Raw genomic sequence first — 46,633 nt, forward strand, 5'->3', positions numbered from 1 at the left:
GTCGTCCCCGTCGGGTGGCCCGTCGGAAGGTTCGGTCCGGTGCGGCGGCGGCCGGTCGCCGACGTCGTTCACTGGGACCGCTGGTAGTGCGTAGGGCGGCGGTCAGTTCACTCCGTGCGGCCGGAACTGGATGCTGATCCGCGGTCCGGCCGCACGTGCCGTCTTGGGAATGGCGTGCTCCCAGGTGCGCTGGCAGGAGCCGCCCATCACGATCAGGTCGCCGTGTCCGAGGGGGCGCCGTACGGTGTCCCCGCCGTGGCGCGGGCGCAGCAGCAGGTCGCGCGGGGCACCCACGGAGAGAATCGCGACCATGGTGTCCTCCCGCGCGCCCCGCCCGATCCGGTCACCGTGCCAGGCCACGCTGTCACGGCCGTCCCGGTAGTAGCAAAGACCCGCTGTGGTGAAGGGTTCGCCCAACTCCTCGGCGTAATGCGCGGACAGCGCGTCCCGCGCCTCGTCGAGGACCGGGTGCGGCAGCGTGTCGCCGGCCCGGTAGTAGGCGAGCAGCCGCGGTACGTCCACCACGTGCTCGTACATCTGCCGGCGCTCCGCCCGCCACGGCACCTCGGCGACGAGCCGCGCGAAGAGCGCGTCGGCCCCACCGAGCCATCCGGGCAACAGGTCGATCCAGGCCCCGTCGGTCAGCGTGGTCCTGTGCATTCCGTTCAGCGGACTGAGGTGAAGCTCGTCGGTCTGGTCGAAGAGCGAGCCCTGGAGGTGCGTGGACATACGCCCAGCGTACTCCTTAATCGAATATGTGTTCCATGTGAATCTCCCCTCTTCGCGCCGCCAGGCAACCTCGCGCACGCCGTCGTCATCTTGATCGGCAACGGTTCACTATGCACCCCATGTATACATGTCATGTATACATGGGGTGCATAGGTGAATGGCCGACATCACGACCGAAAGGCATCCATGTACGGCAAGGCCTTCGCCCCCGAGTACCAGGGCGCTTTGACCACCCTGTCCGTGAACTCCTCGCTGACCGACGTCCTGGCGGCGGGCACCGAGCAGCTGCGCGCGGCCGAGCGGGCGGGCGCCCGCGCCGAAGCGGCCCGCTCGGGCCTCGCGGTCGCCGAGGCACACCGCAGGCTCGGGCAGGTGGCGGACGCCGACCGGGCGTGGAAGGCGAGCTACCGCACCGCCCGCGAGGCGGGGGACACCGGAGCGATGGCGTGGGCGCTGTGGAGCGGCGGCACGCTGGCCCGGCAGCGCGGCGCGTTCCCGCTGGCCTGGCGGCTGCTGCGACTGGCCGCCGACCTCGGCGGGCAGGCCGGGGACGTGGTCGTACGCGGTTACTCCCTGGCCGGGATGGCGGAGACCGGCCGCATCCAGGGCGACTACGCCGCCGTGACCGCTCTGCACGAACAGCTCCTGGCCGAGGCACGCAAGCGCGGCGAGGCCCGCCACACCGTGTGGGCGCTGGAGGGTATCGCGCAGATACACCGCAACACCGGTGCCTACGACACCGCGTACACCCTGTTCGAGGAGGCGGCCCAGATCGCCGCGCGCGCCGAGGACAGGCGCGGCCACGCCTGGGCCCTGCGGGGTCTCGCGGACATCGTCTCGGTACGCGACCGGGACCCGGAGCGCGCGCTGAAGCTGCTGAGCGAGGCGGAGGCCTCCTGTCGTGCGATGAACCTGTCCGGTGCGCTCGCCTACAACCACAAGATGCGCGGCAATGTCCTCTACCGGGCCGGGCGTTACGAACGGGCACGGGACGTCTACGCGCAGGCGCTGGCGGAGTTCGAGGCGATGAGCGAGCCGCGCGGCCGGGCGCTGTCCCGCCTGGGGCTGGTCAAGTCCCTGGCCCGGCTCGGCCGCGACCGTGCCGAGACCGCCGCGGAACTGACCGAACTGGCCCGGGTGTTGGAGGGAATCGGGCTGCGGCACGCCCGTGAGATGGTCGAGCGGGCACGGACCGAACTCGGCATCGGCCCGGAATCCGCCTTGGATGCGGAGGCCGCGCGATGACGACTCTGCCCACGGCCGTTCAGTCGCCGCCCGCCGCCCCGGAGATCCTGCGCCGCTGCCGCGAACTGGTCGCCCCGGCACTCGCGCAGGCGATCGGCGGACTGCACCCCTGGGTGGGGGAGATGGCCGGCTACGCCCTGGGCCGCTGTGAGGTCGGCGGCGCTCCCGCGGCCCACCGTCAGGGCAAGGGCGTACGGCAGGCACTCGCCGTGCTGGGTGCGGAGGCGGCCGGAGGTTCCGCCGCGGCGGGCGTGCCGGGTGCCGTCGCGGTGGAACTGGTGCACACCTTCTCCCTCCTGCACGACGACATCATGGACGGCGACGCGCTGCGCCGTGGCCGCCCCGCGGTGTGGAAGGCGTACGGCACCGGACCCGCCGTCCTCGCCGGCGACGCGCTGTTCGCCCTGGCCGTCGAGACCCTCACCGTGGCGCCCTCGACTCAGCACGCCGCGGCGTCCGTACGGCAGTTGACGAAGGCCCTCGGCGACCTGGTTCGCGGCCAGGCGGACGACCTGCTGTTCGTCCACCGTCCGTGGCGCGGACCCGACGCGGTGGGCCTGCGGGAGTACGAGGCGATGGCCGAGCACAAGACCGGGGCCCTGCTCGGTTGTTCGCTGGCCGTGGGAGCCCAACTGGCAGGAGCGTCGGGGGAGACGGTCACCGCGCTGGACCGTGCCGGACGTCATCTCGGGGTGGCCTTCCAGATCGCCGACGACCTTCTGGCTATCTGGGGCGATCCGGCTGTCACCGGCAAACCGGTCCACGGCGATCTGCGGCAGGGGAAGAAGACCCTGCCGGTCCTCGCCGCCCTCGCCGCGCCGGGCAACCGCGCGCTCGCCGAACTCCTCGCCTCCGCGGCCGTCCTCGACGACATCGCCGTACGCCGGGCGGTGACCCTCGTCGAGCGGGCCGGTGGCCGTTCGGCGGCCCTGCGGGAGGCGCGACGGCATCTCGGCGCGGGGGACGCCCTGCTGGCGAGCGCTTCCCTGGCCCCGCGCCCCGCCGGTGAACTGCGCACGCTGCTGTCCTCGCTCGCTCACCGGTCCATCTGACGCCGAAGGGGCCCCGCCGGGTGGTGGGGCCCCTTCGCTCTTCCCGCGCTCAGTGCTGCTGCGCCTTCTGCGGTGTCACCTCGCTGGGGCGTACCACGACGAAGCCGTCGCCCTCCAGCTTGAGCTGCACGGCCTCGCCGGAGCCGCCGCGGATCATCGAGCCGATCGACTGCGAGCGGTGCAGCGAGGTGTGCAGGTGGGCGGTCCAGCCGACGACCGCGTCCGTATCGACGTACACCGGCTGTTGCGGCGATACGGGGATGACCAGCGGGTTGCCGTCACAGACCAGGCCCAGCCTGCCGTGGCCGCTGAAGACGCTGTTGAACAGGCCGCCGCCGGTGATGCCCGCGCCCTTCACGGTCTTTATCTCGTACGACAGCGTGGAATCGAAGCACAGGACATGGCGGCCGTTGACGGTGAACACGTCGCCAGGCTCGATGTCGACGATGAAGCAGTTCTGCGCCTCGTGCGCGAACCAGGCCTCGCCCTGCCCGCGTACGGTCATCAGCGGGAGTCCCTCGCCGGTGACCGCCCGCTTGAGCATGCCGCCCACGCCCTGGCCCTTGCGCTCGAACTGGAGATTCCCCCGGTAGGCGACCATCGCCCCCTGGCGCGCGAGCATGTCGCCGTTGACGGCGTACTTGATCGACTTGGCGTTCTGGATGGTCATGCCCGGCGCGACGGCGGGCTGCACCATGTGGTCACTGGAAAAGAGATCACCCTTCATGCGGGCATCTTGGCCCGGAGGGCGTCGTTCCGCCAGGATCGTGCGCGTCCAGGCGTGGTGGGGGATGCGCGAAGGGCCGGTCCGGGTGAACCGGACCGGCCCCTACGGCAGTTGTCAGGCGGCGACGGCCTGGCTGTGGAGGCGCTCGACGACCTCGGCGAGCTGGCCCGCGACCTCGGCGTCATCGGCCGGGTGGGTGTCGGCGAACCGGGTCACGGAGCCGGGGATGGCGAGCTTGACGTCCTCCAGGACGGTGCCGCCGGCGATGCCCACGGCCTTGCGGGCCTCGTCCTGCGCCCAGACGCCGCCGAACTGGCCGAACGCGGTGCCGACCACGGCGACCGGCTTGCCGGTGAAGGCGCCGGCGCCGTAGGGGCGGGACAGCCAGTCGATGGCGTTCTTCAGGACGGCCGGGATCGTGCCGTTGTACTCCGGCGAGAAGAGCAGGAAGGCCTCGGCCTGGCCGGCGGCCTCACGCAGCCGGACGGCGGCGGCGGGCACGCTGCCCTCGACGTCGAGGTCCTCGTTGTAGAAGGGGATCTCGGCCAGTCCTTCGAACAGCTCGACGTCGGCACCCTCGGGGGCGAGCTTGACGGCGGCCTCCGCGAGCTGGCGGTTGTGGGAACCGGCGCGCAGGCTGCCGACGAGCGCGAGGATACGTACGGACATGACTAACTCCCGGGGACGAAACAGTGCGGCAGTAAAACGGACCGAGGTCCGTTGAATTTTGTATCACTGTAACGGACCGCGGTCCAGTTATCCCCGTGTGCCGTTACGCTGTGTTCATGTCCACCCCACTTCCGCCGTTCCCGAAGCGGCAGGAACCCTCCGAAGAGCCCGTTCCGCTGGAGCTGACGTCCAGGCCCGACGGGCCGCAGCTGCGGGCCGACGCCGCCCGCAACCGCGCGCGTCTGCTGGAGGCCGCGGCCCGCCTGGTGGCGGAGCACGGGGTGGCCAACGTGACGATGGAGGCCGTGGCCTGCGCGGCCTCGGTCGGAAAGGGAACCGTCTTCCGGCGCTTCGGCGATCGCACCGGCCTGCTGCTGGCTCTCCTCGACCACACCGAGCGGCAGTTCCAGGCCGCCTTCCTCAGCGGCCCACCCCCACTGGGCCCGGGCGCGTCACCGGTGGATCGCCTGCATGCCTTCGGCTGCCGCGCCCTGCGCCTGACCTCCGATCAGCTCGACCTGTACCTCGCTGCCGGATCGGACGCCTCCCGCCGCTTCAACTCCGCCCCGTACTGCGTCCGCTTCACCCATGTCGCCATGCTCCTGCGCGAGGCCGTCCCGACCGCCGACACCGAACTCCTCGCCCAGACCCTCATGGGCTACCTGGACGCCGCCCTCATCCACCACTTGACCCGGCAGCGGGGGATGACCCTCGAGCGGCTCGAGTCCGGCTGGCGCGACCTGGTGACCCGCAGCACCTGCCCGGTTGAACGAGGCTGAGTCAGACGCCGATGTCCACCGCCGTCCCGGCGGGCAGCCGGCGGAAGCGGTCACGGATGTCGGAGAGCGCGGCGGCGAGCCGCTCCTCGAGGGCCGCGCGGCGCCCTCGAGGAGGTGCTGCCGGCCTTCGTAGTGGACGGGCAGGGCGGTGTGCGGACGCAGCAGGTGGCCCAGCTCCACGGCCCGGGCGGCGGTCATGCCGTAGCAGACCGGGCCGGAGCTCGGTGACGCGGCTCCATTCACTCAGTGGCGCCTGCGCCGAGTCCCGGTGCTGAGGTTTGTCCGGGTACTCCAATGGGCCAGCGCCGATCGCGGACGCCCAGCTCGGCACGGAGCATGGGGAGCGGGCCCTGTAGCGCGGGTTCCGGATCGCCAGGAGCAGCACCGGGACCGCCAGGAACAAGGAAGAGGACGAGCCTCCATGAGCAGACGCATCCACGGTGGCCGAGGACGGCCGCGCCAAGAACGCGTGATCGCGGCCATCCTGGCCACCCTCACGTGCGGCGCCGCGCTCGTCTCGTGCGGCACGAACGGTGACGACGACAGTGGGGCCTCGGTCAGCCCGCGCCCCACCCCGCCGAACACGGCCTCGTTCACCGGGACACCGCCGTCCGCCCTGGCGTCGGCCGCCTCCTCGGCTCTCGATTCCGCCCGGGCTTCGGCCTCGGCGGCGGCGTCCTCCCTGTCCGCCGCCGCGTCGGAGTTCGCGGCGTCCGTCTCGGCCGACACGGCCCGCGCGAGCGCGACCGCGGAGGCGGAGCTGAAGAAGGTTCAGGGCAGCGGCAACGCGGTGTCCGACGTCGCCATGACCGGCCTGCCCAGGTCCCAGACGGGCGGGCTGCTCGCCGTCCTCATCACCATCACCAACAAGACCGACCAGAAGGCGTCCTACGCCGTGCAGATCGACTTCGAGGACGCCGAAGGAAAGGTCGTGGAGACCAGGTTCGTGGGAGCGGAGAACCTCGAGCCGGGGCAGCGCGCCCAGCCCGTCGCCGTCAGCGGACAGCCCGCCGAACCCCAGCTGACCCCGCGCCTGACCAAGGCCCAGCGGTACTGACACGGTTTCCGGATCTGCTTCGGGGCCGGCCGAAGGCATGAGCGGAGCCTCGACTCGGCTGCGGGTGGCGCGCCTGATGGCCTGGGTGCTGGCCGTCCTGTGCATCGTGATCGTGACGGCCACGGCCACGGCCCGCAGCACCGTGCTCAGCGCCGGCTTCTACCGGTCCGCACTCGACGACCAGCGCGCGTACGACCGGCTGTACGACCAGGTGCTCGTCGATCCCGCCGTCGCACCGGTCACCCGCGATCTGCTCGGACGGCTGCCGGTCCCGGAGGCGGCGGTGACGTCCAACCTGAAGGTCGTCCTGCCACCCCAGACACTCCGGGCGCTCGTCGACGAGCAGGTGCGGCATCTCATCGCCCATCTGCGCGGCGACCAGGACCCGCTGCGCCTGTCGATCGACATGCGACCGCTGATCGCGCACATCGGCGATCTCTCCCAGATCTACTTCGGCGATCTGGTCGCCTCGCTGCAGGAGCGGCCGGTGGCCGACTTCGCGGTGTTCCGGAGCGACCTCGGTCAGGCCCTGGACCGGCTGGCCGAGGGGCAGGCCCCCACGTGGCTGCCGCGGCTTCCCCTGTCTCAGGAGCAGGCAGCGGCCGCCACCGACACCCTCCTGCGGCTGGTGCCGCAGAGCGAGCGGTCCGCGCTGCGTCCCGAGGTCGAGGTGGCCCTCGCGAACGGGGACGTCGCCGGGGCACTCGCCGCCGTCGGACCCGCCGTCTTCTCCGACCGCACCCGCGAGGCCGTGACGCACCTGCGGGGCGTCGCCGACGGGAACGCCTGGCACATCACCGCCGACCTCGACCGGACCGACGGCACGCTCCAGCACCTGAGCGCCGTCACCCGACTCGCGCTCGACGTCGTCGAACCGCTGGCCCTGCTGTTCGCCGCCACCTGTCTCGGCGCCCTGTGGTTCACCGGGCCGAAGAGCGTGCCGGGGCGGCTGCGGCAGCTGGGCCGGGTGCTTGCGGCGGGAGGCCTACTGGCGGTGGCGACCGTGCTGGTGCTGGGCCTTGCGACCGGCCGCCGCGTGGTGGACACCTCGCCGTCCTGGCCCGACGCGGTGTCGAACCTGGTCGACGACGTGCAGACCGCCGCGTTCGACCGCCTGCTCACCGTGGCCGCGACGACCGCTCTCGTCCCCCTCGCGGCGGGCGCCGTCCTCGTCGCCGTCGCCTGGTACGCGCAGCGGCGCCCGGCGCCGTTCGCCCGGCGCCGCGCCCAGATGCTGCCGGCGCTGGGAGTCACGGCCGTCGCCCTGGCCGGTGTGGCACTGGTCCCGCTCGCCTTCGCCGGCCACGGCGCCCGCTTCTGCCAGGGCAGCACCCGCCTGTGCGACCTGTCGTACGACGAACTCGCCCAGCTCACCTCGCACAACGCCATGGCGACGACGGCGAACCGGTTCATCGGCCCGCTCCAGGACCCCGACGTGACCGGCCAACTCAACGACGGTGTGCGCACGTTGCAGATCGACACCTACCGGTGGGAGCGCCCCGAGGACATCGCGGGACGGCTGGCGCAGTCCGACTTCCCGCCCGTGCTGCGCGAAGAGATCGCCGACGTCGTCAACAGGTTCAACCCGCCCCGCGAAGGCCTGTGGCTGTGCCACGCCCTGTGCCGTGCGGGTGCCCTGGAACTGGTGCCGTACCTAAGAGAGGTGGGGGAGTGGCTGCGCGCCAACCCGAGCGAGGTCCTGACCCTGATCGTGCAGGACGACATCAGTGGCGCGGACACCGCGCAGGCCTTCGAGCAGGCCGGTCTGGACAATCTGCTGTTCACGCCGGACGACGATCCGAACCATCCCTGGCCCACCCTCGGCGAGATGATCGACGACGGCCACCGGCTCGTCGTCTTCGCCGAGCAGGCCGACGGACCCGCGCCCTGGTACCGGAACTTCTACCGGTACGGGATGGAGACCCCCTTCGCTTTCCGGTCTCCGCAGGAGATGAACTGCGACCCGCACCGCGGAGGCACGGACAAACGGCTCTTCCTCCTCAACCACTTCATCACCACCGCCGGCGGCAGCCGACTGGACGCGGGACAGGTCAACCGACGGGCGGATGTCCTGGACCGCGTCCACCGGTGCGAGCGGCAACGCGGTCGGCCGGTCAACTTCGTCGCCGTGGACTACACGACGATCGGTGACGCGCGGGGCGCGGTGGAGGAACTCAACGCCCAGCGCGTACAACGACATTGACGAGGGGCCGGCTCAGGCCTCGCGGATCAGATGCACCGCCGTGCTGGACCAGTCGCCCGGCGGCAGGTCGAAGTCGAGCCCGTACTCGCCGAGCACCGTGGAGTGATGCACGGCTCCGGTCCGCGCGTCGCGATAGCGGGCCCCGGGTGTCAGGCCGCGCAGTCGCACCGGCAGCCGCGGGACGCCATGGCGGGAGACACGTCGGTAGGCGAGCAGCAGGGTCTCCGAGGCGTCCGCGGCGGTGTACTGCGTCACGGTGACGGAGTCGTCGGCGGGCGGCGACAGCCGGTCCAGCCTGCCGTGCTGCACCAGGGGGCGCACCTTCTTGTACTCGGCCACCAGGCCGGCCGCCTCCCGCAGTTCCTCCTCGGACCAATGAGTGAGATCGCCCCCGATGCCCAGCGCCCCGGCCATCGCGACATGGAAGCGGAAGCGCAGCGGGACACTGCGGGCGGTCAGCTGGTTCGGTACGTCCGTCACCCACGAGCCCATGGTGCGCGCGGGGTAGACCTGACCGTAGCCGTGCTGGATCCACATCCGGTCGGCGGCGTCCGTGTTGTCCGAGGCCCACGCCTGGTCCGTACGGGAGAGGATGCCCAGGTCGACCCGGCCGCCCCCGCCGCTGCACGTCTCGATCCGCAGCGCCGGATGGTCGGCACGCAGCCGGTCGACGATCTCGTAGAGGTGGCGCACGTACTGGGGGCCGAGGCGGTCGGCGCCGTCCTGCTGCCCGGGCCAGCCGGCCTCGCTGAACGCGCGGTTCATGTCCCACTTGAGGAAGTCGATGCCATGGTCGCCGACCAGCCGGGTCAGCCAGCCGTAGGCCCAGTCGGCGACGTCGCGGCGGGCGAAGTTGAGGACCAGCTGGTTGCGCAGCTCGGAGCGGGGGCGGCCGGGGAAGTGCAGGACCCAGTCGGGGTGTTCCCGGTAGAGATCGCTGTCCGGGTTCACCATCTCGGGCTCCACCCACAGGCCGAAGCGCATCCCGAGCCCGTGCACCGCGCCGACCAGCGGCGCGAGCCCGTCCGGGAAGCGCTCGGGCGTCGGCGTCCAGTCGCCGAGGCCCGCCTGGTCGTTGCGGCGTGCCCCGAACCAGCCGTCGTCGACGACGTACAGCTCCACTCCGAGCGCCGCGGCCCGTTCGGCGAGTGCCTTCTGACCGGCCTCGTCGACGTCGAATCCGGTCGCCTCCCAGGAGTTGTAGAGCACCGGGGCGAACTCGTTCGCACGCGGCAGGACATGAGCCAGGATGTACGCGTGCCAGGCGCGGGACGCCGCGCCGAAACCGCCGTCGGTGCACAGTCCCGCGAACGGGGGAGTGGTGAACTCCTCGCCCGGCGCGAGCGGCACACTCGTACCGTCCTGGCCGAGGCCTCCGGTGAATCCGGCGCGGCCGTCGGGAGTGCGCTGTACGGTGACGCGCCAGCTCCCGCTCCAGGCCAGGGCGGCGCTCCACACACGGCCGTGGTCCTCCGTCGCCTCACCGGCGTCGAGCATCACCCAGGGGTTCGCGTGGTGGCTGGTGGTCCCGCGACGGCTGGTCAACACGGTTTCGCCGTACGGAAGGTGCTCGCGGCGCAATTGGGACTCGGCGGACCACTGCCCGGTGACATGGCTGAGCCGGTAGTCCCGCAGCGGCGGCAGGGACCAGGCGGCGGAGTCGGCGCGCAGCAGGGTGACCGGCTCGTCGCCGGTGTTGCGGACGACGGTCCAGCGCTCGATGACGTCGGTGTCGTCGCGCACCTGGTAGTGGAGGGCCACCTGCAAGGGGTAGCGGCGGTCGCGGAACGACAGCACCAACTCGCCCTTGTCGACGTGATGGCCGATCGGCTGCCACTCGAAGGCACGGGATCCGTCCGCGAACCTGACCTGCAGGGACGGTGGTCCGTAGCGTGTGCCGCCGTCGACGGGGAGCTCTTCCCCGACGGTCGGCAGTCCTTCGAAGCTGCTGGTCGCGGCCGCCGGGGGGACGGCGAGCTGCTGGGCTTCCTCGAGCGTCAGCCGTGGGCCCCACGCGACATGGCAGGGCGCTCCGGTCTCGTCGATCCGCAGCGCGTACGACGTGTGCGGTGTGGACAGCAGCCAGAGCCCGGTGTCCGGGGCGAAGGTGATCGGCGACATGGATCCTCGAGTTCAGATGGTGCCACGCAGGAGACACCGGAAGTCAACCGTGACCTTGGATCACGTGTCAATATCTCGCTATGTTCTTGTTTTTGTAGGTTGAGGGTGTCATGCAAAGCATTCTCAAGAGGATCTTGTTTCTTTTATTGACAACAGAAAATAAGGACCCTAGGTTCCGGCCATGCGCTCGACCAGTCGAACAGAGGCGTTCCCGGCCCACACGCCGGCCGTTGCCCAGATCTTCACCACCGTGCTGTCCCATGGCCCGCTCACGCGGTCGGAGATCGCGGGGCGGACCAGGTTGTCCGCCGCGGCGGTCACGAAGGCGGTACGGCCTCTGATCGAGGTCGGCTACCTCATGGAGGACGTCGACGAGGACGCGCGGCAGTCGTCCCTCGGCAGGCCCGCCAACCCGGTGCGGGTCGACGGCGGGAGGGCACTGTTCATCGGAGTCAAGATGACCGGCGACGAACTCATCGCCGTACTCACGGACTTGTGCTGTCGCATCAGAGTCGCCCGGCATGTGCCGCTCACGACCCGCGACCCCAAGGCGGTACTGGCGCTGACCGCGGGGGTTGTACAGGAGCTGCTGACCGAGGCCGACGGCTTCGGCGTCCAGGTCCAGGGCCTGGGCATCGCGGTCTCCGGTGATGTGGACCGCGCCGCCGGCGTGGTGCGGTACTCACCCTTCCTGGAATGGCGCGACGTTCCGCTCGCCGAACTGGCCCGCACGACGACGGGGCTGCCGGTCACCGTCGACAACGACGTCCGGGCACTGACCGTCGCCGAGCAGTGGTTCGGAGCCGGGGTCGGCCTCTCCGACTTCGCCGTGGTGACCGTCGGCGCCGGGATCGGCTGCGGTCTCGTGGTGCACGGGCAGGTCGTGTCCGGGGCGTACGGCGTGGCAGGTGAGATCGGGCACGTCGCCATCGACCCGGCCGGCCCTCTCTGCCACTGCGGCAACCGGGGCTGTGTGGAGGCGATCGCCGCGGACTCGGCGATCGTCAGCAGGATCCGGGAGGTGACCGGTGTAGAAGTCGCCGACGCCGCCCAGGCCTTGGACCTGGCCCATGACGGGAACCCCGGAGCGCGGGAAGTGTACGCGAGGGCGGGGGAGGCGATCGGCCGCGGTATCGCGACGGTGGTCAATCTGCTCGGCCCCGAGCGAGTGATCATCTCCGGCGAAGGGCTGGCGGCGTACGACCTGTTCGCGGAGCAGATCCGCGACGCGTTCGCCGCGACCGCCTTCGGATCGGCCGCGCGGTGCGACGTACAGACCCACCCCCTGCCCTTCGAGGAGTGGGCGCGCGGCGCCGCGGCCACCGCCATCCAGTCCTTCATTCGAGCCGACACGGACTGACCGTCGCACGCGTCCAGATCCATCCGTACCCATAAGCGGTGATACGCATCGAAAGGCACGAGGAGCAACGATGACGCAGCAGAGTCGCAACCTCTTGGCGGCACGCGGACCCAGCCGCCGCAGAGTGACCGGTGGACTGATGGGGCTCGGGGCAGCCGCCTTGGCCGCGCCCGTTCTGACCGCGTGCGGCGGCGGACCGGCAGCCGACCCGAAGACGGTCACCTTCGGGTCCAACGGCGCCGACGCCACCCCGAAGAAGGCCTACACCACCGTCACCGAAGCGTTCACCAAGGACAGCGGGCTGACGGTCAAGACCAACACCGTCGACCACGACACTTTCCAGAAGAGCATCACCACCTATCTGCAGGGCACCCCGGACGACGTCTTCACCTGGTTCGCCGGCTACCGCATGCAGTACTTCGCCAAGAAGAACCTCGCCACCCCGATCGACGACGTGTGGGACAAGATAGGCGGCGGCTTCAGCGACGCCGCCAAGCAGCTCTCGAAGGGCGAGGACGGCAAGTACTACTTCGTGCCGCTGTACAACTACCCGTGGGCCGTCTTCTACCGCAAGAGCGTGTTCCAGGAGCGCGGTTACGAAGTCCCGCAGAAGTGGAGCGAGTTCGTCGCGCTCGCCAAGCAGATGAAGAAGGACGGCCTCGCCCCGATCACCTCCGGATACGGCGGCGGCGACACCTGGAGCATCCTCGGCGCGTTCGACTACATCGACCTGCGGGCCAACGGCTACGACTTCCACATGTCCCTGCTGCGCGGCGAGACCTCCTGGACCGACAAGCGCGCCGTCGCGATCCTCGACACCTGGCGTGAACTGACCCCCTACTACCAGGCGAGCGGCGGCGGCCGCTCCTGGCAGGACGCCGCGCAGTCCCTGCTGGACAAGAAGTCCGGGATGTCGGTCACCGGCCTCTTCCTCGGGCAGCAGGTCACCGACGAGGCGATCCGCAGTGACCTCGACTTCTTCCCCTTCCCCGAGGTCGACTCCGCGCACGGGCAGGACGCCGTCGAGGCGCCCACCGACGGGTTCATGCTCAGCCGGAGCCCCAAGAACGAGGACGGCGCCAAGAAGTTCCTGGAGTTCCTCGGCAGCGCGCAGGCCGAAGAACTGTACGCAGGCGTCGACCCGAGCAACCTCGGCGTCAACGAGCAGACCTCCACCAGTTCGTACAACGACCTGCAGAAGAAGTCCGCCGATCTCATCGGCTCCGCCAAGAACATCAGCCAGTTCGCGGACCGCGACAGCGACCCGGGCTTCATCTCCACCGTCGTACTCCCCGGCCTGACCGAGTGGCTCAGCCACCCCGACGACGGCACCGAGACGCTGAAGAAGATCGAGTCGCAGCGTTCGCGCTACTTCACGGCCTGACCAGGACCGGAAAGGTCTCACGCACCGTGTCCTCCCTTCCCTCGCCCCGTACAGTCCGCAAGCGCGCCCGCAGTCTCGGTCGCGGTGACCGGATCTTCCTGACCGTCATCATCGGCATCCCCCTTGCCGCTCTGCTCTTCTTAGTCTGGCTGCCCGCACTGGCCTCGCTGGCGCTGTCCTTCACCACATGGGACGGCATCGAACCGGCCGACATCCACTGGATCGGCCTGGAGAACTACCAGGAGATCTTCACCAACTACCCGCCGTTCTGGCCGGCGGTGCAGCACAACGTGATCTGGCTGCTGTTCACGGCCCTGCTGCCCACACCGTTCGGCATCTTCCTCGCCTACCAGCTCGACCGGAAGATCCGCTTCACGAAGATCTACCAGACCGCGATCTTCCTGCCGATGGTGCTCTCCCTGGCCGTCGTGGGTTTCATCTGGGAGATCATCTACAACCCCGACACGGGGCTCCTCAACGGCATCCTCAACGCCACCGGCTCCGGTCACCACATCGACTGGCTCGGCAACCCGGACCTCAACCTGTGGGCCGTACTCGTCGCTTCGGCCTGGCGGCACACCGGCTACATCATGATCCTCTACCTGGCCGGCCTGAAGGGCTTCGACCCGGCGCTCAAGGAAGCCGCCGCGCTCGACGGAGCCAACGGCCGCCAGACCTTCCTGCGGGTGGTCTTCCCGGCCCTGAAACCGGTCAACATCATCATCCTGGTCGTCACGGTCATGGAGTCCCTGCGGGCCTTCGACATCGTGTACGTCCTCGGTGGCGGCGTCGGCAGCAAACCCGGCATGGAACTGCTCTCCCTGCTCATCACCGACAACATCATCGGCGAGTCCAGCCACATCGGTTACGGGTCCGCCCTCGCGGTCATCCTGCTCCTGGTCTCCCTTGCCGCCATCGGCACCTTCCTCGTCCAGACCGTCCGCAAGGAGGACCAGTGACCACGACCGTGCCGCGTCCGGCCTCCCGCCTGCGGGCCCGGCGCGAACCCCAGTCCCATGACGGCCCCTCGAAGCCCCGCAGCCAGGCCGGCCGCCACGTGATGCTGGGCGGCATCGCCCTGCTCTGGCTCATCCCGCTGCTGTGGGCGATCTACACCTCGCTGCGCCCCTACTCGGACACCGCGAAGAACGGCTATCTCTCCTGGCCGCACAGCCTGAGCCTCGGCAACTTCACGGACGCCTGGGAACAGTCCGGAATGCCGCACTTCTTCTGGAACTCGGTCCTCATCACGGTTCCGGCGGTCCTCGGCACCCTGCTGTTCTCGGCCGCGGTCGCCTTCTTCGTCTCCCGCTTCGACTTCCGCTGGAACATCGTTCTGCTGATGCTGTTCACCGCGGGCAACCTGCTGCCGGCCCAGGTCCTCATCACCCCCCTCTACAAGCTGTATCTCCTTGTCCCGCTGCCGTACTGGATGACCGACTCGCTGCTCCTGTACAACTCGGTCTGGGGCATCATCTTCATCCACATCGCGTACCAGTGCGGGTTCTGCACCTTCGTGCTCAGCAACTACATGAAGACGATCCCGAAGGAGATCTCCGAGGCGGCGCTCGTGGACGGCGCCCCCGTCTGGCGGCAGTTCTTCCAGATCATCCTGCCGCTGTGCAGGCCGGCGTTCGCGGCCCTGGCGACCCTCGAATCGATCTGGATCTACAACGACTTCTTCTGGCCGCTCGCCCTCATAGAGACCGGCGACAAGCGCCCCATCACCTCCGCCCTGGCCAATCTCCAGGGCGCGTACTTCACCAATCCCAACCTCATCGCGGCCGGTGCGCTGATGACCGCGATCCCCACGCTGCTGGTGTACTTCGCGCTTCAGCGCCAGTTCATCAGCGGGCTCACCATCGGCTCCGGCAAGGGCTGAGCCGCCGGAACGCAGGGGCTTGAGCCGCCCCGTGCCCCAACCGTCCCGTTGACACCGTCCCTGGAGGTCCGACCCATGCGGTCATCCTCGTATCTCGCCATGCCCGGAGCCACCTCACGCTCCGGCCGCCGCGCCATAAGATCCCTGCTCGTCATCGCCCTCACCGCGGGCGTCGCGACAGCCGTCCCGGCAGCTCAGGCGGACACGCCCACCGCGACTCCCGCCGCCACCGCCACCGAGCTGGCCGCCAAGCCCTACATGGGCTGGTCGAGCTGGAGCATGCAGTCGTCGAAGTACCCGGGCCTCAACCCGGACGGCGACTACAGCTACCTCACCGAGGCGAACGTCCTGAAGCAGGCGGACGCCCTCGCCTCCAAGCTGAAGGCGTACGGCTACGAATACGTCAACATCGATGCCGGCTGGTGGATGGACAAGAACTGGAAGTCCGGGTTCGACCAATACGGCCGGCAGACGCCCGACCCGGTCCGTTTCCCCAGCGGCATGAAGTCGGTCGCCGACCACATCCACTCCAAGGGCCTCAAGGCCGGCATCTACCTGCCCGTCGGCCTGGAGAAGGGGGCGTACGGCGAAGGCAAGACGCCGATCTGGAACGCCGAGGGCTGCACCACGGCCGACATCGTCTACAGCGATCTGCGCACCACCAACGGCTGGGACAGCGCGTACAAGATCGACTTCTCGAAGCCGTGCGCGCAGAAGTACATCGACTCCCAGGCGCAGCAGTTCGCCGACTGGGGCTACGACTTCCTCAAGCTGGACGGCGTGGGCCCGGGCTCGTTCAAGTCCGGTGACAACTACAACAACGTCGCCGACGTCGCCGCCTGGCAGAAGGCCATCGCGACCGCCGGTCGCCCGATCCATCTTGAGCTCTCCTGGTCGCTCGACATCAACTACGCCGCCGACTGGAAGAAGTACTCCAACGGCTGGCGCATCGACACCGACATCGAGTGCTACTGCAACACGCTTGTCACCTGGGAGAACTCGGTCGACGACCGGTGGGACGACGCACCCGCGTGGAGCAACAAGGCAGGCCCGGGCGGCTGGAACGACCTCGACGCCCTCGACGTTGGCAACGGGGAGATGGACGGCCTCACCAAGGCCGAGCGGCAGAGCTACATGACCCTGTGGGCCATCAGCAAGTCGCCCCTCTACACAGGTGACGACCTCACCAAGCTGGACAGCTACGGCGTGTCCCTGCTCACCAACAAGGAAGTCATCGCCGTCGACCAGAGCGACTCGCCCGTCGCGCGCCCGGTCACCTCGGTCAACGACCAGCAGGTCTGGGGCACCAAGAACGCCGACGGCAGTTACACCGTCGCCCTGTTCAACCTCGGCGACTCGCCGGCCTCCGTCACCGCCAACTGGGCTTCCTTCGGGTTCACCGGCAACGCCTCCGTGCGCGACCTGTGGAACAAGTCGAACCTCGGCACCTACAAGAACAAGATCACCGCGGCGCTGCCCGCCCACGGCTCGCGGCTGTTCACCATCAAGCCCGCCGGCACCACCCTGGCGACCACGAGCTACGAGGCCGAGGACGCGGCCAACACCCTGTCGGGCAACGCCTCCGTGGCCGGATGCGACGCCTGCTCGGGCGGCAAGAAGGTCGGCAACCTCTACACCGGCGGCAAGCTGCAGATCAACGACGTCACGGTGAAGAAGGACGGGATCTACACCGTCAAGGTCGCCTACGTCAGCGGCGACGCCCGCTCGGTGAACGTCTTCTCCAACAGCGGTAACGGCACCAGCCAGAAGTTCCCCTCCACGGGTGACTGGAGCACTGCCGAGACCGTCAGTGTCCAGCTGGCACTGAAGGCGGGCACCAACACCATCACCTTCGACAGCGGCAGCGGATACGCCCCCGACATCGACAAGATCGTCGTTCCGCAGACCGTCTGACCTGCTTCCCGTGGGGCCCGGTGACCTGAACCCGGGCCCCACGGGGACCGGCCCCACGCCGACGGTCGTCTGCGGTGGATCCCCCAGCCGTTTCCGCAGCGGTCGTTCCCCCACCTGCCGTTCCCCCCAGCCGTTCCCGCATGAGCCGTTCTCGCACGAGCCGTTCCCTGGATATGGAGTGCCCCGTGGACATCAAGCGCACCGAATCACCCGACAACCCCCCCAGCCGCAGAGGCTTCCTGACCCTCGCCGCCGCTGCCGGCGCGGGCACCGCACTCGGCGTTCTGCCCGCCTTCACCGCTTCGGCGGCCCCTCTGCGCCCCACCGAGTCGCCCATGCTGGCCGCGGCCGACGCCGCGAAGAACCAGCTGTGGTGGGGGGCTCCCGGCTCCCCCAACTCGATGATCGAGCAGGGACTTCCGGTCGGGAACGGGCGCCTCGGGGTCCTCGCGAGCAACGACCCCTCCAGCGAACTTCTGATGATCACCGACGCCACCATGTGGACCGGCCATCTCAACGACAAGCTGGACAGCGACGGCCAGTTCCCCTACGGCCGCGAGGACTTCGGATCCCTGACGCTGCTGGCCAAGCTCACGGTCGCCATCCCCGACCACGACCTGAGCAACGTCAACAACTACCGCCGCACCCTCGACATGGCCCAGGGCCTGGTCGGCGCCTCGTACGACGTCTCCGGTGTGACCTATTCGCGGCAGATCTTCGCCAGCCTCCCCGACGACGTCATCGTCCTGTACTTCTCCCAGCAGGGCGGCGGCACCTACACCGGCACCGTCTCCCTCGCCGGCACCCACGGCGAGTCCACCACGGCCAACAGCTCCGGGCGCTACGCGTCGTTCGGAGCCACCCTCGCAAACGGCCTCAAGTACGGCGCCGCCGTCACCGCCTACAGCAGCACGGGCAGGGTCAAGGTCGACGGTACGTCGATCAGCTTCAGCGGCTGCAAGACCCTCACCGTCGTCGTCAGCGGCGGAACCAACTACTCGCCCGACGGCGAGGCGGGGTTCCGCGATCCGTCCGTGGTGCCGGAGCGCCTGGCCAGGACCAAGGTCCTCGACGCGGCCGGCCACTCGGCGAGCACACTGCTGCACACCCACGTCGCCGACTTCCGTCCCGAGTTCGGGCAGCTGGACATCAACCTCGGCACGTCGTCCGCCGCGCAGCGTGAGCTGGACACCTGGGAGCGGTTGCAGGCGCGCTACCGGGACGACGTTCCCGATCCGGAACTCGAGGCCGCCTACCTGCAGTTCGGCCGCTATCTGATGATCTCCGGATCGCGGGGCAGCCTGCCCATGGGCCTCCAGGGCCCGTGGCTGGACGGCAACGACCCGGACTGGATGGGCGACTACCACACCGACGTCAACATCCAGATGAACTACTGGATGGCCGACCGGGTGGGCGTGTCCGACTGCTTCGACGCCTACACGGACTACTGCGTCTCGCAGCTGCCCTCGTGGACGGACGTCACCCAGCGGCAGTTCAACGACCCCACCAACAGATTCCGCAACTCCAGCGGCAAGCTCGCCGGCTGGGCTGTGGCGTTCTCCACCAACCCCTATGGCGGAAGCGGCTGGTGGTGGCACCCGGCCGGCAACGCCTGGCTCTGCCAGAGCCTGTTCGAGCACTACGAGTACACCCAGGACCGCGCCTACCTCAAGAAGATCTACCCCCTGATCAAGGGCGCCGTGGAGTTCTGGGAGGCCCGCCTCATCACCACGACCGTCACCGACGCGTCCGGCGAAAAGCGCGAGGTCCTGATCGACGACAAGGACTGGTCGCCCGAGCACGGCCCGCAGGACGCCAAGGGCATGACCTACGCCCAGGAACTGGTGTGGGGCCTCTTCGGAAACTTCCACACCGCTTCCGAGCTGCTCGGCAGGGACGGCGCGTACCGGAAGACCGTCGACGGTCTGCGCGAGCGTCTGTACCTGCCCGTGGTCAGCCCCACGAGCGGCTGGCTGGAGGAGTGGATGTCGCCCGACAACCTGGGTGAGACCACGCACCGGCACCTCTCCCCGCTCATCAACCTGTTCCCCGGCGACCGGATCCGTCCGGACGAGTCGACGCCGAAGGAGATCCTGGACGGCGCGACGGCGCTCCTCACCGCGCGCGGCATGACCAGCTTCGGCTGGGCCCAGGCCTGGCGCGCCCTGTGCTGGGCGAGGCTGAAGGACGCGGGGAAGGCGTACCGGCTCGTCGTCAACAACCTGAAGCCGTCGGTCAACGGAACCAACGGCAGCGCGATGAACCTCTTCGACATCTACGAGGTCGAGACGGGCCGCGGCATTTTCCAGATCGAAGCGAACTGCGGTACCCCCGCGGCGATCATCGAGATGCTGCTCTACTCGCGGCCCGGACACATCGAGCTGCTGCCCGCGCTGCCCGCCGCCTGGGCGGCATCCGGCTCGGTGTCCGGCGTGGGCGTCCGCGGCGGCTTCGTGGCCGACCTCAGCTGGAAGAACGGCAAGGTCACCCAGGTGACGCTGAAGAGCGTCGGCGGCCGTACCACGACCCTCGTCGCGGGCGGTGCCTCGCGGAAGATCAGCCTCAAGTCCGGAGAGTCCGTCACACTGCGGAACTTCGGATGAGCGGCGCCTCGTACCGGCGCCGCGCGGTGGGCGTCGTATCGGCGCTGATCATGGCGGTCGGCGGGCTCCTGGCCGCCTCGGCGACGGCACAGGCACAGGCGCAGGCGCAGGAGCCGCTGTCGCAGGCCCCGTCGAGCACGGCGGCGGCCCCGGCCGCCGCGAAGGGCAAGCACTCCGTGGTCACCTGGGGCGCCGGCGCCGACCGGCAGGGCGCCGGGCCTGCCGACCGCAGCTACCGGTTGATCGTGCGCACCAGCGTCGGCGGCACGAACATGCAGATCCGGCTGTCCAATGCCTTCGGCGAGAACCCGGTGACCTTCGAGAGCGCGTACGCGGGGCTGCAGAAGCAGGGGGCGGAGCTGGTCCGCGGCTCCAACCGGCAGTTGTCCTTCGGCGGGGCCGCGTCCGTCACCGTTCCTGCGGGCGAGACGGTGCTCAGTGATCCGCTGCCCGGGAAGCTGGCGGCCCAGAGCAATCTGGTCATCAGCCTGTACGTGACGGGCGCCCAGGGACCGACGACCGGTCACGGCATGGCCATGCAGACCAACTACGCCACCGCGGGCAACCACGCCGCCGAGGAGGGCGCGGCCAACTGGACCGATCCGATGGGGTCCTGGTACTGGCTGGACGCCGTCAACGTGGAGACAACCACGGCGGTCGGCTCGCTGGTGGCCCTCGGTGACTCCATCACCGACGGCTGGCAGTCGAGCACTGACCTGAACCGCCGCTGGCCCGACTACCTCGCCCGTCGGCTCCAGGTGGCGAACACCCCGATCAAGGGCGTCGCCAACGAAGGGATCTCTGGGAACAAGGTGCTCGAGGACGGCGCCGGGCAGAGCGCGCTGAACCGTCTGCAACGCGACGTGCTGTCCCATCCCGGCGTGCGCACGGTCTTCCTCTTCGAGGGGGTCAACGACATCAAAGCCCACTCGGGAGTCACGGCCCAGGACATGATCGACGGCTACCGGAAGATCATCGAACAGGCCCACGCGGCGGGCAAGTGCGTCGTCGGATCCACCATCGCCCCCTTCAAGGGCTGGTACGAATGGGACGCGGCGGCGGAGTCCGTCCGCCTTGAGATCAACGAATTCGTCCGCAACAGCGGGGAGCTGGACGCCGTCACCGACTTCGACCAGATCCTGCGCAGCCCCTACGACCACGAGAGGATCTCCCCGTTCTTCGACAACGGCGATCATCTGCACCCCAATGACAAGGGGATGGCGGCGATGGCCGACGCGGTGGACATCGGGAGCCTGGCCTCGTGCTGAGGTGAGGCCAGGCTCCGGAGGCGCGGTCAGGGGTACGAGACCACCGTGGACGGCACGGTCGAGGTGCCCGAGGTGGGCGAGCCCGTGTCGTTGATGACGCGCTCGTACTGCCCCTGACCGCCCAGCGAGACGACCAGCAGGTTGTGGAACTTCACGTTCGGAGTGTTCGGCGCGGCGAATCCATGGTGCTGGAGGATCGTCGGATCGACGTTGTAGTAGCAGTAGCTGCCCAGGCCCCATCCCTCGTGCGTGGTCACGGAGTCGGCGACCTTGTAGGCCGCGTACCCCTTGATGGCGCCGTTCTGGATGGCGGCCTGGTTCGGCGCGTCGTACGCCTTCTCGTTCTGGAAGAAGATCGTGCGGCCGCCCTGGCCGTACCACTGGACGTCGTACTTGTTGAAGTGCTCGACGAACAACCCGGTGGCCAGCACATCGTTGCCGTTGACCCGGACGCCGTAGTCGGCCCGGTTGGTCTCCCAGCCGACTCCGGCGCCGTGGTCGGCGCGCCAGACCCAGGTGTGGTCGATGATCGTGTTGCGGCTGTTGATCACCATGCTGGTGGTGGCCTTGCCGGCGCCCGCGCCGCCGATGCGGATGAAGACGTCCTGCACGGTCGTCGGGTTGACGGAGTGGTTCGCCGAAGCTCCGGCGGGCCCGACCTCCAGCAGGGTGGCGGAGTTGACGGGACCGGCGTCGATGAGGAAGCCCGCGAGGCGAACTCCGTCGACATCGGCCACCTTGAGCGCGGTGACGCCGTTGTCCGGGATCAGGGTGGCGTAACCGAGGCCGAGGACCACGGTGTTGGCGCGGTTGACCTGGATCGGCTGGTCGAGGTGGTAGATCCCCGGCGTCAGCAGCAGATGGAGGCCTTGTGTGAGTGCCTCGTTGAGGGTGGCGGCGGTGACACCGGGCTTGGCCACGTAGAACTGCGTCAGCGCCAGCGACGTACCGCGCGGCGTGCCGCTGCCCCAGGTGGTGCCGCGCGCGTTGGTGCGCTTCTCCGGCAGGAAGACGCGGTACTCGGTGCCGTTGAGGTAGAGGAACGGCTTCTCGCGGGAGATCGGTGTGGTGGCGAGCGTGGTGTACGGCGGGTTCGGGAAGGTCTGCGCGGGGGCTCCCTCGACGCCCGAGAACACCATGTTCCAGACGGCGTTGAGCCAGCCGCCCACAAAGCTGTCGCGGGTGTACCACTGCTGCTGGGAGTACGGTCCGACCGTGCCGTCGATCCGGCTGTCGGCGATGTAGCCGCCGCTGGCCCAGCCGTAGCCGTTGGGGGAGAGGTTGAGCCCGCCCCTGACGTGCATCCGCCGGAAGGGGGCGGCCTGCGCGACGGCCCAACGGTTGGTGCCGTTGACGGGGACGAGTGCGAGGTTCTCCGCCGAACGCCAGAAGTTCTGGGTGGCGTTGCCGCCGAACCAGCCCGCGTCGACGGTCACATCGCCGTTGATCGTCGTGTCGTCCGGGGACAGACCGAGGCCCGAGATCGAGGTGTAGAAGCCGAGTTGGGCGTTGAGCCCGTTGTACGTGCCCGGCTTGAACAGGAACTGGTAGCGGCCCGTGCCGAACTGGGCCGACTCCTGCTGTCTGAACACCTCGTCCAGCTTGGCCTGGATGCCCGGGGTCGAGGGGTCGAAGACGATGACGTTCGGGCCGAGGTCACCGCCACCGGGCAGGGCCAGCGGCTTGACGGGGGCGGCGGACGCCGGCGTGGACAGGCCGAGCAGAGCGGGAGCGGCAGCCGCGGCGGCCATCGCTCCGAGAACGGACCGGCGAGCCGGCGGGGACTGGCCGGAGTCAGAGGCATCTGTGAAGGCAGAGGGCATGGGGCGACTCTCCTGGTTCAGGAAGTGAACGATGGAAGGTGCTGGGAGCGCTCTCTTGCCGATGCATGCTTCATCCGTGTGAACCAGGCGTCAAGAGTTGTGACCGGGATCCCGGATGTTGTTGCTGAGTGAACAGCCAACTGGGCGGCGCTGTGCGGTAGTTCATTCACGTCTGAGGGTCGGTCGATCCTTCTTGCGGAGCGTCGACCGCGTTCAAGAGGTGCGCGAAAGGCGGGTGCTGTCCGCCCTGGGATCCCCTGGCGCGTTCGCGCCACGGCGCCCCGCATGCCCTGCGCGGAGAGCGCTCTACGGCGCCGGAACGCCGTGCCGTTAGGGTGCGGGGATGGGCGGACAGGCTCGCACGCTGGAGGATCTCGCTCGGAGGCCGACGGCTACAGCGAGACCGGCAGGACATGTGAGCCGGCGACAGAGAGGCAGACGAATGACGCACCCGATCACCGTGGGCGTGGACGGATCGGACGAGAGCCGGGCCGCTGTGGCGTGGGCGGGCAGGGAAGCCGTCCGGCGCGGACTGCCCCTGCGGGTGGTGTACGCCTGGCACGGGCAACCGCACCAACTGGCCGGCGGGCCGGACCGTGAGGAACAGGCGCGGTGGGCACAGGACTTGGTGGCGGCCGCCGCCCGCACGGTCACCGAGCGGCACGCGGACCTGTCCGTTTCGGCCGAGGTCCTGGACGGCGGCGCCGTCGACTCGCTGGTCGCCGCGGCTTCGGACGCCGAGACGCTGGTCCTCGGTTCGCGCGGACACGGAACGATCGTCGGTTTCCTGATCGGCTCCGTCGGACAGCAGGTGATCGCCGAGGCCGCCGGCCCGGTCGTGCTGGTGCGTGCCGATGACAATGCCGCGTCCGAGGCCGCGGGCCGCGAGATCGTCGTAGGACAGCGGGGCGGTCCGGACGACAGCGCCGCCGGTCTTCGGTTCGCGTTCGAGACGGCGGCGGCCCGCGGCGCCTCGGTGCGCGTCGTGCGTGCCTGGAGCCTGCCGCCGCTGTTCGCCTACAGCCCCGGCTCGTTGAAGCTGCTTGACGAGGCCGGGGGCCTGGAACCGTTCGAGAAGAAGGCCCTCACCGAGGCGGTGAAGCCCTGGCGAGAGCGGTTTCCCGAGGTGTCCGTCACCGAGTACGTCGAGATGGGCAGCGCCGGACAGGTCTTGCTCCCGCTGGCCGCGCGGGCCCAGTTGATGGTCGTCCAGCGCCGCGCCGAGCGCTCGGCGGTGGGGTCACGGATCGGTTCGGTGGCCCATGCGGTGATGCACCACGCGCCGTGCCCTGTGGCGGTGGTCCCGCACTCCTGAAGTACCGGGCGAAAGGTGGCTCCAGGCCGGTACTTCAGGAATACCGGCAGGAGCGGCTCCGGAGCGGCTCACAAGCCGACCGCACCGTCGATGCGTTCGCGGAGCAGGTCGGCGTGCCCGTTGTGGCGGGCGTACTCCTCGATCATGTGGATCAGCACCCAGCGCAGCGACACCACCCCGAGCCAGGAGTCGTGGCCCTCGACGTCGAGGCCGGGCGCCTCGGTGACGAAGCGTTCGGCGAACGCCACCTCGGCGTGCCAGGCATGCCAGGCCGCGCCGACGACCGCGGGGTCGGGCACCGCGCCGTCGAAGTCCTCGTCGGGGTCGGCCCCGGTGGAGAACCGAGGCGGCGCGTCCTGCCCGGCCAGGACGCTCCGGAACCAGCGGCGCTCCACATCGGCGAGGTGCCTGACCAGTCCGAGGAGTGAAAGCGTCGAGGGCTCCACGGACCGCCGCGACAACTCCACACTCAGTCCCGCGCACTTGAGCTCCAGCGTCGCGCGCTGGGCCGCCAGCACGGAGACCAGCATGGCGCGCTCGTCCCCGGTCGTACGGGCGTTGAGGCGGCGGCGCCCCTGGTGCGGCGCGGTGAAGAAGTCGGCTCTTCGCTGTGGGCTGCTCATGCGCACGATTATCGGCGCAGGGCGTTGAGCTGTGCCTTCGAGGCCAGCAGGGGCGTCGTTCTCGACGCAGACCGCGTTCAAGTCCCGAAATCAGCAAGGGTACTGGTACCGAGTCGAGGCAGTTCTGGCGTGAACTATTGACGGCAACATGACAGTCCGGTTGACTCGCGGCCCAGCGCCGGAACCGGTTCCGGAACCGGTACCGGTCCTGGGCGCGAAAGCGCGATCCCCGTGTTCCGGGAGGCAGTCATGGCTGTGACCATCGCCGATGTGGCTCAGGCGGCCGGCGTGAGCAAGACGACCGTGTCCCGGGTGCTGAACACCCGGGGCGAGGTCGACGCGTCGACGGCCGCCCGGGTCCGCGAGGTCATCGACCGCATGGGCTACGTGCCCAGTTCGGGCGCGGTCGGTCTGGCCCGGGGCAACAGCCGGACCGTGGGCATGCTGGTGCCCTCGCTGACCTGGCCGTGGATGGGCGAGGTTCTGCAGGGCGTCGTCGACACCGTGGAAGCCGCCGACTTCGGCCTGCTGCTGTTCACCTGCAACCGGGGTACCGAGTCCGTCGCGCGCTTCACCAGCCAGGTGTCGGCGCGCGCGTTCGACGGGCTGCTCGTGGTGGAGCCGGAGAACACCCTCGACATGCTGACGGCGCTGCACCGCGAGGGCCTGCCCGTCGTCCTCATCGACGACCGGGGGCACCACCCCGAGTTCCCGTCCGTCACGGCCGCCAACTTCGAAGGCGGGGTCTCGGCGGCGCGCCACCTCCTGGCCGATGGCCGGCGCAAGCCACTGGTGCTCACCGGGCCCTCGCGGTTCGGATGCGTACGCGACCGGCTGGCCGGGTTCCGCGTCACCTGCGCCGAGCACGGCGTCGGGCTCGATCTGGTCGTCGAGGGCGACTTCACCGAGTCCGACGGCCGCGAGACCGTGCGCCGACTGGTCGCCGAGGGACGGGAGTTCGACGCGGTCTTCGCGCACAACGACCTCGCGGCGGTGGGCGTCCTGGGCGCCCTGCGGGACGCCGGGATCCGCGTGCCGGACGATGTCGCCGTGATCGGCTTCGACGACATCCCGGTGGCCCCGCACACCGAGCCCTCACTGAGCACGGTCCGCCAGCCCATGCGGGACATGGGAGAGACGGCCGCACGGATGCTCCTCACCCGTCTGGCGGGCGAGGAACTGCCGACAGCTCCCGTCGTCCTGCCCACGGAAATGATCGCGCGCCGGTCGGCACCGGCGGCCTAGGGGGTGTCGTTTGGATCACCCCGGGTCCGCGACGCCTGGCACGGCACCTCGCCGCGTTGTCGCATCACCCGAGTACGCCCAGTACGCGGGTCATGCTCCGCCTTGCGATGCACCGCACCATGCGCCGCGGCCTGATCCGAGGTGATCCAAGCGACACCCTCCAGCCGCCTACGGAACACCGTACGCACTGCCGGACCGACCGCACCGGCAGCACCCGAGCACGTCGACGTCCGCGCTCCCCGGCACCACAGGACGTCGATTTGAGCACACCACCGCACACCCGCACGGAGAACTGGCACCCCCAACTCCCTTAGGAGAGCTGCATGCCATCCCGTACCCCCCGCACGCTGATGATCGCCCTGGCCACCCTGTCCGCCCTGTCGCTGCTGGCGGCAGGACAGGCCTTCGCCGGCCCGGCGTCCGAATCCGTCGCGGCCGTCGCGGCCTGGGACGCCGACCAGGCCGCGGCCGCCTACACCGCGAACCCCGGCGCCGTCACCGCCTCGGGGAGCGAGAACGCCGGCACCGCCCCGGGCCTCGCCTTCGACGGCAACGGCGCCACCCGCTGGTCGAGCCAGTTCGCGGACGACGCGTGGATCCGCGTCGACCTCGGCGCGACCCTCCGCATCGACCGGGTCGTCCTGGACTGGGAGGCCGCCTACGGCAAGAGATACGTCCTGGAGGTGTCCAAGAACGGCACCGACTGGACGCCCTTCTACACCGAGACCGCCGGCGCCGGAGGATCGGTCACCGCGCACACCTACCCGCAGGAAGTCACGGGCCGGTATGTCCGGATGCGCGGCGTCGAGCGCGCCACGCCGTACGGGTACTCGCTGTTCGCCTTCAAGGTCTACGGCGGCGAACCCGCCCCGGCCTCGACGACCCGTACGAACCTCGCCCTCAACCACCCCGCCTACTCCAACCTCTACCAGCACGCGGGCAATGCACCCGCCTTCGTCACCGACGGCGGCTGGCCCGCCGACCTCAAGGCCGACCAGACCCGCTGGTCCAGCGACTGGAACGCCAACCGCTGGGTCTCCGTGGACCTGGGTGCCACCTCGACCATCAACACCGTCGACCTGTACTGGGAGGCGGCATACGCAGTCGACTACGAACTCCAGGTCTCCGACGACAACGCGAACTGGCGCACCGTCTACCGGCCGTCCACCGCCGAGGTCGCCGCCCGCCGCGCCGACGTGAAGTCCCCGGCGGACGCGGTGGGCCGCCACGACACGGTCACGCTGCCGCAGCCCACGACCGGACGCTATGTGCGGATGCTCGGCAAGGAGCGCCGCTCCTTCTACAACCCGGCGCCCGCGACCGCCCAGTTCGGCTACTCGCTCTACGAGTTCCAGGTCTGGGGCACGGGCGGCAGCGCCGCAGCCGCGTACCCCGCCCTGCCGGGGGAGCAGTCGGGGACGTACCAGACGACGTTCTTCGACGACTTCACGGGGACGAGCCTGGACCGCTCCAAGTGGCGGGTCGTGCGAACCGGCTACGAGATGGGCCCGGTCAACGGGGAGTCCCAGGCGTACGTCGACTCCACCGACAACATCGCCACCCAGAACGGCAGCCTCCTGTTGAAGTCCAAGTACTGCAACGACTGCACCCCGACACCGGCCGGAACCTACGACTTCACCTCCGGCCGCATCGACACCAACACCAAGTTCGACTTCACGTACGGGAAGGTCAGCGCCCGTATCAAACTGCCGGTCGGTGACGGCTTCTGGCCCGCCTTCTGGCTGCTGGGCAGCAACGTCGACGATCCGTCCGTGTCGTGGCCCGCGTCCGGCGAGACCGACATCATGGAGAACGTCGGCTACGCGGACTGGACCAGCACCGCTCTGCACGGCCCGGGCTACTCGGCGGACGGAAACATCGGCGCCCGCCAGATCTATCCCGCCGGAGGCCGTGCCGACCAGTGGCACAACTACGCGGTGGAGTGGACCCCGACGGGAATGCGCTTCTACGTCGACGACGTGCTCGTCCAGGAGACGACGCGCAATAAGCTGGAATCGACCCGTGGCCAGTGGGTCTTCGACCACAACCAGTACGTCATCCTCAACCTCGCCCTGGGCGGCGCCTATCCGGCGGGCTGGAACCAGGTCACCACGCCCTACTGGGGTCTGCCGCAGTCGAGCGTCGACAAGGTCGCGGCCGGGGGAGTGCAGGCCGAGATCGATTGGGTGCGCGTCGAGCAGAAGAGGTGAACCGGACCGCCGGTCGGCAGTGAAAGGCGGTGCGAGCCGGGCTTCTTGACGAACGGCTGGTCCAGTCCTACTTTCCAGTCAATGTTCAAAGACAAGGCCATTGTTCATTCTTGTGAACGATGACCCCCCACTCAAGGAGCCCGGATGCTCACACGTCTTCGAACACTCGGTGTGGCCGGCGCGGTGTGCGCCTCGTCGCTGCTGGCCGCGCCGGGGGCCTTCGCCGAAGTGGAACCCGGCGGCTGGACGTCGGTATCGCCCACGTACACGGTGCAGGAACGGGGTTGTGGTCAGGTCGACGGCCTGACGTTCACGCTCACCTGCTCCACCGCCAGTGGAGACCAGCGGGCCGAGCGGCGATACGCCACGTACACCGGCGGCACGCGGCAATTCGAGGGCTACTTCAGGGTCGCCGGCCTCTATGACAAGTTCGGCGCCTACCGCACCGAACTTGTCATAGAGGCTGGCGACCGTTGTGTGGAGCAACATCAAGTTCTGGCGCAATTGACGCCCTCACCTGTGTGAACGCAGGTGATTCCGGTCAGCACCGCTACGCGGTGCTCCCTTGGGTTCCTGCTTCATCGACCCCTGCCACCCGAGGGTGGTCTGACAAGGTCTCCACAGGCTTCACGTCCCGCCCGCCCGGCGGTAGGTCCGACAACTCCGTTGTCGGACAAGGTGATACTAGCGCTGTCGCTGCGGCCCTCCGGGCCGCTACGGTCAGGATGCCCTCACCTCCACCCTGAAGGATGGATCGCTGGACAAGCGTTCGGTAGTAGGCGCCGTATGCGGACACCCGTACGCACCGCAGACGCCAGACGAGAGCGGACTGCGCGCCCAGCTCACCTCTCCCACGGACATCGATCTGAACTGGCAGGAGGACAAGCCGGGAGCATCCGGTCAGGCGCTGGAGTTCGCGACCGAGGAGTCGGGCCCGTACACCGTCCTCCAGTACCTGCCGCCGGGCGTGACGACCTACCGGCACCCCGATCTGATCCCGAACACGACCTTCTTCTACCGGCTCCGCGCCTTCCGCGGCCCGGCCTCGGCCCCGCTGACCGTCTCCCTGCCGGAGGGGGAACTGACGCAAGCGGACGAGGGCTCCAGCCATGACTGGCTCCCCGCCCGCAAGGACCCGGGACGTGTCGTCCCGGGCCGGCCCCTCGAGAACTCCGGTGCGGGCGCCCCCTCCGATTTCCACGCCGTGGTCAAGCATGTGAACGGCATCCTCTTCACGTGGACGGACCACGCATCCGACGAGGCGGGATTTTTGCTGGAGGTCCGTACCCGGGGAAGTTCCGAGTACGAGCCCCTCGTGGTCCTCGATCCCGATGTCAACTCCACGGGATTGATCACCCTGCCCACGGAGAAACAAGCGTCGTACCGCGTCCGGGCCTTCACGTACGGCGAGCGGTCGAACGTGGTCCGGCTGACCACTGGCGAATGACTCCTATGCGTTGTCGGCCCTGGACATGCGCAGGGCGAGGTCCTGGAGGAGATCGGCCGACTTGATGTCGGTCCGTCCGGAGTCGTGGAGGTCGGCGAGTTCGGAGAAGAGGAACGCGAAGGCGCCCACGAGCGAGATGGTGGCGGGAAGATAGGCGTCCGCGACGGCCTGGCCGGCCTCTGCGGGTCCGGCGTCGGCGGGCACTTCGACCCTGGGAAACACCTCCGTCACGAGCGCACCGAGCTGGGTCTCGGTCGACTCGACCTCGGCGTCGTCGTCGGCCTGGGCGATCCTGCGGACCATCGCGTTGGTCTCGGTGAGGACGCCGATGGCGCGCAGGATGATCTCGGTCTGTTCCATGCAGTGAGCCTAGACGTGCGACGCCGTCCATGGTCAGGGCCCGTGGGTTCGGTTGTCACCTGACAGCGGCCGGGCCGGAATGGTAGAAGCGATCATGACCAATTTCCGTACTTCCAGCCCGGCCCGCACCCGATGACCGCAGGTATCGACACTCCGGACCGTCGAGGCCGTACCGGACTCGACCAGATCGGCCGGGACCTGACCGGCAACCCCCGGGTCAAGATCCGGGATGTGAAACTCCTGTCCAGCCACTGGTACGTGGAACGCACCACCACCTTCGACTTCCAGCATGCCGACGGCACATGGAGCACCCAGGAGCGGGAGACCCACGACCGCGGCAACGGAGCCACCCTCCTGCTGTACGACGCCGAGCGGGAAACCGTGCTGCTGACCAGGCAGTTCCGTTACCCCGTGTACATCAACGGACACCCGGACGGGATGCTGATCGAGACGCCCGGCGGGCTGCTCGACGAGGAGGACGAGCATCCCGAGGTCGCTGTGCGGCGCGAGGTCATCGAGGAGACCGGGCACACCGTCGGCGAGATCCACCACGTCTTCGACATCTATATGAGCCCGGGCTCGGTCACCGAGCGGGTGAGCTTCTACGCCGCCTCCTACGGCCCGTCCACCCGGACCCACGAGGGCGGCGGGCTCGACGAGGAGGGCGAGGACATCGAGATCGTCGAACTGCCCTTCCGCAGGGCCCTGGCCATGATCCGCACCGGGGAGATCGCCGACGCCAAGACCATCATGCTGTTGCAGTGGGCGGCGCTGGAGGGACCCTTCAAGGCGTGAGATTTCAAGGTGCGAGAGTTCAAGCGTGAGATTTCAAGGCGTGAGGAGAAGAGTCACTGACTGTCGCCGCGTGTGGACCGGCGCGTGGTGAGCAGGAGGGCGATGTCGTCGGGGCGTTCGGTGGCCTGCCGGGCCTCCGCGGTCAGCAGGTCGGCCGCGCGGGACAACGAGGAGGCACCGCGCCGGGCGTGCGGCGTGCCGGCGCGGGACAGGGTCGCGCGCAGGGTTTCGACGCCGTCGTCGATGTCGGTCCCGGGGTGCTCGACCAGTCCGTCCGTGTAGAGGGCCAGCACGGCGTCGGGTTCCAGGAGTAGATCCGTCACCGGGTAGCGGGCCTGCGGGTGCACACCGAGAACCACCCCGCCGGGCAGGTCCAGCACCTCGGTGCGGCCGTCGGGGTGGCGCAGCAGAGGCTGCGGATGCCCGGCCCGCGCGGCCCGGGCGACCCCGGTCACCGGGTCGAGCCTGATGTAACAGCAACTGGCGAACTGGCCCGGGTCGAGGTCGATGAGCAGCCGGTTGGTGTGGCTCATCACCTCGTCCGGCGTATGGTCGCTGAGCGCGAACGCCCGTACCGCGCTGCGCAGTTGGCCCATGGTGGCGGCCGCCTGGACGCCGTGCCCCTGGACGTCGCCGATGACCAGGGCCAGTCCGTCGCCGGCCTCCACCACGTCGTACCAGTCGCCCCCCACATCCATCCCCTGGGTGCCGGACAGATAGCGCCCGGCCGTCTCCACCTGCGGGTGCGCCGACAACCGGTGCGGGAGGAGGGCCTCCTGCAGGCCGCGGGCGAGGGCGGCCTCGGAGTCGTAGCGCCGCGCCCGTTCCAGCGCCTGCGCGATGAGTCCCGCGAGCGCCGTCAGCACCGAACGTTCCTCTGTGCTGAAGCTGCGGGAGCGGTCGAAGCCGAGGATGCAGGAGCCGACCGGCCGTCCCGAGGCGATCAGCGGCAGATAGGCCCTGGCCCCCTCCTTGGCGTCCAGCGGGATGCCGGGATAGGCGGCCGCCAGCTGCTGCATCGACTCGAAGAACAGCGGGCGGCCATGGGTGAGCGTTTCGACCCCGGGCAGCGGCACGTCCAGTCCCACCCCGTCGTACGGAGGCAGGAATCCCTGCGGGAAGCCGGTCTCCCACGCCAGGTACAGGCGCCGCTCCTGCAACAGGTAGATGGCGAGCCGACGTCCGCCGAACGCGGGCAGCAGCTCCCGCATCACCATCTCGGACACCTGGTGGGCCGTCACGGCCTCGGTCAGCGCGATGGCGAGGACGATGGGCCGGTACAGCCCGATCGTGGCGGCGCCGGCCGCGGGCTGGTCGATGCCGGGCGGCCCGCCCGCCGTCGGCTGCGCGTCGAGCGGCGCGGCCTCCGCGGCCTCCGTGGTGTCCGCGACCCGCCCCATCGGGATCAGCTTGCACGTCAGGCTGCTGGGACCGGGATACACGGACAGCGTCAGCCACGTGTCTCCGTGGCCCGGCGCCGGGCCACGGTCGCCACCCGGACGGCCGACCTGGAAGTGCACCGGCTCGGGCGACAGCAGTGCCCCCCGCAGATGATCTTCGTAGGACGGCTGATTCAGCCAGGGCACGGCCTGGAACAGCGGTCGCCCCAGCAGCTCCGTCCGCGGCCGGCCGAGGAGCTCGGAGGCGCGCGGATTGACGTAGGTGATCAGCCCGAGCCGGTCGAGCGCGAACACGCCCTCCGGGAGCAGATCGGCCGCCTCGTCCGCCGCCGGGCCGGGGCCAGGATCGACGACCGCGCCGCTGACCCGGTACGGCGGGACCAGCGCGTTGCCCGATGTCCACAGCTCCAGCAGCCGCAGCGCGCCGTCCGTCGTGTGCACCGGCAGCGGATGGGGCGGGGGGTGCCCGGCCGCCGTCTCGTGCAGCGCGGCCAGCAGCACGTGCGGGTCGTCGAGGGCCAACGCCCGGGCGAACGCCTCCGGCGTCCCGGGGTAAGTCCCGGGACCGGTGCCGAGCAGGCCGCACAGCGCATCGTCCGCGGTGACTCCGCCCTCGGCCGGATCCCAGGTGAACCGCCCGACACACCGCGGAGGAGGGCCGTCGCAGGGCGGGCGCACACATGCGGGCTCCCCGTCCCAGGCGACCTCGACGCCGTCCTTCTCCAGAGCCGACAGTGCGGCCCCCAGCTGCTCAGCCACCGCCGTCATCCGGTCGCGGTCCGGCAGCACCTCGGTGGCGTCCGAGGCCGCGGGACGCAGCACCGTCAGGACCCCGAAGGAAGTCGACGCGCCCGTGACCGGGACGTACAGCGAACCGAACTGGAACGGCAGACCGGCCGCGAGCTGCGGATAGCGGCGCATCGTCTCGGTGGCGTCGGCGAGCAGCACCTCCCTGCCCTGCTTGTAGGAGTCGGCAGCCGGGAACGGCCGGTCCAGCGGCATACGCCACCAGAAATGGAACAGCTGACCGGGCAGCCCCGCCAGGACGGCCAGCCTCAGCAGGCCGGGCGTGCGTGAGCGGAGATAAATGCCCCCCGCGAAGCCGCGGGCCGCCCGGATCGCGTCCGCCACGGCCCCGCTGAGCAGGGAGGCCAGGCCATCCAGTGCCTGGTCCTCACGCTCGGCGCTCCCAGTCATCGGTCTGCCCTCGTCCGCCCGCCGTCAGGGGGAATACCACAGCAAGAATGCGCCTCACCGGCACTCGCCCGCACCTTGACCTGACGCCTCAGTCGCGTGGTTTGCGTTCAGTTGTACTCGCCACTCGGCCTCACTCAGCGCGAAAGCTTAACGGCCGCGGGCATTCACCGCGATGCGGTCGTACCAACAGCACCATGCTGATCGCCTTCCGCGATGCTGATCGCCGTCCGCGATAGTGAAGCCTGACAGCGAAAGATGTATCGAGCAGCCAGGACGGTCGTGGACACGAGCAAGAGCAGTACGGACGGGACGGACAGCGGCCAGGCGCCGCACGACGGGACCGGCGGGACAGCGGGACCGGTGCCGCCCGACCGGCGCGGCTGGCGCCGCTGGACGATGGACACCCGCCCGCTGCGGCGCCCCGCATACCGTCGGCTCTGGTCCTCGACCATCGTCACGGCCGTGGGAAGCCAGCTCACCGCCGTCGCCGTACCCAAGCAGATCTACGACATCACCGGGTCCTCCGCCTGGGTCGGCTACGCGAGCCTCGCCGGACTGCTGCCGCTCGTGGTCTTCGCCCTGTGGGGCGGCGCGGTCGCCGACAGCATGGACCGGCGTAAGCTGCTCCTGATCACCAACACCGGCATAGCCGTCACCTCGCTGCTCTTCTGGATACAGGCCGTCACGGGACTGGACTCCGTGCTCGTTCTGATGGCCCTGCTCGCCCTCCAACAGGCCTTCTTCGGCCTGAACGCCCCAGCCCGCAACGCCTCCATCGCCCGACTGGTCCCCGAGGACGAACTGCCTGCGGCGAACGCGCTCAGCTCGACCGTCATGCAGACGGGCCTGGTGGCCGGACCATTGCTCGCCGGCGCCCTGATTCCCGTCATCGGTCTGGGCGAGCTCTACATGATCGACGCGCTGGCGCTGTGCGTCACCGTGTGGGCGGTGGCGCGGCTGCCCGCGCTGCCCCCACTGTCGGGATCGGCGGCGAAGCGGGCGGGATGGCGCGAGGTCGTCGCCGGTTTCCGCTACATCGCGCTGCACAAGGTGCTGTTGCTGTCCTTCCTCGCCGACATCATCGCCATGGTCCTCGGCATGCCCCGAGCACTGTTTCCGCAACTCGCCGCCCAGACGTACGCGCCCTACGGCGAAGGCCTCGCGCTCGGCCTGCTGTTCGCGGCGATTCCCATCGGCGCGGTGCTCGGCGGGCTGATGTCGGGCACGTTCTCCCGCGCGCGTCGGCACGGGTTCATGGTGATCGCCGCGGTGATGGCTTGGGGAGCGGCCATCACCGGGTTCGGCCTGAGCGGCAGCCTGTGGCTGGCCGTGGCGTTCCTCGCCGCAGCCGGAGTCGCCGACATGGTCTCCATGGTCTTCCGCGGCGCGATCCTGCTGTCGGCCGTCACGGACGAGATGCGCGGCCGTATGCAGGGCGTGTTCACCGTGGTGGTCGCGGGCGGCCCGCGGCTGGCCGACGTCCTGCACGGAACGGCCGGTTCCGCCTTGGGTGCCCGTACGGCCGTCGCGGGCGGCGGACTGCTGGTGATCGCCGCGACGCTGGGCCTGGCCGTCGCGACCCCCACCCTGCGGCGCTACACGGCCTGACCTTGGCGGCCGGCTCGCGCCGTGGAGGCGCGTCAGCTCGCCAAGGCCTGGGCCATGAGCGTCTGCAGGTGTACCCCGCGGCGGGCGTTGAGTTGTCCGGAGACCCCCGTGCGTACGGCCGTGGCGAAGTCCCGGCGCAGCACCGGCCAGCTTTCCTCGTGGTCGAGTTCGGAGGCGTCGTACACGAGTGTGGGCTGCGGACCGAAGAGTTCGATCCGCGTGCTGCCGCCCTCGACGCCGACCGATCCGGACAGCGAGGCCTGGCTGACGGCACCGCCGGCGTGCTCACAGGTCAGCTCGATCCAGCGGCGGGGGTCTCCGGTGCCGCGGACCCGGACGATCGGCCCGACGGCCGCGTCCAGGAGATCCAGGAGATGGGGACCCAGGTCCAGCAGGGCGCCGTGCTCGAGGCGCCAGGAGGTGGCGAACTCTCCGCCCAGGAAGGCGCCGTGCAGCAGGCAGGAACGCGCCCCGGCGATCTCGAGACCCTGCGCCGCGCTCAGGAACTGCCGAGTGGCCGGGTGGTAGCGGTTGGTCAGGACTAGCTGGGACACGACTCCGGCTTCGTCGATGGCGTCGGCGAGCCGCCGCGCCGACGCCAGGTCCACGCCGAGAGGTTTCTCCAGGAGCAGGGCCTTGCCCGCCTTCGCGGCGCGGGGCGCGAGCTCCGCCTGTACCGCGGGCGGAACGGCGAACGCGACCGCCTCGCAGCGATCGAGCAGTTCCTCGAAACGTGTGACCGTGGAGGCTCCGTAGGGCGTGGCCGTCTCGCGGGCCGCTTCGGCGCGACGCGCCCAGACGGCGGTCAACTGCGTCTCGGGCCCCGCGGCGAGCACGCGCGCGTGCACGGCCCGCGCCCACGGCCCGGCGCCGACCAGCCCGACCTTGACCGGTGCATGGGGCCACGGAAGCGAGGTGCCGGTCACTGAAGTCTCCTTTGCCTGGTGCCCGGCGTGCTGGGACATGCCGTGACCGACAGGGTCGGCGGAGGACGGCGGATCGCCGGGCGGGTGGGAAGACTTCATCACGAGGGTTACGGCCTCGGCCAGGGGGGGGCGGTGCGGGACGCGATTATGCGGAGGTGTCGCACGGGATCCGGCAGGACCGGCCGTACCGATGTGCGCCGCGGCTACTGACCGGAGCCGGGGCTGACCTGTGGCATCGGGCCGTAAGCCATAGCCATGCGCACTCTTGACCATCCCTTTCCCGGAATACCTCTGACTCAGAGCTATTCTCGGCAACGTGAAGTCGGAGAGCTTTCCCGAGGCGCTGGCCGACGCTTTGGCCGGAGTGCAGCGACTGATCCGGCGGCGGCTGCGCAGCGGCATGACCGCCCCGAGCCTGCGCGGCGCCGAGGTGGACCTGCTGCGCCTGGTCGTGGCCCGCCCGGGCATCGGTGTGTCGGAGGCCGCCAAGGATCTCTACTTGGCGGGCAATTCCGTCTCGACGCTGGTCAACCAGCTGGCGCGGGACGGCTACCTGATCCGTGAGACGGACCCGTCGGACCGGCGGGCCGCGCGGCTGCTGCCGACGCCGGCGGCGGACGCACGGCTGCGCGACTGGCAGCAGCGGCGCGCGGCACTCGTACGCAGCCAGGTCGCCCGTCTCGACGAGGCCGACCGCGCTGCCTTGGAGGCGGCCCTTCCGGCCCTGCGCAAGCTGGCGGCGAATCTGCACGAGGAGGCCGAGGAGACATGACGCGGTACACGACCGGTGAGGGCGACGGCCTCCGGCAGGGCGGGAGCGCGACGGCCCAAGGGCCGGGCGCCGCCGCGACGGGTACGGGGACGGACGCCGTCATCTGCGCCGGGCTCGCCTACGCCTTCGGCGACACGACAGCGGTCGACGGGCTCGAACTGTCCGTCCACGACGGCGAGGTGTTCGGACTGCTCGGACCCAACGGCGCCGGCAAGACCACGGCGATCCGCTGCATCACCACGCTGCTGCCGGTCCCGACCGGCATGGTCCGCGTCTTCGGGCACGACGCCGCGCGTGAACGCATGGCGGTACGCCGCCTGTTGGGTTACGTACCGCAGCAGTTGTCCGCCGACTCCGGACTCACCGGCCGGGAGAACGTCGCCCTGTTCGCCCGCGTCTTCGACGTCTCGCGTCGGGAGCGGGCGGCGCGCGTCGACCAGGCGCTCGCGGCGGTCGACCTGTCGGACGCGGCCGACCGGCTGGCCAAGACGTACTCCGGAGGCATGGTCCGCCGCCTCGAACTGGCCCAGGCACTGGTGAGTGCGCCCCGGCTGCTGATCCTCGACGAGCCGACCATCGGCCTCGACCCGATCGCCCGGACGAGCGTGTGGGAACACATCGACGCCGTACGCGCCGCCACCGGCATGACCGTCCTCGTGACCACCCACTACATGGACGAGGCCGACCAGTACTGCGACCGGGTCGCGCTGATGCACCGCGGCCGCATCCGCGCCCTCGGCACCCCCGACGAGCTGCGGACGAGCCTCGGCGAGCGGCGCGACGCCGGGAAGAACAGCGAACTGCCCACGCTGGAGGACGTCTTCCGCGACATCGCCGGCAGTGGCCTCGACGACCGGTCAGGAGACTTCAGCAATGTCCGAAGCACCCGTCGCACCGCGTCCCGTGTCGGCTGACCACCTGCGCCCGGCGGGCCTCGAACTGCTCGTGGTCCCGCCCCGGGCCCGCACCGGCTGGCGGGTGCTGCCCGCCCGGGTCGGCGCGATGTGCGCGGTCGAACTGCAGAAACTCCGCCACGACCGCACCGAGTTGTACACCCGAGCGGTCCAGCCGGCCCTCTGGCTGCTGATCTTCGGCGAGACCTTCACCCGGATCAAAGCGATACCCACCGGCGGCATCCCCTACATCGACTACCTGGCGCCCGGCATCATCGCCCAGTCCGCGATGTTCATCGCCATCTTCTACGGCATCCAGATCATCTGGGAGCGGGACGCCGGGATCCTCACCAAGCTCCTCGTCACTCCGACTCCGCGCTCGGCGCTGATCACCGGCAAGGCCTTCGCCGCCGGGGTGAAGGCGCTGATCCAGGCGGTCGTGGTCGTCGTCATCGCCGCGCTGCTCGGCGTGGCGATGACCTGGAACCCGCTGCGCCTGCTCGGCGTCGCGGTGGCCGTCGTCCTCGGCTCGGCCTTCTTCTCCTGCCTCTCGATGACCATCGCGGGCATCGTGCTCAGCCGGGACCGTCTGATGGGCATCGGACAGGCCATCACGATGCCGCTGTTCTTCGGGTCCAACGCCCTCTATCCGGTGGCGGTCATGCCCGGCTGGCTCCAGGCCATCAGCACGATCAACCCCCTGAGCTACCAGGTGGACGCGCTGCGCGGCCTCCTCCTCGGCACGCCCGCCCACCTTGCCCTCGACTACGCGGTCCTCGTGGTGGCCGCGGCCCTCGGCATCATGTCCGCCTCGGCACTGCTCGGCCGCCTGGCCCGCTGACCCTCAGGGGGACGCTGTTCCACCCATGGATCGGCACGGCAGGCAAGCCGTCGTCCCCCTGACCGGGTGCGGGGCGGGGTGGGTTTTCTCGCCCCCGCCGCCCCTACCCGTCCCATTCCTGGGGGCTCCGCCCCCGGACCCCCGCCAGGGGCGCTGCGCCCCCTGGACCCCCGCCAGGTACCGGCGGGCTCGTGTCGGGTTTTGTCACGCCCCCGCGGACGGGGCGATCTCCACGCGCACTCCGCGGGCCTCGAAGGCGCGGATCTGCGCGTCGGGCGCCGATGCGTCCGTGACCAGGGTCCACTCCTCCCTGAGCGTCGCCCACGCGTGGAACGGCGTGCGCCCCAACTTGGCGCCGTGGGCCAGCACGTAGACCCGGTCGGCGCGGCGTGACATCAGCTCCTTGAGGCGGGTCTGGCGCAGGTCCGCCTCGCAGATGCCGCGGTCGACGGTGACGCCGTCGGCGCCGAGGAAGACCCGGTCGAAGGACATGCGCTCGAGCGCGGCCTCCGTGAGCGGGCCGACGAAGCCCTGGCTGAGCGGGCGGAGCGTGCCACCGAGGCACTCGACGTGCACGCCCTCCGCGTCCGCCAGGGCGTGCAAGGCGGTCAGGCCCGTCGTCGCGATCGTCAACTCCTTTGCGCCGCGCAGCTCGTGGGCCAGCGCACCCACCGTCGAGCCGGCGTCGAGGAGCAGCGTCTCGCCCGGCTCGACCTGCCGCGCCGCCCACTGCGCGATGGCCCGCTTCTGCTCGTACGCCTCGCCCGTGCGCTGCCGCAGCGATGCCTCGGGGTGCGCGGACAGCGCCATCGCGCCGCCGTACGTGCGCGCGAGGCGGCCCTCCGCGGTGAGACGGGCGAGGTCGCGGCGGATGGTCGAGGGGGTGACGTCGAAGAGCTGCGAGAGTTCCTCGACGCTGGCGAGGCCGGTGGTGGTGGCGAGGTGGACGATGCGGTCGCGTCGTGCCTGGGAGGTGGTCGGCGGCATCTACGGAGTCCTCTACGGTGCGGTAGTAACGGCGGTGCAGGGGACGGTGGTTCAGGCCACCGGGGCGACCGGCGCCGTAGCCATCTCGGCCGCCTGGCGCAGCGCCTCGACCATGCTACCGGCCTCAGCGACGCCCGTTCCGGCGATGTCGAACGCGGTGCCGTGGTCGACGGAGGTGCGGATGACGGGCAGGCCCACGGTGAGGTTGACGCCCGCCTCGATGCCCAGGACCTTGACCGGGCCGTGGCCCTGGTCGTGGTACATCGCCACGATCAGGTCGTAGTCGCCGCGTGAGGCGAGGAAGAAGGCGGTGTCGGCGGGGAGCGGACCCCGGGCGTCGACGCCTTCGGCGTGCAGCTTCTCCAGGGCCGGGACGATCTTCTCGGCTTCCTCGCCGTAGCCGAACAGGCCGTTCTCGCCCGCGTGCGGGTTGATGCCGCAGACACCGATGACGGGGTTCGGGGTGCCGGCGCGGACCATCGCCTCGTGGCCGCGGCGCACTGTGCGCTCGACGAGGCCCGGCTCGATGCGGTTGACGGCGTCGATCAGGCCGATGTGCGTGGTGACGTGGATGACCTTCACCTTCTCGGTGGAGAGCATCATCGAGACCTCCTCGGTCCCGGTCAGGTGGGCGAGGAGTTCGGTGTGGCCGGGGTAGATGTGGCCCGCGGCGTGCAGTGCCTCCTTGTTGAGAGGTGCGGTGCAGATGGCGTGCACCTCGCCTGCCACGGCGAGTTCGGCGGCACGCTTGATGTACGCGTACGCGGCGTCGCCCGCGACCGGCGACAGCTTGCCCCAGGGCAGGTCGGCGGGGAGCAGGCCGAGGTCGACCACGTTGACGCGGCCGGGTGTGAACTCGGCGTCGCGCGGGTGGTCGACGACGGCGATCTCGCAGTCCAGGCCGAGGATGCGGGCGGCCTCGCGCAGCCGCTGCGCGTCGCCGATGGCGACGGGGCGGCAGCGGGTCAGGACGGCGTCATCGAGCAGGGCCGCGACGACGACCTCGGGGCCGATGCCGGCACCGTCGCCCATGGTGACGGCGATGAGGGGGAGGGGGGTGCGCATGAGAACAACTCCTAGGCGGGAGGTGGACGGTGACGGGTTCAGGTGGCTGCCGTGGCGGCAGCCAGGCGGGGCCGTAGCGCGACAGCGATGCGCAGCAGCGAGTCCTCGGCGCCGTGGCTGCCGGGGCGGGTGACGACGTGGCGGCCGTCGGGGGTGCGGGAGTGGACGGCGCCGTGGTGGATCTCACCGAGCGGTTCCAACTCCCTCATGCCCAGGGCGTCCAGGGTGGTGCGGGCGGTCTCGCCGCCGGTCAGGACGAGGTCGGGGCGGCCCGGGTACGCGGCGGCGAGCGCCCCCAGGGCGGTGCTCAGGGCCCGCCCCGCGCCGGGGCGCGGGCCTGCCGAACCGTCGATGGACAACACGGTCAGGGCAGAAGCGGCGGCGGTACGCGGCAGGCGGATCGTGCCCGCCGCCAAGTCAACCGGATCCAGCGGCACATGGTGCGCGCCGAGCGCGGTGAGGTGCGCGATCTGCGCAACCGCGCCGGGCTCGGCGGTCCCCACGACGAAGAGCAACGGGGTGCAGTCCTGGGCGGGCGCGGGCGGGGGCGGGGGTGTGGCGGCAGCGGGACGCAGCAGCGCGCGCCCGAGCGCGCCCGCCAGACCACCGCTGCCCAGGAGCCGGAATCCGGGGCCGAGCCGCAGCGCCGCCGCGACCACCGCGTCCAGGTCGGCGTCGGCCTCGGCGTCCGGAGCAGGGTGCGCACCGGACGCGGCGATCCGCAGGAACTCCGCCTCCAGTGCGGCGGGTTCGGACCGTACGACGTCGAGGGGGACCGTACGGACCGGCAGAGCGGACAGTGCCTCGGGCAGCGAGCGGGGCGCGGACGCGCGTTCCGCTCGCCAGCCGTCCGTGCGGTGCAGCGGAACGCCGTTCACGTGCACTACGCCGCCGGTCACGGTGCGCCGGGCAGCGGGCAGCGCGGGGGCGATGACGACGGCCTTGGCCCCCTCGGCGTAGGCGGCGGCCTCCGCGGCGAGGGGGCCGCGCAGCTGTGAGTCGACCTTCTTGTACAGCAGGCGAGGTGGGCCGGCCTGCGCCGCACGCAGCGCCGTCCGCACGGCGTATGCCGCTTCGGCGGGCGGCAGATGACGAGTGTCCAGGTCCACGACGAGGTCGTGCGCGGCAGCGATCTCGGCCACGTCAGCGGCGTTGAGCGAGAGACGGACCAGGCCGCCGAGCGCGCAGGCGGTCTCGGCCGCGCCGGACAGGTCGTCCGCGAGCGCGACGACGTACGGCAGTACGGGCGGCGCGACGGTGGGAAGTGGGGGCAGGGGCAGGGAAGCCACGGGATCGAACCTCCTTGGGCGTGCCCGGCGGTGGGCGGCCCGGGTCGGATCATGACACAAGTTGCGTGAAGTGCGCGAGACCTCTTGCGTGATCTACGCAGTCGTGCGAGCGTTCCCGTGGCGCCGACGGCCGTCACCCGCGGACCGCGTCGCCCTCGTGGACGCGACGCGTACCTGCTTACACAGCACATCGCACCGCACTTGGCCGCAGCGCAGCGCATCGCCGGGAACCACCGCAGCGACCGGTCGAGGCCGCGTAGCCGCACGGCACCACCCGCGATGCGCACATCACGCATGAGATGCGTACGAGCACGAGACCGCACCACCCGTACCACCCGCACCACCCGCCTCGGAAGGAACCCGCCGTGACCGCCGGCCTTGAACTCCCGCACGTCCCCGTCCCGTTGTCCCGTCTCGTCCTCGGCACGATGACCTTCGGTGACACCGCCGACCGCGCGACGGCCGCCGCGATGGTGGACGCCGCGCTCGATGCGGGCATCACCGGCGTGGACACCGCCAACGGCTACGCGGGCGGCGAGAGCGAGCGCATCCTCGCCGAGCTGCTCCCCGGCCGCCGCGACCAGGTGGTTCTCGCCACCAAAGCCGGCATCCCGCACCCCGACCAGGGCGAGCACGCGCCGCTCTCCGCCGAGGGCCTGCGCGCCGCGCTCGACGGGAGCCTCAAGCGCCTGGGCACCGACCACGTCGACCTCTTCTACCTGCACCAGCCGGACCGCAGGACACCGCTCACCGAAACCCTCGCGACCGTCGCCGAGTTCGTACAGGCAGGCAAGGTCCTCGCCCTCGGCGTCTCCAACTTCGCCGCCTGGCAGATCGCCGAGCTGAACCGCGCGGCCGACGAGGTCGACGCCCCCCACCCCGTCGTCGCCCAGCAGCTCCACAATCTCCTCGCTCGCCGCATCGAGGAGGAATACGTGGGGTACGCGGCGTACGCCGCCACCACCACCGGCCTGCGCACGATGGTCTACAACCCGCTCGGCGGCGGCCTGCTCACCGGCCGCCACAGCTTCGAACAGGCCCCGGACAACGGGCGCTTCGGCGACTCCAAGCTGGCCGCGATGTACCGCGAGCGGTACTGGAACGAGGATCTGTTCCGCGCCGTCACCGACCTCACCCGCATCGCCTCCGACGCGGGCCTGCCGCTGACCGACCTGGCCCTGCGCTGGCTGCTGTCGCGGCCCTCCACCGACGCGCTGCTGCTCGGCGGCTCCAAGGTCGAGCACCTGAAGGCCAACATCGCCGCCGCGGCCGCGGGCCCGCTGCCCGCGGACGTCCTGGCCGCCTGCGACGAGGTCGGCGCCCGCCTGCGCGGCCCGATGCCCGCCTACAACCGCTGATCTCGCCGCCCACCTCGCAACGGAGACACACATGGCCACCGGCCGCACTTCTGCCCAGTTCACCGCCGCACTGCGCCATCGCGAGCAGCTCATCGGCTACTGGTCGTTGCTCGACTCGCCGATCGCCGCCGAGCGCCTCGCCCGCGTCGGCTACGACTACCTGGCCTTCGACGCCCAGCACGGCCTCTTCGGCTACCAGGGCATGCTGAACAACCTCCTCGCCACCGACACCAAGGGCAGCACCGCCGTCGGCATGGTGCGCGTAGAGGCCAACGACCTCACCTACATCGGCAAGGCGCTCGACGCGGGCGCGAGCGCCGTGATCGTCCCGCTGATCGACAACGCCCAGGACGCCGCCGACGCCGTCGCCGCCGTCCGCTACCCGCCGCTGGGCCGCCGCTCCTACGGCCCGATGCGCGCCCAGCTGCGCATCGGCCCGAACCCGGCCGACACGCACGAACAGACCGCCGTCCTCGCGATGATCGAGACGGCTGACGGCCTGGCCAACGTCGAGGAGATCTGCGCGACCCCCGGCCTGGACGGCGTCTACGTCGGCCCGTCCGACCTGCGCCTTGCCATCGGCGGCGCAACCTCCACCGACCCTTCCGTACAGGACGATTTCGAGCAGGCCCTCACCCGCGTCCGCAAGGCGGCCGAGGCGGCGGGCATCGCGGCCGGCATCCACAACGCCGACGGCGCGAGCGCCGCCCGTCGCCTCGCCGAGGGCTTCACGTTCGCGTCGGTCGCGGCCGACGTCGTGCACCTGCAGCAGATCGCGACGTCCCACCTGGAGGCGGCACGCGGCGGGGCGCGCTGATGCCGACCACGCTCATCACGACGCCCACCTTTGCCCGGCATTCGGTACGCCCCTGGCAGATCCTGGAGGAGGCCGGAGCGGGTCCCCTGCGCCCCTGCGAGGACGTGGCGCTGCCCACCGCCGAACTCCTCGAATACGCGGCCGAAGCGGACGCGTTGATCGTCGGCATGGACCCGATCACCGCCGAGGTGATGGACGCCGCACCCCGCCTCAAGGTGATCGCCAAGCACGGCGTCGGCGTCGACACCATCGACGTGGCCGCCGCCCACGCGCGCGCAATACCGGTGGTGTGCGCGCCGGGCAGCAACTCGCGCGCGGTGGCGGAGTACACCTTCGGCCTGCTGCTGTCCGCGACCCGCTCCCTCACCACCTCGCACACCGCGGTGGCGGCGGGCGGCTGGCCGAAGCTGTTCGGCCCCGAACTGCACGGCAAGACGCTGGGCATCGTCGGCTTCGGCCGCATCGGCCGCCTGCTGGCCGGTTACGCCCGCGCCTTCGGGATGGAGCTGCTCGCCCACGACCCGTACGTCTCCGAGGCTGACGTCCGCGCGCACGGCGCCGAACCGGCCGCGCTCGACGCCCTGTTGGCCCGCGCCGATGCCGTCAGCCTGCACACCCCGCCCGATCCGTCCGGCACCCCGCTGCTCGACCGCGCCCGCCTGGCGGCGATGAAGCCGGGCGCGATCCTGGTCAACGCCGCGCGCGGCGGCCTCGTCGACGAATGCGCGCTCGCCGACCTGCTCGGTTCCGGGCACCTCGGGGCCGCGGCCCTCGACGCGTTCAGCACCGAGCCGCTGCCCGCCGACCACCCGTTGCGCGAGGCCCCCCGCACGCTCCTCACCTCCCACATGGCCGCCTGCACGCCCGAGGCCAACCAGGCCATGGGCGCGATGGTGGCCGAGGACGTCGTCCGCGTACTGGCGGGCAAGGAGCCGCACCACCAGGCGCGTTGAGACATCACGGCACAAGGCACCACGGCACGACTCTGTTCCCATTCCGGATACCGGCGACGACGCCGGAAGATCCCCTAAGGACCTGACATGGCCACCACGACCGACGGCGCCACGGCGGCGCCGCCACCCGCGCAGACCGACCCGTACGCGCTGCGCGCCGAAGACGCCCGCCCGGCCCCCGAGACCTTCCGCGGCCGACTGAGCCAGCTCGGCCCCGGGCTCGTGCTGTCCGCTGCCGTCGTCGGCTCCGGGGAACTGATCACCACCACCTCGCTCGGCGCGAAGGCCGGGTTCGCGCTGCTGTGGCTGGTGATCATCTCGACCGCGGTCAAGGTGTGGGTGCAGATGGAGCTGGCCCGCTGGACCATCCTCAACGGCCGCCCCGCGCTCGACGGCTTCCGTGACGTCGGCCCCCGGATCGGCCGGCTGAGCTGGATCAACTGGCTCTGGATCGGCATGGACTTCGCCAAGATGTTTCAGCGCGGTGGCATCATCGGCGGCACCGCGGCGGCATGCTCCATCCTCCTGCCGATCCACGGCGCGTCGCTGAGCACGTCCTCGCTGACGATCTGGGCCCTCATCGTCACCGGTGCCGCCATCCTCATCCTCCAGACGGGCAAGTACCACGTCGTCGAGCGGGTCGAGGTCGTCGGCATCACGCTCAAGACGGTCATCACCTTCGGCCTGGCCCTCGCCCTGCCGTTCACCGCCTTCGGGTACGGCACCGAGCAGCTCGCCGACGGACTGAGCTTCCAGATCCCCGCGGGCACGGTCGGCATCGCACTCGCCATGTTCGGCATCACCGGCGTCGGCGCCGACGAGATGACGACGTACACGTACTGGTGCCTGGAGAAGGGCTACGCCCGCTGGACCGGCCCCGACGACGGCACCGAGCAGCGCGCCCGGCGGGCCGAGGGCTGGCTCAAGGTCATGCGGCTCGATGTCGGCGTCTCCTGGATCGTGTGCACGGTCTGCACCCTGTCCTTCTACGTGATCGGTGCCTCGGTGCTCCACCCGCAGGGCCTGGTGCCCGAGGGCAACGACATGATCACCACGCTGTCGCACAGCTACACCGACACCATCGGCCCATGGGCCGAGTACCTGTTCCTGGCCGGCGCGATCGCCGTCCTCTTCTCGGTCACCGTCGCCTCGTCGGCCAGCGTCCCCCGCTTGTGGACCAACACCCTCGGTCTGCTCGGAGTGATCAACTGGCACGACATGCGCTCGCGCACGCGCACCATCCGCATCCTCACCTGCTGCCTGCCCCCGGTGTGGATGTGCATCTTCCTGTGGGTCCAGTCCCCGGTCCTGATGGTGCAGATCGGCGGCATCGGTGGTGGCATCTTCCTGCTTGCGGTCGTGGTCGCGGTCTGGCGCCTGCGCTACACCGGCGTCCCGCCCCGCTTCCGCGCCAACCCCTGGCTGACCGCCGCCCTCGTCCTGAGCAGCGCGGCGATCCTCTTCCTCGGGGTGTATGCGGTGCTCAACACGCTGGGGCTCACGCCCGGCAGCTGAATCCGGCGGCGAGATGTGCTGGTGCCCCGACACCGCAGACCGCCCGACCCTACCGGTCCCATCCTTCTGGGGCTCCGCCCCAGACCCCGCCAGGGGCGCTGCGCCCCCTGGACCCCCGCCAGGCATCCCAGCCCGTCCGGCGTTTGAGGACGAGGCCGTTCAGGCCGAAGCGGGGGTCTGGGGGCGGCAGCCCCCAGGGGA

The 46,633-nt window shown here is 70.3% G+C and carries 39 protein-coding genes (1 of these 39 cut by a window edge); 27 read left to right on the forward strand and 12 right to left on the reverse strand.

Going from position 1 to position 46,633, the window contains the following annotated elements:
• A protein-coding gene (locus tag ACX28W_RS29120; protein WP_459002714.1) for a nitroreductase family protein crosses the window boundary here: on the forward strand, window positions 1-87 show its 3' end. The gene continues 642 nt to the left of window position 1, outside the view; only the last 87 of its 729 coding nucleotides appear in the window; the start codon falls outside the window, past its left edge; its stop codon occupies window positions 85-87.
• 15 nt (window positions 88-102) lie between these two features.
• Here the strand turns inward: ACX28W_RS29120 and ACX28W_RS29125 are convergent, their stop codons facing one another.
• Complete coding sequence (locus ACX28W_RS29125; RefSeq protein ID WP_459002651.1) at window positions 103-729, reverse strand: alpha-ketoglutarate-dependent dioxygenase AlkB; 627 nt, start codon at window positions 727-729, stop codon at window positions 103-105.
• A gap of 186 nt (window positions 730-915) precedes the next feature.
• On the opposite strand from ACX28W_RS29125, the gene ACX28W_RS29130 reads away from it, so the two are divergent.
• Window positions 916-1,974: a tetratricopeptide repeat protein gene (locus ACX28W_RS29130; RefSeq protein ID WP_459002652.1), complete on the forward strand. Its 1,059-nt coding sequence runs from the start codon at window positions 916-918 to the stop codon at window positions 1,972-1,974.
• Complete coding sequence (locus ACX28W_RS29135) at window positions 1,971-3,026, forward strand: polyprenyl synthetase family protein (protein WP_459002654.1); 1,056 nt, start codon at window positions 1,971-1,973, stop codon at window positions 3,024-3,026. Before ACX28W_RS29130 ends, ACX28W_RS29135 begins: the two co-directional genes overlap by 4 nt.
• Window positions 3,027-3,075: 49 nt before the next feature.
• Here the strand turns inward: ACX28W_RS29135 and ACX28W_RS29140 are convergent, their stop codons facing one another.
• On the reverse strand, window positions 3,076-3,753 hold the full coding sequence (locus ACX28W_RS29140) for an AIM24 family protein (protein ID WP_459002655.1): 678 nt from the start codon (window positions 3,751-3,753) through the stop codon (window positions 3,076-3,078).
• A 114-nt stretch (window positions 3,754-3,867) separates the two neighbouring features.
• Entirely contained in the window at window positions 3,868-4,422 is a 555-nt protein-coding gene (locus ACX28W_RS29145) for an NADPH-dependent FMN reductase (protein ID WP_459002657.1), read from the reverse strand.
• 116 nt (window positions 4,423-4,538) lie between these two features.
• Between ACX28W_RS29145 and ACX28W_RS29150 the strand changes: the two genes are divergently transcribed.
• The 3 genes from ACX28W_RS29150 to ACX28W_RS29160 all read left to right on the forward strand — a co-directional run bounded on the left by ACX28W_RS29150 (window position 4,539) and on the right by ACX28W_RS29160 (window position 8,461).
• Window positions 4,539-5,201, forward strand: a complete 663-nt coding sequence (locus ACX28W_RS29150; protein WP_459002658.1) for a TetR/AcrR family transcriptional regulator — start codon at window positions 4,539-4,541, stop codon at window positions 5,199-5,201.
• A gap of 421 nt (window positions 5,202-5,622) precedes the next feature.
• On the forward strand, window positions 5,623-6,258 hold the full coding sequence (locus ACX28W_RS29155; RefSeq protein ID WP_459002659.1) for a hypothetical protein: 636 nt from the start codon (window positions 5,623-5,625) through the stop codon (window positions 6,256-6,258).
• A gap of 37 nt (window positions 6,259-6,295) precedes the next feature.
• A complete protein-coding gene (locus tag ACX28W_RS29160) occupies window positions 6,296-8,461 on the forward strand; it encodes a PI-PLC domain-containing protein (RefSeq protein WP_459002660.1) in 2,166 nt (721 codons plus the stop codon).
• Window positions 8,462-8,473: 12 nt separating this feature from the next.
• Here the strand turns inward: ACX28W_RS29160 and ACX28W_RS29165 are convergent, their stop codons facing one another.
• Window positions 8,474-10,582, reverse strand: a complete 2,109-nt coding sequence (locus ACX28W_RS29165; RefSeq protein WP_459002661.1) for an alpha-galactosidase — start codon at window positions 10,580-10,582, stop codon at window positions 8,474-8,476.
• Window positions 10,583-10,763: 181 nt separating this feature from the next.
• On the opposite strand from ACX28W_RS29165, the gene ACX28W_RS29170 reads away from it, so the two are divergent.
• From ACX28W_RS29170 to ACX28W_RS29200, 7 genes are all read left to right on the forward strand, one after another.
• The gene (locus tag ACX28W_RS29170; RefSeq protein WP_459002662.1) at window positions 10,764-11,942 is read left to right on the forward strand and encodes an ROK family protein; all 1,179 of its coding nucleotides are present in this window, start codon (window positions 10,764-10,766) and stop codon (window positions 11,940-11,942) included.
• A 70-nt stretch (window positions 11,943-12,012) separates the two neighbouring features.
• Window positions 12,013-13,326, forward strand: coding sequence for an ABC transporter substrate-binding protein (locus ACX28W_RS29175; protein WP_459002664.1), 1,314 nt, complete (start codon window positions 12,013-12,015; stop codon window positions 13,324-13,326).
• 26 nt (window positions 13,327-13,352) lie between these two features.
• The gene (locus tag ACX28W_RS29180) at window positions 13,353-14,285 is read left to right on the forward strand and encodes a carbohydrate ABC transporter permease (RefSeq protein ID WP_459002666.1); all 933 of its coding nucleotides are present in this window, start codon (window positions 13,353-13,355) and stop codon (window positions 14,283-14,285) included.
• Window positions 14,282-15,208 (forward strand): carbohydrate ABC transporter permease, encoded by a 927-nt coding sequence (locus tag ACX28W_RS29185; protein ID WP_459002667.1) that lies wholly within the window; start codon window positions 14,282-14,284, stop codon window positions 15,206-15,208. The genes ACX28W_RS29180 and ACX28W_RS29185 overlap by 4 nt, the downstream gene beginning before the upstream one ends.
• Window positions 15,209-15,283: 75 nt before the next feature.
• Window positions 15,284-17,122: an alpha-galactosidase D gene (locus tag ACX28W_RS29190; RefSeq protein ID WP_459002669.1), complete on the forward strand. Its 1,839-nt coding sequence runs from the start codon at window positions 15,284-15,286 to the stop codon at window positions 17,120-17,122.
• 185 nt (window positions 17,123-17,307) lie between these two features.
• Window positions 17,308-19,725: a glycosyl hydrolase family 95 catalytic domain-containing protein gene (locus tag ACX28W_RS29195; protein WP_459002670.1), complete on the forward strand. Its 2,418-nt coding sequence runs from the start codon at window positions 17,308-17,310 to the stop codon at window positions 19,723-19,725.
• On the forward strand, window positions 19,722-20,993 hold the full coding sequence (locus tag ACX28W_RS29200; RefSeq protein ID WP_459002671.1) for an SGNH/GDSL hydrolase family protein: 1,272 nt from the start codon (window positions 19,722-19,724) through the stop codon (window positions 20,991-20,993). Before ACX28W_RS29195 ends, ACX28W_RS29200 begins: the two co-directional genes overlap by 4 nt.
• 26 nt (window positions 20,994-21,019) lie before the next feature.
• On the opposite strand, the gene ACX28W_RS29205 is transcribed toward ACX28W_RS29200, so the two are convergent.
• Entirely contained in the window at window positions 21,020-22,816 is a 1,797-nt protein-coding gene (locus tag ACX28W_RS29205) for a coagulation factor 5/8 type domain-containing protein (protein WP_459002673.1), read from the reverse strand.
• A gap of 442 nt (window positions 22,817-23,258) precedes the next feature.
• Between ACX28W_RS29205 and ACX28W_RS29210 the strand changes: the two genes are divergently transcribed.
• Window positions 23,259-24,131 carry a universal stress protein gene (locus tag ACX28W_RS29210; RefSeq protein ID WP_459002674.1) on the forward strand — a complete coding sequence of 291 codons (873 nt, stop codon included), beginning with the start codon at window positions 23,259-23,261 and terminating at the stop codon, window positions 24,129-24,131.
• 68 nt (window positions 24,132-24,199) lie between these two features.
• Here the strand turns inward: ACX28W_RS29210 and ACX28W_RS29215 are convergent, their stop codons facing one another.
• Window positions 24,200-24,754, reverse strand: coding sequence for a DinB family protein (locus ACX28W_RS29215; protein ID WP_459002675.1), 555 nt, complete (start codon window positions 24,752-24,754; stop codon window positions 24,200-24,202).
• 249 nt (window positions 24,755-25,003) lie between these two features.
• On the opposite strand from ACX28W_RS29215, the gene ACX28W_RS29220 reads away from it, so the two are divergent.
• The 4 genes from ACX28W_RS29220 to ACX28W_RS29235 all read left to right on the forward strand — a co-directional run bounded on the left by ACX28W_RS29220 (window position 25,004) and on the right by ACX28W_RS29235 (window position 29,656).
• Window positions 25,004-25,999, forward strand: coding sequence for a LacI family DNA-binding transcriptional regulator (locus ACX28W_RS29220; protein ID WP_459002677.1), 996 nt, complete (start codon window positions 25,004-25,006; stop codon window positions 25,997-25,999).
• Between the two features lie 323 nt (window positions 26,000-26,322).
• Window positions 26,323-28,209, forward strand: a complete 1,887-nt coding sequence (locus tag ACX28W_RS29225) for a discoidin domain-containing protein (protein WP_459002679.1) — start codon at window positions 26,323-26,325, stop codon at window positions 28,207-28,209.
• Window positions 28,210-28,353: 144 nt separating this feature from the next.
• On the forward strand, window positions 28,354-28,734 hold the full coding sequence (locus ACX28W_RS29230) for a hypothetical protein (RefSeq protein WP_459002680.1): 381 nt from the start codon (window positions 28,354-28,356) through the stop codon (window positions 28,732-28,734).
• A gap of 442 nt (window positions 28,735-29,176) precedes the next feature.
• Window positions 29,177-29,656, forward strand: coding sequence for a fibronectin type III domain-containing protein (locus ACX28W_RS29235; protein ID WP_459002681.1), 480 nt, complete (start codon window positions 29,177-29,179; stop codon window positions 29,654-29,656).
• A 3-nt stretch (window positions 29,657-29,659) separates the two neighbouring features.
• Here ACX28W_RS29235 and ACX28W_RS29240 read toward each other — a convergent pair whose 3' ends face one another.
• Window positions 29,660-30,016 (reverse strand): hypothetical protein, encoded by a 357-nt coding sequence (locus ACX28W_RS29240; RefSeq protein ID WP_459002682.1) that lies wholly within the window; start codon window positions 30,014-30,016, stop codon window positions 29,660-29,662.
• A 132-nt stretch (window positions 30,017-30,148) separates the two neighbouring features.
• Between ACX28W_RS29240 and ACX28W_RS29245 the strand changes: the two genes are divergently transcribed.
• Window positions 30,149-30,811: an NUDIX domain-containing protein gene (locus ACX28W_RS29245; protein ID WP_362084873.1), complete on the forward strand. Its 663-nt coding sequence runs from the start codon at window positions 30,149-30,151 to the stop codon at window positions 30,809-30,811.
• A gap of 53 nt (window positions 30,812-30,864) precedes the next feature.
• Here the strand turns inward: ACX28W_RS29245 and ACX28W_RS29250 are convergent, their stop codons facing one another.
• Window positions 30,865-33,408: a PP2C family protein-serine/threonine phosphatase gene (locus ACX28W_RS29250; RefSeq protein WP_459002683.1), complete on the reverse strand. Its 2,544-nt coding sequence runs from the start codon at window positions 33,406-33,408 to the stop codon at window positions 30,865-30,867.
• Between the two features lie 255 nt (window positions 33,409-33,663).
• On the opposite strand from ACX28W_RS29250, the gene ACX28W_RS29255 reads away from it, so the two are divergent.
• Complete coding sequence (locus tag ACX28W_RS29255) at window positions 33,664-35,016, forward strand: MFS transporter (protein ID WP_459002685.1); 1,353 nt, start codon at window positions 33,664-33,666, stop codon at window positions 35,014-35,016.
• 32 nt (window positions 35,017-35,048) lie between these two features.
• On the opposite strand, the gene ACX28W_RS29260 is transcribed toward ACX28W_RS29255, so the two are convergent.
• The gene (locus tag ACX28W_RS29260; RefSeq protein WP_459002687.1) at window positions 35,049-35,942 is read right to left on the reverse strand and encodes a Gfo/Idh/MocA family protein; all 894 of its coding nucleotides are present in this window, start codon (window positions 35,940-35,942) and stop codon (window positions 35,049-35,051) included.
• 316 nt (window positions 35,943-36,258) lie between these two features.
• On the opposite strand from ACX28W_RS29260, the gene ACX28W_RS29265 reads away from it, so the two are divergent.
• From ACX28W_RS29265 to ACX28W_RS29275, 3 genes are read left to right on the forward strand one after another with little or no spacing between them, the layout of a single operon-like run.
• Window positions 36,259-36,714: a MarR family winged helix-turn-helix transcriptional regulator gene (locus ACX28W_RS29265; RefSeq protein ID WP_459002689.1), complete on the forward strand. Its 456-nt coding sequence runs from the start codon at window positions 36,259-36,261 to the stop codon at window positions 36,712-36,714.
• Entirely contained in the window at window positions 36,711-37,628 is a 918-nt protein-coding gene (locus ACX28W_RS29270) for an ATP-binding cassette domain-containing protein (protein ID WP_459002691.1), read from the forward strand. Before ACX28W_RS29265 ends, ACX28W_RS29270 begins: the two co-directional genes overlap by 4 nt.
• On the forward strand, window positions 37,588-38,448 hold the full coding sequence (locus tag ACX28W_RS29275; protein ID WP_459002693.1) for an ABC transporter permease: 861 nt from the start codon (window positions 37,588-37,590) through the stop codon (window positions 38,446-38,448). Before ACX28W_RS29270 ends, ACX28W_RS29275 begins: the two co-directional genes overlap by 41 nt.
• A gap of 204 nt (window positions 38,449-38,652) precedes the next feature.
• Here the strand turns inward: ACX28W_RS29275 and ACX28W_RS29280 are convergent, their stop codons facing one another.
• The 3 genes from ACX28W_RS29280 to ACX28W_RS29290 are packed head-to-tail and all read right to left on the reverse strand — an operon-like array spanning window position 38,653 to window position 41,789.
• A complete protein-coding gene (locus ACX28W_RS29280) occupies window positions 38,653-39,435 on the reverse strand; it encodes a DeoR/GlpR family DNA-binding transcription regulator (RefSeq protein WP_459002695.1) in 783 nt (260 codons plus the stop codon).
• Between the two features lie 51 nt (window positions 39,436-39,486).
• A complete protein-coding gene (gene pdxA, locus ACX28W_RS29285) occupies window positions 39,487-40,500 on the reverse strand; it encodes a 4-hydroxythreonine-4-phosphate dehydrogenase PdxA (protein WP_459002697.1) in 1,014 nt (337 codons plus the stop codon).
• Window positions 40,501-40,538: 38 nt separating this feature from the next.
• A complete protein-coding gene (locus tag ACX28W_RS29290) occupies window positions 40,539-41,789 on the reverse strand; it encodes a four-carbon acid sugar kinase family protein (RefSeq protein ID WP_459002698.1) in 1,251 nt (416 codons plus the stop codon).
• Window positions 41,790-42,154: 365 nt separating this feature from the next.
• Between ACX28W_RS29290 and ACX28W_RS29295 the strand changes: the two genes are divergently transcribed.
• The 4 genes from ACX28W_RS29295 to ACX28W_RS29310 all read left to right on the forward strand — a co-directional run bounded on the left by ACX28W_RS29295 (window position 42,155) and on the right by ACX28W_RS29310 (window position 46,432).
• Window positions 42,155-43,147 (forward strand): aldo/keto reductase, encoded by a 993-nt coding sequence (locus ACX28W_RS29295; RefSeq protein ID WP_459002700.1) that lies wholly within the window; start codon window positions 42,155-42,157, stop codon window positions 43,145-43,147.
• A 31-nt stretch (window positions 43,148-43,178) separates the two neighbouring features.
• A complete protein-coding gene (locus ACX28W_RS29300) occupies window positions 43,179-43,964 on the forward strand; it encodes an HpcH/HpaI aldolase family protein (RefSeq protein ID WP_459002702.1) in 786 nt (261 codons plus the stop codon).
• On the forward strand, window positions 43,964-44,917 hold the full coding sequence (locus ACX28W_RS29305) for a phosphoglycerate dehydrogenase (protein WP_459002704.1): 954 nt from the start codon (window positions 43,964-43,966) through the stop codon (window positions 44,915-44,917). Before ACX28W_RS29300 ends, ACX28W_RS29305 begins: the two co-directional genes overlap by 1 nt.
• A gap of 87 nt (window positions 44,918-45,004) precedes the next feature.
• A complete protein-coding gene (locus ACX28W_RS29310) occupies window positions 45,005-46,432 on the forward strand; it encodes an Nramp family divalent metal transporter (RefSeq protein WP_459002705.1) in 1,428 nt (475 codons plus the stop codon).
• The last annotated feature ends 201 nt before the right edge of the window (window positions 46,433-46,633 follow it).

The sequence above is a fragment of the Streptomyces sp. SD15 genome (genome assembly GCF_054462255.1).

Coding starts and splice junctions, on each gene's coding strand:
- ACX28W_RS29125 (WP_459002651.1), bottom strand. CDS start 729: ATGTCCACGCACCTCCAGGGCTCGCTCTTCGACCAGACCGACGAGCTT.
- ACX28W_RS29130 (WP_459002652.1), top strand. CDS start 916: ATGTACGGCAAGGCCTTCGCCCCCGAGTACCAGGGCGCTTTGACCACC.
- ACX28W_RS29135 (WP_459002654.1), top strand. CDS start 1,971: ATGACGACTCTGCCCACGGCCGTTCAGTCGCCGCCCGCCGCCCCGGAG.
- ACX28W_RS29140 (WP_459002655.1), bottom strand. CDS start 3,753: ATGAAGGGTGATCTCTTTTCCAGTGACCACATGGTGCAGCCCGCCGTC.
- ACX28W_RS29145 (WP_459002657.1), bottom strand. CDS start 4,422: ATGTCCGTACGTATCCTCGCGCTCGTCGGCAGCCTGCGCGCCGGTTCC.
- ACX28W_RS29150 (WP_459002658.1), top strand. CDS start 4,539: ATGTCCACCCCACTTCCGCCGTTCCCGAAGCGGCAGGAACCCTCCGAA.
- ACX28W_RS29155 (WP_459002659.1), top strand. CDS start 5,623: ATGAGCAGACGCATCCACGGTGGCCGAGGACGGCCGCGCCAAGAACGC.
- ACX28W_RS29160 (WP_459002660.1), top strand. CDS start 6,296: ATGAGCGGAGCCTCGACTCGGCTGCGGGTGGCGCGCCTGATGGCCTGG.
- ACX28W_RS29165 (WP_459002661.1), bottom strand. CDS start 10,582: ATGTCGCCGATCACCTTCGCCCCGGACACCGGGCTCTGGCTGCTGTCC.
- ACX28W_RS29170 (WP_459002662.1), top strand. CDS start 10,764: ATGCGCTCGACCAGTCGAACAGAGGCGTTCCCGGCCCACACGCCGGCC.
- ACX28W_RS29175 (WP_459002664.1), top strand. CDS start 12,013: ATGACGCAGCAGAGTCGCAACCTCTTGGCGGCACGCGGACCCAGCCGC.
- ACX28W_RS29190 (WP_459002669.1), top strand. CDS start 15,284: ATGCGGTCATCCTCGTATCTCGCCATGCCCGGAGCCACCTCACGCTCC.
- ACX28W_RS29200 (WP_459002671.1), top strand. CDS start 19,722: ATGAGCGGCGCCTCGTACCGGCGCCGCGCGGTGGGCGTCGTATCGGCG.
- ACX28W_RS29205 (WP_459002673.1), bottom strand. CDS start 22,816: ATGCCCTCTGCCTTCACAGATGCCTCTGACTCCGGCCAGTCCCCGCCG.
- ACX28W_RS29210 (WP_459002674.1), top strand. CDS start 23,259: ATGACGCACCCGATCACCGTGGGCGTGGACGGATCGGACGAGAGCCGG.
- ACX28W_RS29215 (WP_459002675.1), bottom strand. CDS start 24,754: ATGAGCAGCCCACAGCGAAGAGCCGACTTCTTCACCGCGCCGCACCAG.
- ACX28W_RS29220 (WP_459002677.1), top strand. CDS start 25,004: ATGGCTGTGACCATCGCCGATGTGGCTCAGGCGGCCGGCGTGAGCAAG.
- ACX28W_RS29225 (WP_459002679.1), top strand. CDS start 26,323: ATGCCATCCCGTACCCCCCGCACGCTGATGATCGCCCTGGCCACCCTG.
- ACX28W_RS29230 (WP_459002680.1), top strand. CDS start 28,354: ATGCTCACACGTCTTCGAACACTCGGTGTGGCCGGCGCGGTGTGCGCC.
- ACX28W_RS29240 (WP_459002682.1), bottom strand. CDS start 30,016: ATGGAACAGACCGAGATCATCCTGCGCGCCATCGGCGTCCTCACCGAG.
- ACX28W_RS29245 (WP_362084873.1), top strand. CDS start 30,149: ATGACCGCAGGTATCGACACTCCGGACCGTCGAGGCCGTACCGGACTC.
- ACX28W_RS29250 (WP_459002683.1), bottom strand. CDS start 33,408: ATGACTGGGAGCGCCGAGCGTGAGGACCAGGCACTGGATGGCCTGGCC.
- ACX28W_RS29255 (WP_459002685.1), top strand. CDS start 33,664: ATGTATCGAGCAGCCAGGACGGTCGTGGACACGAGCAAGAGCAGTACG.
- ACX28W_RS29270 (WP_459002691.1), top strand. CDS start 36,711: ATGACGCGGTACACGACCGGTGAGGGCGACGGCCTCCGGCAGGGCGGG.
- ACX28W_RS29275 (WP_459002693.1), top strand. CDS start 37,588: ATGTCCGAAGCACCCGTCGCACCGCGTCCCGTGTCGGCTGACCACCTG.
- ACX28W_RS29280 (WP_459002695.1), bottom strand. CDS start 39,435: ATGCCGCCGACCACCTCCCAGGCACGACGCGACCGCATCGTCCACCTC.
- pdxA (WP_459002697.1), bottom strand. CDS start 40,500: ATGCGCACCCCCCTCCCCCTCATCGCCGTCACCATGGGCGACGGTGCC.
- ACX28W_RS29300 (WP_459002702.1), top strand. CDS start 43,179: ATGGCCACCGGCCGCACTTCTGCCCAGTTCACCGCCGCACTGCGCCAT.
- ACX28W_RS29305 (WP_459002704.1), top strand. CDS start 43,964: ATGCCGACCACGCTCATCACGACGCCCACCTTTGCCCGGCATTCGGTA.
- ACX28W_RS29310 (WP_459002705.1), top strand. CDS start 45,005: ATGGCCACCACGACCGACGGCGCCACGGCGGCGCCGCCACCCGCGCAG.